Origin of the sequence: Shewanella sp. SM87 (assembly GCF_025653705.1) — a bacterium.
In the GTDB taxonomy this organism is placed as follows: Bacteria; Pseudomonadota; Gammaproteobacteria; order Enterobacterales; family Shewanellaceae; genus Shewanella; species Shewanella oncorhynchi.
In genome coordinates, this window is the sequence record NZ_JAKKSC010000001.1 from 57,672 (window position 1) to 115,342 (window position 57,671).

The following is a 57,671-nucleotide window of genomic DNA, read 5'->3' on the forward strand; positions in this document are numbered from 1 at the left end:
ACGACCTCTGGCACTCTCGGGATTTTGATCCCACCTTCAATCGTCATGTTAGTGTATGCCGCAGCAACTGAAGTGTCGGCTGCAAAAATGTTTATGGCAGGCTTAATCCCAGGTTTAATGATGGGATTTATATTGATGATCGTCATTTATATCGTTGCCCGCTTTAAAAACTTGCCCTCACGTCCTTTTCCTGGCGTTAAACAACTGGGGATTTCAAGTGCCAAGGCTATGGGTGGATTAGCACTCATCTTTATCGTATTAGGCTCTATCTATGGTGGCGTCGCTAGCCCAACCGAAGCATCAGCTGTGGCTTGTGTATATGCTTACCTTATTGCGGTATTTGGCTACCGTGATATCGGGCCATTAAAAGACGTGGCATGGCGTAATCAAGGTGAAAACTTAGCCAAAGCAACTGCGCGTAACTTAGGCCATATGTTCTTAGGACTGATTAAAACGCCTATCGACAAAGACATACGTCATGTTGTGCGCGATGGTGCCAAGGTCAGTATCATGCTGCTGTTTATCATAGCTAACGCTATGCTATTTGCGCATGTATTAACCACAGAACGTATCCCTCACATTATTGCTGAGTATATTGTTAGCATGGGTTTACCCGCCTGGGGATTCCTGATCATCGTTAACTTACTGTTGCTTGCTGCCGGTAACTTTATGGAGCCATCGGCGATTGTACTCATTATGGCGCCAATTCTGTTCCCTATTGCAACGCAATTAGGCATAGATCCTATCCACTTAGGTATCATCATGGTCGTGAACATGGAGATCGGTATGCTAACGCCGCCGGTGGGACTCAATCTCTTTGTCACCGCGGGGATCACGGGGCGCAGTATTGGTTGGGTGATTCAGTCGGTTCTGCCTTGGTTACTCGTGATGCTAGCCTTCTTAGCCCTGATTACTTACGTACCACAGATTTCACTCTTCTTACCTGAATGGTTGGATTCGATGCGTGGATATTAGTCTGCAATTCAAGGTTGTGAGATTACCCCTTGATTACAGATAGATTTTAAGCGAGCCTAGTCAGGCTCGCTTTGTTTTATTATGCGCAGTATCAGTTATTGATCCCGTTGCTTTATCAGGATAACCACCATGTTGCCCATGACGCCTAAGGCCAAGAAACGCCTCTTTCTGACCGTTGTGTTACTTGCAGGCCTATTTGCAACCCTCAAACTGACCTACTGGGTGCATTTGCATCAAGGTAAAATCGAGATCCAAAAGCAATCGGAGAAACAACTAAAGGAATTAGTCAGTTTTCTCGATGGTGCACTATCGCGCTACGAAAGTATTCCCCACGTGCTCTCGACTAACCCAATGCTCGCCAATGTCCTGAACGACCAGCAGAATCCTGATAAAGTCCAAGAGCTTAATTTATATCTCGAAGAAATTCAGCATGTCACCGAAGCATCCGATATCTATCTGATTGATGCCTTAGGTATCGCCATTGCCGCCAGTAACTGGCAACAAAGTTTTTCCTTTATTGGCAAGGACTACTCCTTTAGACCCTATTACACAGATGCTATCTCGGGCAATCTAGGCCGTTATTACGCAGTGGGTACCAGCTCAGATAAGCGCGGATTTTATTTCTCTTACCCTATTTATCAACAAGGTGGTAAAGGCATACTTGGGGCCATCATAGTCAAAGTTAACATTGCCGACATAGAGCAACAAAGTACCAGTATCGCAATTGCGGGGCAGTATCAGTTCCTTATCAGTGATCCTGAAGATATCGTCTTTATTTCCAGTATCGATGAATGGCGGTTAAAGTCATTAACCCCGCTTACCCAAGCCAAGCAATATGCCCTTAATGCCTCTAAACGCTATGCAGAACGTCCCATAGGAGAGTTGTTGATGAAGCCGCCCTATGAAAGTGGTAGTCAAGCTATGCTCTACCAACTGCAAACGGGTACAGACCATGAACAATACATGGACATCCACCAATCAATGGCTAAGGCAGGCTGGCGAGTACACATCTTAGCGCCAATCAAACCTTTACTGACCTCTTTGCCCGCGCTGATGTTACTGTCAGCTAGTATTTATCTTTTGCTGGCACTCAGCATCCTATTTAACGCCGAGCGCCGTCGCAATCTACACCGAATGCAACTAGCGCAAAGCCTTTTAGAACAGCGAGTTGAAGAACGCACTCAGGACTTACAGCAGGCCAACAATCAGCTCAAAGATACTCAAGATGAACTCATTCAAGCGGCAAAACTGACAGTAATAGGCAGTTTATCCGCCAGTATTAACCATGAACTCAATCAACCACTCGCGGCACTTCGCAGCTATGCCCAAAATACCCAAACTTTTCTCGCCCGTGATATGCAAGATAAGGCACTGGATAATATCAAGATTATTATTGAACTTACCGACAGATTAGCCGATATTGTTGGGCAATTTAAAAGTTTTACCCGCAAGAGCCAAGGCGCTGATAGCGCAACCGATATTGGCCGCTGTATCAAGCAAGCCCTGACCATAGTTCAACCTGCTATTGATAAACAGGGTGTTGAACTCGATGTGCAATTACCCAACGGCAACTATCAGGTTTGGGGCGATAAGGTTAGATTACAACAAGTGTTTGTCAACATTATGAGCAACGCTATTGTTGCTATGCAACAATCGGTTAAACGCCAATTGGTTATCCGCGTGACCAGTGAAGATAAGTTTTGCATCAGTATCCAAGATTCAGGCCCGGGTGTACGTGAAAGCCAAATGGAGAAAATCTTCGAACCCTACTTTACCACCAACGAACGGCACGGACTGGGGCTAGGCTTATCGATTTCACAACGCATTATCGAATCCATGCAAGGCCAAATTAACGTTGCCAATGCCGAAGAGGGTGGCGCTATTTTCCAGATTATTTTACCTATTTACTTGCTCGAGGAACGTTAGTTTTATGAGTGTGCCCAATTCAATTCAAGATTATTCTGTTCTCATCATCGACGATGAGCCGCACATAGGCACAGTTCTCGTTCAACTATTTGAACTGGAGGGCATTAAGGCGCTCGCCACCACAGAACCCAAAGGTATCGCTAAGTTGCTGCATAAAGATTGGGCGGGAATGGTGATATCGGATGTCAACATGCCACAATTAGACGGCATCAGCTTAATGCAACAAATCCGTCTGCAAGATCCCGCTCTCCCCGTCGTCCTACTCACTGGTTTTGGTGATATTGCCATGGCAGTCAATGCCTTAAAACAAGGCGCCTACGACTTTCTCGAAAAACCCTTTAATAACGAACATATACTCGATGTGGTTAAACGCGCCTTAGAAAAACGCAGTCTGACCTTAGAGAACCGCAAGCTTAAAAAGGATCTCGAAAGCCAAAGCGTACCGGGCCCTCGTATTTTGGGCAACAGTGTCGGCATCAACCGTATGCGCCACATCATAACGCAAGTGATAGATACGCCTGCGGATGTGTTAATTGAAGGCGAAACAGGTACAGGTAAAGAACTTGTTGCCCGCTATTTACACGACCACAGCAGCCGCAGCCAAGCTAACTTTGTCGCCATCAACTGTGGTGCAATCCCCGAAAACCTGATTGAAAGTGAACTCTTTGGCGCCGAAGCGGGGGCCTTTACTGGCGTCGATAAGATGCGCATTGGCAAATTTGAATATGCCAATGGTGGCACGTTATTTTTAGATGAAATTGAAAGTACACCACTGTCGCTGCAAGTAAAACTGCTGCGAGTGCTTGAAGATCGTAAGGTTGAACGTTTAGGGTCTAACAAGAGCATCAACTTAGATATTCGCGTGATAGCGGCTACAAAAGTCGATTTAAAAGGTCTGTGTGACACCGGGGAATTTCGCCAAGACTTGTTGTATCGCTTAAATCTGGTGACTGTGCCCATCCCTCCCCTGCGGGATCGCCGTGAAGATATTCCATTACTCTTTTTACACTTTGCCCGCGTCGCATCGGCACGCTATCACAAAGCGCTTATCGCCTTAAATGCGGAGCAAAATGCGATACTTACTTCCCACGACTGGCCAGGCAATGTGCGTGAGTTACGTAATCTCGCCGAACGCTTTGTGCTGCTGGGCGGAGAAGCCGCCTTTGCTGGCACATTAGGCAATACTCCAAGCCTGCACTCGAGTATGTCCCTGCTACAAAGGGTAGAGTTTTTTGAACGGGTACTGATTGAAGAAGCACTTAGCCACAACAAGGGCAGTATTAAGCAGACCATGGAGCAGCTAGAACTGCCCCGCAAAACCCTCTACGACAAAATGCGTAAATACGATTTAGACCGCAAACAGTACATTAATTCCGATGACTAAAGGACATATTTAAGCTTTAGACTAACGCCCGTTTGACATGAGTTTGATGGTAATGCAAACGGGTGATTGCCAAGGCGATCAAAGCTAATAAGGTTAACGATCCCATCACCACACCTCGCCACTGTGCCTCATGCCAAAACATCATCAAATAAGGGCCGCCAATCGCAGCACCTAAGTAATAACAACATAAATAGAGTGACGTCGCCTTAGCTCGATCACGACTGGCCCGCATTGCAACAAAGGAATTACAGCAACTGTGGGTAAGGAAGAACCCACAGGCGGTCATTAAAAAACCTAAGCTAATGGTTAAGGTCGTATCAAACAGGGTCAGTAAACTGCCGAGTAACATCACGCACCAAGACCACTGATACAACTTATGTTGACCAAATTTGGCGAGCCATTTCGCAGTAAAATACGAAGCGACAGTCCCGCTGGAATAACACAGGAAAATCAAGGTGGCTTGGAAACGACTCCATTCATAGGGTGGAGCCATCAAATGCAGTTGAATAAAACTAAATTGATTCACCATCATCATAAAGGTCAAGCCGCCAATTGCGTAGACCAAACGCATTTGCGCATCGGTGAGATGATGACTAAAGCCATGAAGATCTTGCGCTAAACGGGCGCGTTTTGATAAGGAAGGCTCAGTGTTACTGGGTGACATCGACTGCGCATCGGCAAGTGAAGGCAGTAAATAGTTCACTAAAGCCACCCCCGCTAACGTTACTAGAAACAGCAACCACATAGATTCTTGCCAAGATAAAAACTGCGACATTAAACCACCGAGCAGACGTCCAACAATCCCGCCAATACTGTTCGCCATAATATAAATACCTGCGGCTTTCAGCATAGTGCTTGGTGATAATTGCTCCTTAAAGTATGCCATAGCAATCGCAGGTACGGCAGCGAGTAATGCACCTTGTAGCAATCGCACTAGCACTAATCCATTAAAATCCGGCGCCCAGATTAATAGTAAGTTAGACAATGCCAATAACCACAAGCTGACAATGATTGGAGTGTGTCGACCGATACGATCTGACAGTACCGCATACAAGAGCAATGAAAAGGCTAAGGAAAAACTGGTTACCGACAGGATTAACGTCGCTTTAGAGCCTGATACCGCAAAATGTTCCGCAATCAGCGGCAACATGCCTTGCATTAAATACAAGTTGATATAGACCACCACTGAAGCGACGCAGAGCGCCCACATCAATCGGGTGTCACGCTGTTTATTGTCAATCATAGTATCTAATACGGCTTGCACGGGAGCCTCGACCAAGTATCACTCATAGGATAGACAAAGATTATCACTGGGCATAACATAACAATAATAGATAATATCTATCGTAATCATTGATTTTTGTTATAGAAATAGCGCGCCAAAAGTACACATCTTGCCACTGATAAAATAGTACGAGCCCGATTAATGGATATTCGCCAACTCAAACATTTAGATGCCCTTGCCAATACCGGCAGCTTTACCGCCGCAGCCAAGAAACTGAATATGGCTCAGCCCGCGTTAAGTCAAAGTATCAAGCGCTTAGAGGTCGCACTCGGCGTCACCTTAGTCAATCGTACGAGCAACAAGAATGATAAACTGCTCACACTCACGGCCGAAGGTATAGTCCTGCATCAACACGCCACTTTGATCCTAAAACAAGTTAAGCAGGCCGAAGCGCAAATCCGCGCCATGGCCAATCTCACCTCGGGAGAGGTCCGCATTGCCGTGCCGGGCATGCTGGGTTCTTTCTATCTCCCCTCGCGCTTAATGGCTTTTCGGCATAAGTACCCCGAGTTGAAACTATCACTGTTTGAAGGCGGGACGCGGGATGCACTGCGCATGTTGCAACAGGAAGAAGTGGATATTGCGATCATTACCGCCCAAGACCTACAGCCCGAATTTGATAGTCAGTTGTTGATCCGTGAGCAAATGGTGATCGCTATGGGTGCCGAACACCCTTTAGCGGAACATAGCGCTGTGAGTCTACATGACTTTTTCGACCATGAATTAGTGATGTTCAAAACAGGTTATTTCCACCGAGAGTGGATACTCTCTCAAGCCAAAGAATTAGGCAAAAAGCCCAATATTGCCTTCGAGACCAATTTGATTAATCTGATTAAACAGATTGTTTCCCAAGGATTTGGGATCACCAGTGTACTTGAGATGGCGATAAGCTCAAAAGATGACATTTTAGCCAAACCCTTCGATCCACCGGTATTTTTAAACCTCCATATTGCATGGAAAAAGCAGCGCCCCGTCAGCCAAGCAGACCGCGCATTTGTCGATTTTTTAATGTCAAATCGCTAACACAAACCAGCAAATACAAAAAGGGCTGATATCAATATCAGCCCTTCTCTCTTACCATTAAACCTTCCGATTTTACTCTGAGGGTTTAGCCTTGTTTACGACGACCAAAAGCAAAAGGTAGCAACAACAAGCTTAACCAACCTAAGGCACCACCATCATCTTTCTTGGCTGGTGTTTCAGTCACAGATACAGACACAACACTTGAATCTTTATTGCCGTGGTTATCAGATACTGTCAGTTGGAATGAAACAGTCTGAGCAGAGCCACTCACGTTTGGTGCAACGAGATTAAGCTTGGCCGCATTAGCGTCAAAGTTAAAGCTGGTGCCCCCTAACTGAGTCCATTTGTAGGTCAAAGGATCATTGTTGGCATCCGACGACTTGCTCGCATCGATGAACAAAGGTTTACCTTCTTGGACAGTGGCAGGAGCTTCAATCACAGCGACTGGCGCCACTTCTGGAACATCAAATTGATACTCCTGCTTCAAGATTTCAGCCGAGTCGTTATTCACTTTGTTGGTCAATGCCACTATGTTGTCTTGACTCGCCTTACGTGGCACTAAGTCAAATGTGACATCTAATGCCGCAGCAGCAGAGGCCATTTCGATAGTCCAAGTGATCTTATTGCCCACTTGCGCACCTTGATGGCTAATATTAGCCACTTCATGACCTTCAGGTAATAACGCCTCTAGGGTGTAAACACGGGTTTCTTGCGTTTTGTTCGCTTCAATACGTGTCTTCATCACTTTAGCGGTGCCAGGTGTTAATTCACCAGAAACAGTACTGCCTAGAGGAGGTAATACGTCATCACTAACGCGCTCAAATACGACCGGAATTTTAACAGGTGCGACTTTGTCATCAGTGGTGGTCAGCGTCAGCATAGCTATGCCAGCATCTCCCACTAGCATCGCTTGTTTCCATGCTAAGTTGACATTGAAATCTTTATGATCACCCGTAAGATTTGCAGTTAAGTTATCACCCGCTTCATCATATAAGGTTACTTGTTTCAAACTAAAGGCATCATCCGCATCGGCTGCAGATGCCTGATAGTTTTGTACAACGACAATATACTCACCCTTCACTGGGTTCTTAATGGATACACTTTCCTTTGAACCGCCAAACGCAGAAGATGCCGCGATAGAAAGCTTGCTACCGTCTTTCTTATCGAGTATCACAAACATGTCTAAGTCAGGAGAGGTTGTATTACCGATTGATGCATTGAAATATAAAGCTTTATCTTCAACATTAAAGCTAAATACTTTTACGCCATCGGCCAAATCATCAAATGCACTATCGGTATTTGAATCCTGTTTCACACTTGATTCATAAGTAGCGCTTAATTTAAGTGCAGTCACTGTCGCCGCAACACCGGGTAGATCAATCGCTTTCAAGTGCGCCAAATTACGTTCATCTGCATCACGTGAGGCTGAAACATTAACCAAAGCAGGTAAATCGCGTTTAGCTATCTTAGCTACGATCGGCATATTAGCCGTTGGGAAAGTATCGGACGTTAATACTAAGTTACCAAAGCCCCAACTTGCACCGACGTCAGTCACATCCGCAGTCACTGTAATCGTTTGGCTTTCACCTTTTTTGAGATTAAAGCTTTCTGGCGTCACAGTTAACGCGAATTTATCCGTTGCGGAAACGCCTTTTGCAGTCCAGCTACCATCAGCCGTTGCAGTAACAGTACGTGTCCAAGTACAAGTATCGATACAACGTGAATCAGCCATGCTTGGAATGTTTAGCTTACGTGGATCACCACCTGTCAAAGGATTAGCAATCTCGTAGTTTAAGGCACTTTCATCCATCACTAAGCCCGTTTTTGCCGCTAAATCAACACGAATACGACCGGCTCCTACGTCAAACGGATCAGCAACGGTTTTACCATCGGCTTTTTTCATGGCTTGGGCTGTCGTTGACGTCATCATTAGCGCAGAACGAATGTTGTCTGGCGTCCAATCCTTATGCAGCGATTTAAGTAACGCACCAGCACCGGCAACGTGAGGACTCGCCATTGAAGTACCTGACATCAAAGTGAAATCGGCAGGATCTGTACCTGTTTCATCATGGCCAAACTGTTGGTCGGAATAAGCAGCGTAGATGTCACTGCCCGGTGCAGCAACATAGGGTACGAGTACATCGTTAGTCAGATTAGGTCCAATCAATGAACTGGCAGATAAAACATCCGCTTCTTTACTGGCAACTTTAGGGGTTGGAGACAGCGTGATTTCAAGAGCAGGATTTGCCGCCATAGCAGCAATCAATTCTAAGCCATCAATATCACCAATAAATACCGCTGGAATATTCAATTTATCCAGCCCCGACATAGTCAGACGCGCATTATTTTCACCATCTCTATTGAAAACAATCACACCCTTAGCGCCAGCGGCCATTGCTGCGGCCACTTTGATATCGAATGAGCAAACACCGCGTCTTAAAACGGCGATCTTGTCTTTAAAGGCATCTGCTGGGAACGGTTTACAGGCTTCAAAATTGGTCGCATCGATTGCGCCAGCATAAAGGGGCACACCTTTGAGCACTTCAGTTTGAACCGGACCAGAACCAGCAGTGTAATGATAGTTTTTACCATTAAATTCCACGGCGCGTACTATGTCACGGTTATGAGTCGAGTTAGCGACCGAAGTATACCAAGGTGCATTTTTAGGCGTAGAGTAAGGTGTTTGATTAATCGCAGGGCTCGTGCTTGTCGCGGCACGAGTGTTACCCGCAGCCACTGCAGCAAAAATCCCCGCATTACGCGCGGCTAAAAAGCCTTGTTCCGTCGCACTATTCCACGGGTTTCCACCACCACTGATAGAAAAGTTCAGCACATCGACGCCATCTTTAATCGCATCATCTAAGGCTTTTAAAATCGGTGCGGTCGGGCAGCCAGAATAAGTGTCGCCCGCATTACCCGGATTACAAATTTGATAAGCTATAATGTTTGCATGTGGTGCAACACCTGAGATTTGTTTAAATTCAAGGCCTGTCGCAAGGCCATCGCTTTCTAACTTACCTGTTTCACCTTGCACATAAGGCACATTCACTAGGATGTTACCTGCTGCGGTACTCGCAACGTGAGTACCATGCCCACCGTAATCCTCACCATTTTTAGCTGGAGGGGTGTCACCAAACACTTTTGCATCGTCGTAGTTATTTGTTATCTCAGAGTAACTGCGAACTCCAATCAACTTGTCATTACACATGCTCGCGAAATCAGTTTTACAATCACCAATATAGATGCCTTGACCTAATGGGTTTGTGTGGTCATAGCCATCTTGGCCAACATCAGCGAAAGAAGCATGATCTGAGTTAATACCTGAGTCGATAATACCGACGATCACGCCTTCCCCCATGGCTTTCGTGCCCGTCGCGCTGCCATCCCATACATTAGGAGAACCGATAAGCGCTTGACTGACATCGGTTTCCATTTGCTCCATACGCTCGCGCTCAACAAACGCAACCTCAGGTAACTCAGCCATTTTCTTCGCTTGAGCTTGAGTCATGCGAACCGCCATACCGTTTAACGCATACTGATATGTCGTTAATGGTTGCAGATTGGTGCCAATAGCCGCACTCGCGTTAGCTAAAAATCGGTTCTGTTTTACTTTCAAATAACTAACATAACTTTTGACTTCAGCTTTAGAAGCATCAAGTTTACCGTTCACAGCAACCTTTGAAGTACCGTTTACCTGCACTCTTTGTGAACTAGTCGCTTTCAATCCTGGAATAGTTCCTTGGTAATTAGCAACCGAACTATCGCGTAAACGAACGATATAAGTATATTCACCCTCACCTAAATCTGCTTCTGGTACAAACTTAACCTCAGCTCCGGCAGCGTTACCGCGTAATGAAGTGACTTGTAATTCACTTGGAATATCTAACTGCAAGGTTTCACCCGTAGGTGATAATACGGTTTGTGCATTTGCCGACGACGATAACAGTGCCATAGACACTGCTAATGCTATTTTAGTTTTCATTGTGACTTCCCTAATTCTTATAAGTTGTATGATTTATAAAACTCAGGTTTGGGTGGCATGAAAACGCTGCGGCAACCAAAAACATCACCCGTAACTGACATTTTTTATGAATAACCATTCAATTTACTGTGATGATGATCACTGAGTTTTATCGCGACAATTTGTAACACGCGATGATACAAATTAAAACAGCAAATTAACAGAACGTAATTCAGTAAATGATGAACAAGCTCATACCTTGTTAAAATAAATCCATATAACCTTTATCAGACTGTTTTATGTCCCAACGATAAGTCGTAGTATAAAAATCGATAAAAACAAATAATAAACATTAAATCATATATTTAAATTTAACCTTTAAGTGTCAGCTCAAAAATACTCTTAGGTTAAACAGAATGAATACCCGTAAATAAATATTCTTTTTTATAAATATCATTAGTTACAAAATAAACGCAAAAGATCCTTTACGAAACAATAAACAACAAAAATCACATCATTAATTTAACAAAATATATACATATTGTATTTGTATGATATTTTACAAAATGATACCCCTTATAAAAATTAACTAACTTATGCATTAATATTCTTAATCCTGTATAGAGCAAGTTAATACTTAATCTCACATTTACAGCATAGCAAGCGGATTATTGACCACAAAAAAGCCCTTTCAATATAGAATTGAAAGGGCTAAATCTTCATCAATATAAGAACAATATTATTGCAGTTGTGGCCAGTGGTTAATTAGCCATCACCGCCTTCATTAACACTTCTGTCGTGAACTTATCATTATTGATAACTGGGAACCTGTCATAGGTTTGGAAGATCACTTGGTCTTGAAACTTAATCATCGCCACTACGCCATATTGGATACTTTTATCGATCGATTTAGCGGGCAATGTAAATTTAAATGGCACAGGTGCTCTGGCGATATTGAAGGTTTTTTGTGCGACGATGACACCTGGAGTATTCAAATCAATAATGGCAATAATGATTTGGCAGCCTTGAGGTAATGGGATCTTCTCTAGATAGCCAGCTGCGCCATTGATGATAATCGGTTGATCAGGTGTTACAGTCACGCAGCCATTGAGCAAGACAGCCATGAGAGAGAACAATATAAACGATTTTATTTTCAGATACATACTAACGTCCTTTTACCATGCGTATCAGGCCTTCTTGGGTAGAAGAAGCCACTAACTCGCCTTGTTGATTGAAAAACTGCCCTCTAACGTAACCTCTGCCACCGCTAGCATTAGGACTATCGATACTGTAAAGCAACCACTCTCCCATATTAATCGGGCGATGGAACCACATCGCATGGTCGATCGTCGCCATTCGTACCCCAGGACTTAAGAAGGATACACCGTGGGGCTGAGCTGCCGTGACTAAAAAGTTAAAGTCTGAGGCATAGGCGAGTAAATATTCATGGATATGGGCATCATTTGGCATAGGACCATTAGCCCTCATCCAAACATAACGGTACGGCTCGGTTTCTTTAGGCGCAAAAGGGTGCAGTGGATTGACCAATCGCATCTCAATTGGCGCATCGGCCATAAACTTTTCAAGTATGCTCGGCGGTACTTTATCCCGCATCGTCAGCGCCAATTCCTGCTGATTCAACAAACCTTCAGGTCCGGGTACTTGCGGCATAGCGGCTTGATGACTAAAACCTTCCTCAGGTTCTTGGAAGGAGCAGGTCATATGAAAAATCGGCCGACCTTTTTGAATAGCACTAACCCGACGAGCGCTAAAACTACCGCCATCACGCATATTTTCTACTTCATAAACAATCGGCAACTTCTCGTCACCTGCACGTAAAAAGTAGGAGTGTAATGAATGGATCTTACGCTCAGCAGCTACTGTCTGTTTTGCGGCGCTCAGTGCTTGGCCCATCACTTGACCACCAAACACATGCCCAAAACCCAGATCTTGGCTTTGACCACGAAAGAGGCCAATTTCAATTTGCTCAAGGGAAAGTAATGATAAAAGATCGTCTAATACCTGACTCATGGGATCCTACTGCGTAATTAGCAATTAATCTTAAAGGGTAACTCAGTTAGCCTTAAGCTGACCAGTCTTCTATCGATGATTCACAATCAAATCATCACTCAACGATGAGGAATTAAACGAGGCACGTTGGAGTATCTGTGTTATTTATTGTGCTTAGCATTTACGGCTTTATTGAGCCACTTACTGCATTTAAATCGCTATAGATGCAGGCTTAGTTCAAATACAAGCATGATGAATCAATCGATTTTAATGTGATGTTCTAGCGCACTTAACTTAGACCAAGACAAAACCTTATCCTCTCCACAGGAGTGCAAAGTCACGGGGAAGGATTGGTGTAACTGTGGCCACTGCTGCGCGAGGTTATCTGGCGTAAAAAGACCTTCATTAAAATACATAGGCTGAAACTCGACAAACATGCCGTGGCTAACACTGCCCGCTCCGGCGAGTAGATGTTGACCATTTGGCGCCTGTTCACTCACCAAGAAAGCCGTAGTAGCCGTTAATGATTCAAAGGAAAATAGCGGCTGAATCGCACTCGCTAAATGTTTGGCCGTCATCGCGGTTACGGCCTGAGGGCATAAGCTATTGACTCGAATATTATGAATTTCACCTTCTAATGATAAGCTATTCACCATGCCGACCAGCGCCATCTTGCTCGCACTAAAACCAACTTGGTGCAAGTCACCGAACAAGGCCGAAACTCCCGTTGTCATCATTATCCGGCCAAAATTCTGTTGTTGCATATAAGGCCAAACAGCTTGAGTGAGATAAAAGCTGCCATTGAGATCGACATCCAATTGCCGTTGCCACTGCTCAAGTTTAATGTGCTCAAAGGGACAAGCACCATAAACGCCCGCGTTATTAATCAAGATATCAATGCGATGCCAGCGTAGGATCACCTCTTCAATCATGCTATTCACTTCATTTCGCTGACTCACATCAAGCACAAAATAAATGCAATCTCCACCGAGTTTAATAATGCTGCAATAGGTCTGCATTAATTCTAAGTTGGCTTGGCTCGTCTGAGCGCCGTCGGTGGAAATTGACTCATAAGACGATAACGGCTGGTCGACGAGTATCACTTTTGCCCCCCGTTCAGCCAACATGATGGCATACGCTCGACCTAACCCAGCTGCAGCCCCAGTGACTAATGCCACCTTATTGTCAAAACGCATCCAAATATGTCCTTATCGGCATTGTTGTAGCGGCAAAAAATAACGAGCATAGGGTAACAACCGCCTATGCTATCTACTAAACAAAGTATTTAGCGTTACGCCTATGTCATGGACAGCACAAAGCCTCCATTAACATTAACTATGGAAACACAGACTTTTTTGATTTTCTTTGAACTTAACGACAAATCTCATCCTGCATCAGTGAACATATGTGCGCCAATTCAAACTCTGTTAAATGCGTTTATTAGATAGTGCTCACTTTCGTGTTAAATCTTGTTATGCTATGCGCTAATTGAGCCCTTGCTCGGTACCATTCCCATTTACCAATAATGACTGGACGCCATGAATCCTTGGATTTTAGCAATAAGACCCCGTACGCTACCCGCGGCCATAGGTCCCCTACTGATAGGCAACATTCTCGCCCTGCATCTTGAGAGTTACAGCTGGTTAATCGCTGCCACTTCAATGTTGTGTGCTGTCTTATTACAAATCGCCGTCAACCTCGCTAACGACTATTTTGATTTTAAAAACGGCATAGATACAGATGAGCGCTTAGGGCCCATTCGCGTGACTCAAAGTGGTTTAATTTCACCAACAAGCGTTCGCAATGCCATGATATTTTGTCTCTTAATGGCGCTTGCCGTGGGATCATATCTGATTTGGCACGGAGGGTGGCCCATCGCCATTCTCGCCGCAGCCGCTATTTTAGGTGCTCTTGGCTACAGTGGTGGCCCCTATCCCCTCGCCTCCCATGGGCTCGGTGAAGTAGCGGCATTTGTTTTTTTTGGCTTAGTTGCAGTGGTGGGCAGTTATTATCTGCAGGCGGGCGATACAACTATTAATGCTTGGTTATTAGGCTGTGCGATTGGCTTGTTTAACGCTGCGATTATGTTGGTGAATAACACTCGCGACATCCGTACCGACACCCAAGCGGGCAAGCATACTCTAGCGGTACGTATCGGCGAAGCTCAGGCAAAAGTGCTTTATCAAGCTTTAATCTATTTGCCCTTTGGCTTAGTCATCGCAGGCTTTTTATTCGGTATTTTACCCGGTTTACCAGTACTACTTGCGGGATTATCTCTGCTTATTGCCCGCAAACTCAGTAGCGATTTTTATGCCGTTTCTGGTGAAGCCTTAAATCCGTTACTCGGCCGTACAGCTAAGTTAACCATGATTTTCAGTACCTTGTTTAGCGTGGGTTTAGTGTTTACCGCATAAGAGTAAATCAGCTAAGCTAATGCTACACCACAGCTCAATGCTGAATATAAAAAGGTTCATATCTTCGATAGATACGAACCTTTTTTATTGGCCGCAACACAACTTCAATTTGGCTTATTATCGACGAGGGAAATCCTACCCTCCATTTATTGCCAGATATAACCAGAGATCAGCGTGTTTAACAAAATACCATTAAAGTTGCGTTCGGCATGGGATGAACCATTATGGCCTGCACCAAAACACACATGTAGCGGTAATAAATGTTCTTCCCGCGGATGACTAAAACGCGCTTCAGGGGCTGATTGCCAATGAATTAACGCTGTTTTTACCTCGGCAAAACTAACACTTGCCGTTAAAGTTTGCGTCAACCAATGATCAAATTCTGCACTGCGGCTTTGCACTGTGAGATCGCTTGAGAAAAATGCCCGCATATTGTGAAACGACATGCCAGACCCCACGATCAACACCCCTTGGTCCCGCAGCGGCGCTAAAGCCTCCCCAATCGCTATATGGATTTTAGGATCGAGGCTGTGGACTAACGACATCTGCACCACGGGAATATTCGCCTCAGGATACATCAACTTAAGTGGTACAAAAGTACCGTGATCAAATGCGCGTTCGCTATCTAAGCGGGCGGCGATGCCCTTATCCGATAGCATATTCGCAATCTGTGCGGCTAATTCTGGCTCACCGGGTGCAGGATATGTCAGCTGATAAGCCTCAGGTGGAAATCCATAGTAATCATACAAAATACTTGGCTTTGGGCTACTCGACAAAGTCACCACAGATTCTTCCCAATGGGCAGTGATCAACACAATCGCCTTCGGAGTTGGCATTGGCGCTGTTACTGAAGTTAAAAATGCACGCAACTCCCTATGATTAACATCATTGAGCAAAGGCATAGGGCCACCACCATGGGGCACAAATAGCACAGGCATACGACTCGCGTTAACTTGCATCATAATCCTCTCGTGTTGATTAACTTATATCTGTACTACTGGCTTTAAACTCAGCATTTCTCACTTAACTCACGGTTCTACATAACACTTCAATGCACGCTTAAAATGCGGAGCGATTCAGCACCAACTGCCGCTGAAATTGCACTAAACGCTCAATAATTTCATCCAGTTTGATAACCAGAAAGAGGCCAGCCGATAAACTCAATGCGGGCAGTGCATTAATCGGCGCTTCATAATTAAAGTGGAAATAAATCGCCCCCATCATAATCGCCAGTAAACCGCTCGCCGATAGCACTCGGTAGTCACGTAGACACAACCCAAGGGCGCCAATCACTTCCATCAAACCAATAAAATAACCAAAACCAGTGGGAAGATTCATTAATGTGAACGGAACATGGAACATAGACACGCCAAATAACTTGGCAAATCCCGAGATGAAAAACACTATGCTCATCGCCAATGTGACGGTTGCAGCGGCGCGATTGAGTGTATTGGCACAAAGGAATAACTTCTGTGTATCAACCTCTGCAACTAAGCCATTGATACTTGAACCCTTAGTATCACATAAGTTTGAAAATCGCATCGCACACACCCCATTGATCTTAATATTGCCGTCAATCTTAGGCATAAATGCGCAGACGACGAGCGAGAATGGAGTAAATTATGAGCCGATAAAAGATAAATAAATATGGAATAAAATCTAAGATCTCTTAAACTAATAATTTATAACTTGCGAGCAATCCTTGTGACCTTAGACCAACTGCTGATGTTTAAAACCGTAGCTGAGGCGGGCTCACTCAAAGCTGCCAGTGACAAGCTACATAAAACCCAACCCGCCATTAGCCAAAGTATCAAACAGTTAGAATACCAACTCGATCTTATCCTGTTTAATCGCGAAGGTTATCGACTCGCCATCACTGAGCAAGGTCGAAAACTGCTGCAACATACCCTGCGGGTACTGAATGAAGCGCAAGAAATGAAGCAAGTAGCGAAGCATTTAGCCAAAGGCAACGAAGCGAGTATTACCTTAGCTTTTGAAGCCTCCTTTAATCTTGCTCGGATTTTGCCGATTTTAGAACTGACTCAAAATGAGTTCCCATATACTCAAATTATTCTGAAACAAGAGTTTTTAACTGGAGCACTCGAAGCGCTAAATCAAGATAAAGCCGAAATCATCATCTCCGCAGGCGGAATTGAGCCCATACGCTCGAGTCATTTAGAATTAGCCTATTTATTTTCCGGTAGTCTGCTCGATGTCGCCGCACCGCGCATGCTTGAGCGTCATCCAACACTGACCTACGCACGAGAGCTCGTTAATGAATACCAAATCGTGATCCAAGATACGGGCTCAGGCACTGCGAATATTGAGTTTGGGGTACAGGCGGGGCAACGACGTTGGTATGTTAATGATTTTTATACCAAGAAAATGCTTATTCAAAGTGGTATGGGCTGGGGCAAGCTGCCGCACTATATGATTGAAGACTCACTCAAACAAGGTGCATTGATTGCACTGGATCTGCGTGAAAGGCAAAACAATATTCAACTCGATTACTATGTGATGCGAAAACCCCACTCACCTTTAGGCCCCGTCGCCCAAGCACTCTGGCAAAAGCTGATCGCCTTTTCATCTGAACTGAATTCTTAGGACTTCAAGCATAAGATTTAGCTTAGTGACTTAAAATGAATTGAAGTCAAAAAGTCATAAGCCGTTATAAAATCATCGACCATAAAAAAAACGCCCCTTGATAAGGGCGTTTTCATTTTGTTAGCGGGCAGAACCTTAGACTAAACCTTAGCTAAGGTACGCTCTTTGGCGCTCCAATCTAAGTGATATTTCTCGCCTGCTGGGGTATCGATACGCTCAAATGTATGGGAACCGAAAAAGTCACGCTGACCTTGGAGCAAGTTTGCCGGTAATGTTTCGCAGCGGTAACTGTCGTAATACGCCAGAGCCGAGCTAATACAAGGTGCTGGAATGCCTTGCATCACCGCAGTCGCGACTGCGGTACGCCATAGGCCTTGCTTTTCAGACAAGGCAGACGCAAAACTGTCCGCCATCAACAGATTGCTAAGATCAGATTTGTCTTCATAGGCTTGAGTGATTGATTGCAAGAAAGTCGCGCGAATAATACAACCCGCACGCCAAATTTTTGCAATTTCAGCAAAGTCTAACTGCCATTTTTGTTCATGAGCCGTCATCGCCATCAACTGGAAGCCTTGGGCGTAACAACACACTTTCGCGCAATATAACGCGCTTTCAAGGGCTTCGATCAACAGTGCTTTTTGTGCGTCATCGATAACAGGTGCATTTGGCCCAGCCAATTTCTGGCTAAGTTGTAGACGTAAGGATTTTTGGGTACTCACGGCGCGCGCATACACAGCTTCAGCAATCGTCGGTGCAGGGCAACCAATTTGTAAACTGCTCACGGCCGTCCACAAACCTGTGCCTTTTTGGCCCGCTTTATCTAAGATCATTTCCACCAGCGGTTTACCCGTTAATGGATCGGCTTGTTTTAAGACTTCGGCACTGATCCCCATCAAATAGCTGTTTAAACTACCTTTGTTCCAGCGTTCAAACACATCGCCCACTTCTGCAGCGCTCATGCCTAAACCGTCATGCAGCATTTGATAGGCTTCGCAAATCAACTGCATGTCAGCGTATTCAATACCGTTATGCACCATCTTCACATAATGGCCAGAACCCGCAGGACCAATATAAGTCGTGCATGGCTCGCCTTCTGTCACGGGATTACCCGGCTCGAAGCGTTCGATAGGTAGCCCAGTTTTGGCATCAACCTTAGCGGCAATCGCTTTCCAAATAGGTGCCACGTGATGCCATGCATCGATATCGCCGCTTGGCATAAGTGATGGACCGAAACGCGCACCGACTTCACCGCCCGAAACTGCAGAGCTGAAAAATACAAACTGACCTTTGTAGCGCGCTTCACGCTCAACAGTGTCAGTCCATAGGCTGTTACCAGTATCGATCACAATATCATCGGACTCAATTCCGGCAGAAATCAAAGCACTACAGACACCATCGACGGGTGCACCCGCGGGAACAGAAAGCACAAGAATGCGGGGTTTTGTGAGACTGGCTAACATTTCGGCAAGATTAGCACAGCCAAGAATGCGAGGTTCGAGTCCAGCGCGTTCCTGTTTTTCTTGCTGTATAACACCATTAACTTTAACAGGATCGAGGTCAAATGCACTGACGTGATATTGGTTATCCGCGATGTTTAGCGCGAGGTTTTTACCCATAACGCCAAGGCCAATTACGCCGATATCATTAAGATTGCTGTGGTTTTGCATTATATAATTCCCACGGGTCACAGAGGTTAGAGCTAACCAATTTTGAGGGGTAATTATACCGATCTTTGTAACTTAATTACCAGAGAGAAAAGGCGATGCATACGATTGGCAATCTCGATTACAGTGAGATTGCCAATCCCGTATTGCGAAACGGGTTAGTTAGAACTTAGCCCAAGTGATACTTGTATTGGCACGTTTATCGACAACTTAGTTTGCGAGTTTAAGCCCTAAAACCCCCAGTAATATCAGTATCAAACTGGCAATCTTAAGTAAGCTAACTCCTTCTCCTAACAGGATAATCCCTGCAATTGCGGTGCCCATAGCGCCAATACCGACCCACACGCCGTAAGCCGTACCGATAGGTAGCTGCTTAACCGCGAGTCCTAGTAGCAACACACTCACTGCCATCGACGCTACTGTAAAGATACTTGGCCACAAACGTGTAAAACCTTCGGTATATTTAAGCCCTATGGCCCAACCAATTTCGAATAAACCCGCAAGGACTAATAAGAACCAACTCATAGTGAACTCCTAATTAGGGGTCGTCCCCTACCAAATTAAGGCATGTTTAGGGTCGTCCCTAAGCCGGTGAGAATACAAAGTTGTCAGTGATGTGTATCTAAAATATCCATAGATACACATTGCTTCTAGTGGTGATTTTAGTTGAATGAATTAAACAATTGCTAATGCTCAATTCCCGCATATAAACAACTCAAAATAATGCAATTGAGTAGCAAAAACATTCAATAAATACGCGGCAAGAATAGCAAATCATAATGGACTATTGCTCAAATTGAGCGGGGATATTTGTTTCAATTCGCAACAGCAAGCGATTTTTAGAATGGGAATTTCCTACATGAAATCCCCATTCACTAAACGCAAGCTTAGATTAAGGCATCGGCATAACCCATGCGAGTGAGCGCGGTGCGCACTAGCTCTAAGGTCTGTGGATCTTCTATGGTCGCTGGTGCGGTATATTGCTGATTATCGGCAATTTTTCGCATAGTACCGCGTAAAATTTTACCTGAGCGCGTTTTAGGTAATTTTTGAATCGCACTCACTAACCTAAAGGAGGCGACGGGACCAATCTCTTGGCGTACCAGGGTTATTAACTGTTTATGCAGCTCTTCATCACTGATCGTCACGCCTTTCTTGAGTACCACTAATCCGAGGGGAACTTGGCCCTTAAGCGCATCATCTACCCCAATTACCGCGGCTTCGGCCACATCAGGGTGTTGACATAACACTTCTTCGAAGCGTCCCGTCGATAACCTGTGCCCCGCTACGTTTATGATGTCATCGATACGACTCATAATGTAGAGATAGCCGTCTTCATCGGTATAACCCGCATCGCCAGTTAAGTAGTAACCCGGATACATAGACAAGTAACTATCTTGATAGCGTTGATCATTTTGCCACAGTGTCGTCAATGTCCCCGGCGGTAGAGGCAATTTAATCACTACATTACCCGAAGTATTGGGCGCAACTTGCTCACCTAATTCGTCCAATACTTCAACCGCATAACCCGGCACAGGTAAAGCTGGCGAACCTGGTTTAATAGTAACCGGCGCTGTGCCCATCAAATTTGCAGCGACAGGCCAGCCCGTTTCGGTTTGCCACCAGTGATCAATAACAGGTTTAGCGAGTTTAGTGTGTGCCCAAACTAAGGTATCGGGATCGCAACGTTCCCCCGCCAAAAACACATTTTTAAGACAATTTAAATCAACACCTTGTAGATATTCACCGTCAGGATCTTCACGCTTGATTGCGCGAATAGCCGTCGGCGCGGTGAAGAAGCTTTTAACCTTATATTTGGCAATCGTGCGCCAAAATGCGCCAGGATCTGGCGTTCCCACAGGTTTGCCTTCATACATTAAGGTTGTAGCGCCCACCAGCAGCGGTCCGTACACAATGTAAGAATGACCCACAACCCAGCCCACATCGGACGCAGCCCAAAACACATCACCCGCTTGAATATCGTAAATATGCTGCATCGACCAAGCCAGAGCCACGGCATGACCACCATTATCGCGTACCACACCTTTAGGCTGACCCGTGGTGCCTGAGGTATAAAGCACATACAAGGGATCGGTAGCCTTGAGGGCGACACAATCGGCCTTAGGTGCAGTTGCTAATGCGGCTTGCCAATCTAAGTCACGACCCTCAAGTAAATCGGCCTGATACTGGCTACGATTCAAAATTAGGCAGTGATCAACCTGATGCACTGACTGCGCTAACGCTTTATCTAACAGAGGTTTGTAAGGGATCACGCCCGAAGGCTCAATGCCGCAAGATGCCGACAAGACCAATTTAGGCTTGGCATCGTTAATCCGAGTCGCGAGTTCATTGGCGGCAAAACCAGCAAAAACCACCGAATGAATCGCACCTATGCGGGCACAGGCCAGCATAGCGAAGGCGGTTTCCGGCACCATAGGCATATAAATCACCACACGGTCGCCCTTCCCTATACCAATAGATTGCATAAAGCCCGCGAGTCGGCTCACTTGAGCCTGTAACTCCCCGTAGCTAATGCCGTATTCCGTATCAGTAACAGGACTCACATACTGGATAGCCACTTGGTCACCGCGTCCAGCCAACACATGGCGGTCAACGGCGTTATAACAAGTGTTCATCTCACCATCGGCGAACCAATGATAAAACGGTGCCTGCGATTCATCGAGCACAGTGTGCGCAGGTTTAATCCAATCGAGCGTTTTCGCCGCTTCTCCCCAGAATTCGGCTTTATTAAGCAAGGATGCTTGGTGCAACGCTTGATGTTTTTGTTGGTTCTGTTTTTGATTTGTGGCTTGCGCTACAGATGCATTTTGCTGTTCGGTCAACATATGTCCTCCAATCAGGACTGCGACTCACATCGTCAGCCGCAATAACTACCCCTTCCTGCTTCTATTATTAGCAAGGAGGTCTAAAGCCCACTATTAGACGTTAGCCTATAACCAGAAGATATTTGTGGTTTTATGTGAAAACACTAATTTAAAGCACACGTTTTAATCTCGCTGCACAGGCTGATGGCAATTGGGATTGACACTTTTTTGCCAACAGAATAAAAGCCAAAATCTTTACCTTTACGTAAACTTCATATATCTTGCTTAAAACTGATTATTTAGGGTGCATGAATGAGCGCAACGAACACACCACAAACGACTTACTCGATCAGTGATCTCTCAAAAGAGTTTGATATCACTACTCGTAGTATTCGTTTTTACGAAGACCAAGGTTTGCTTAAACCTAAACGCCGCGGCCAAACCCGTATTTATAGCCTCAAAGACAGGGTGCGTCTCAAGCTCATTCTTCGCGGTAAACGCTTGGGCTTTTCTTTGGCAGAAACCCGTCGTTTGTTCGAATTATACGATGCCGACAAGAGCAGCACTTCACAACTCAATACCATGCTGGCGCTAGTGGAAGAAAAGAAGTCCGCACTACAACAGCAAATGGACGACATCAAAGTCGTATTGATGGAACTCAATTCCGCCGAGCAGCAGTGCCGTTTAGCCTTAGAAGATAACAAAACGGCAAAAGCCTAAATCCCCGTTGACACAAAATCAAATCAATTTGATGGCGATAACGACTACGGATTTAAGTACAAGATTTAAAAGACTCAAGCACCTAAAAATCATAAAAACTATAACAATCTGAAATTAGAACATCTGAAAGGACACAAGCAATGAACTCTCTCTACACAAGTCTAAATTTTGGCCTAGGCGAAGACGTCGATATGCTGCGCGATGCAGTGCAGGATTTTGCCGCGAATGAAATCGCCCCAATTGCCGCGAAAGTGGATCACGACAATGCCTTTCCCAATGAACTTTGGCCTGTGCTTGGAGGAATGGGACTGCTCGGAGTAACGGTACCCGAAGAGTTCGGCGGCGCGAACATGGGCTACCTAGCCCACGTCGTCGCAATGGAAGAAATCTCCCGCGCATCAGCTTCTATCGGCCTAAGTTACGGCGCCCACTCAAACCTGTGTGTCAATCAAATCAACCGTAACGGTAATTCAGCGCAAAAAGCCAAGTACCTGCCAAAACTGGTGAGCGGTGAGCATATTGGCGCGCTGGCCATGAGTGAGCCAAACGCTGGTTCTGACGTGGTTTCGATGAAGCTACATGCCCGTAAAGAAGGCGACCGATTCATCTTAAACGGCAACAAAATGTGGATCACTAACGGTCCAGATGCACACACCTATGTCATTTACGCGAAAACCGACTTAACCAAAGGCGCACACGGTATTACCGCCTTTATCGTTGAACGTGATTCGAAAGGTTTTAGCCAAGCGCAAAAGCTCGACAAACTCGGCATGCGCGGCTCTAACACCTGCGAACTGGTGTTTGAAGATGTAGAAGTACCAGAAGAAAACATTTTAGGCGGCCTCAATAACGGCGTAAAAGTGCTGATGAGCGGCCTAGATTACGAGCGCGTCGTACTTTCTGGCGGCCCGCTAGGGATCATGAACGCCTGTATGGATATCGTTGTGCCTTACATCCACGAGCGTGAGCAATTTGGTAAATCGATTGGTGAATTCCAACTAGTGCAAGGCAAGTTAGCCGACATGTACACAGGCATGAATGCCGCCAAATCCTATGTCTATAACGTGGCAAAATCCTGCGATCGCGGTGAAACCACCCGTAAAGATGCTGCAGGCGCCATTCTTTATAGCGCAGAACTCGCCACCAAAATGGCACTGGATGCCATTCAACTGCTAGGCGGCAATGGCTATGTCAACGAATACGCCACTGGCCGCTTACTGCGTGATGCCAAGCTGTATGAAATCGGCGCCGGCACCTCAGAAATTCGCCGCATGCTGATTGGCCGCGAACTGTTCAATGAGTCGAAATAACGCGTGTTCAAATAATCTCTCACAAGTGAATGGGTAGCACCTCACTGTAACTTACAGTTTGCGCCACCCATTCGAGCAAGGTGATACCGAGTTTCCGCTTTATAAGGACAATCAAAGTGACGCAATTAAGCAGTCGTATCAACGCCCGTAGCGATGAATTTAAAGCAAAATCCGACGATATGGCCGCCCTAGTGGCCGATCTTAAAACTAAACTCAATAAAATCGAACTCGGCGGCGGCCCTGTGGCGCTAGAGCGTCATTTATCCCGCGGTAAATTGCTGCCACGTCAACGGGTTGAAAAGCTACTTGATGCAGGCTCACCCTTTTTAGAGCTATCGCAATTTGCGGCGTTTGAAGTTTATGACGAAGAAGTGCCCGCAGCGGGCATTATCGCTGGTATCGGCCGTGTGAGCGGTGTTGAGTGCATGATCATCGCCAACGACGCTACAGTTAAAGGCGGCACTTACTACCCGATTACCGTTAAAAAACATCTACGCGCCCAAGATATTGCCAGCCGTTGTCACTTGCCTTGTATCTATTTAGTCGACTCGGGCGGCGCTAACCTGCCTCGCCAAGATGAAGTCTTCCCCGACCGCGACCATTTCGGCCGCATCTTTTACAATCAAGCGCAAATGTCCGCTAAGGGCATCCCCCAAATTGCAGTAGTGATGGGCCTGTGTACCGCAGGCGGCGCCTATGTGCCAGCCATGGCGGATGAATCGATTATCGTAAAAGATCAAGGCACTATCTTCTTAGCCGGCCCACCATTAGTCAAAGCGGCCACAGGTGAAGAAGTCAGCGCCGAAGAGTTAGGCGGCGCCGAAGTGCACACAAAAATTTCCGGCGTAGCCGATCATTTAGCCCAAAACGATGAGCACGCGTTAGAGCTTGCCCGCCGCGCGGTATCACGCCTGAATCATCAAAAAGAAATCAAATCACTCTTAAGTCCTGTCAAACCACCGAAGTTCGACATTAGCGAACTGTACGGCATTGTCGGCACCGACTTGAAAAAGCCCTTTGATGTAAAAGAAGTGATCGCCCGTATCGTCGATGATTCTGATTTTGATGAGTTTAAAGCCAACTATGGCGCAACCTTAGTATGCGGTTTTGCCCGTATTCACGGCTACCCAGTCGGCATTGTCGCCAACAACGGCATTCTTTTCTCTGAGTCGGCGCAAAAAGGCGCGCACTTTATCGAACTGTGCTGCCAGCGCAAAATTCCACTGCTGTTCCTGCAAAATATCACCGGCTTTATGGTGGGTAAAAAGTACGAACACGAAGGCATAGCCAAACACGGCGCTAAGATGGTGACCGCGGTTTCTTGTGCCAATGTACCTAAATTCACTGTGATTATTGGCGGCAGCTACGGCGCGGGTAACTACGGCATGTGTGGCCGTGCGTTCGAACCGACCATGATGTGGATGTGGCCTAACGCCCGTATTTCTGTGATGGGTGGCGAGCAAGCGGCTGGCGTTCTCGCCACAGTGCGCCGCGACGGTTTAGCCCGTAAAGGTGAAGAATGGTCGCTTGAGGATGAAAAAGCCTTTAAAGCGCCAATTGTCGCCCAGTACGATAAAGAAGGTCATCCGTATCATGCCAGCGCCCGTTTATGGGATGACGGCATTATTGACCCCGCGCAAACCCGCGATGTGGTCGGCCTTGCCCTATCGGCAGCATTAAATGCTCCTATCGAAGACACCCGCTTTGGTGTGTTCCGTATGTAAAAGGCACATGTGAAAAGCATATGTCACACAAGAAGATAGGAAAATAATAATGACAGACACATTAAACAGCGCTAGCGGTAAAAAGGATTTAAGCAACTTGCAGCACGTGAGTTACACGCTCAATAACGGTGTTGCCGAGTTAATCCTTAACCGTGCAGAAGTGCACAACGCCTTCGATGAAGTGATGATTAGCGAGATGATTAGCGTCCTTAGCTATTTTGCTGAACACAAGCAATGCCAAGTGCTGGTACTCAAAGCGAACGGCAAAAACTTCAGCGCCGGCGCCGATCTCAATTGGATGCGCAAGCAAGCCAAAATGGACTTTGAGCAAAATCTAAATGATGCCAAAGCCTTAGCAAAACTGATGCAGGATCTTGATACCTTTCATAAGCCCACCATTGCACTAGTGCAAGGTGCAGCCTTTGGCGGCGCACTGGGGCTGATTTGCGCCTGCGATATCGCTATCGCCACGACGCGCGCCAGCTTTTGCTTGAGCGAAGTGAAACTCGGATTAATTCCAGCAGTAATTAGCCCTTACGTTGCCCGCGCTATGGGTAATAGTGCATCGCGCCGCTACATGCTGACCGCCGAGCGTTTTAGTGCAGAAACCGCATTAAAACTTAACGTCATTCATGAGATCAGCGATGACTTAGACGCCGCCGCAAAGCCTATGATTGACGCGCTACTTGCCAATAGCCCGCAAGGCATGGCATGGGTAAAAACGCTGCTGTCGCATCTTGAAGACGGCGTGATAGACCAAAACACCATTGATTACACTAGCGAGCGTATTGCCCGCATTCGGGTATCGACCGAGGGCCAAGAGGGCTTAAACGCCTTTTTTGAGAAACGTCAGCCTAACTGGCAACAAGCACACTCAATGCCCTCCAAGCCCGTGCAAAAGCCAAGTGATACCCAAGGAGCCCTTTGATGTTGACCAAGCACATGTTTACCAAACTATTGATTGCTAACCGTGGTGAAATCGCCTGTCGCATCATCAAAACCGCCCATGCCATGGGCGTTCGCACCGTTGCCCTATATTCCGATGCCGATAAAGAAGCACGCCATGTCGCCATGGCCGACGAATCCTTCTACTTAGGCGGCAGTGCGCCGGCAGACTCCTATTTAAAGGGCGATTTGATTATCGACATCGCAAAAAAAGCTGGCGCACAAGCGATTCACCCAGGTTATGGTTTCTTGTCTGAAAATGCCGACTTTGCCCGTAAATGTGAAGCCGCTGGCATCGCCTTTGTTGGCCCAGGCAGTGATGCTATCGATGCCATGGGCAGCAAAAGCGCCGCTAAATCTATTATGACTGCGGCAAACGTGCCCTTAGTGCCGGGTTATCACGGCGATGACCAAACCGATGCGACCTTAAAAGCGGAGGCTCTGAAAATCGGCTTCCCTATGCTGATTAAAGCGGCTTATGGCGGCGGCGGTAAAGGCATGCGTATCGTAGAGAATGAAGCCGAAATCATGGACGCCATCAACTCGGCGCGCCGTGAAGCGGCCTCCTCCTTCGGTAACGATAAATTATTGCTGGAGCGTTACTTGCGCCAGCCTCGCCATGTCGAAGTGCAAGTGTTCGCCGATACCTTTGGCAATGCGATTTACTTATCAGATCGCGACTGCTCGATTCAGCGCCGCCATCAAAAAGTGGTCGAAGAAGCGCCAGCCCCCGGTTTAAGCGATGCATTGCGCGCCCAAATGGGTGAAGCCGCAGTGGCCGCCGCCAAGGCCATCGATTATGTTGGCGCAGGCACTGTGGAGTTTCTGCTCGACACAGACAATAGCTTCTATTTCATGGAGATGAATACCCGTCTGCAGGTTGAGCATCCAGTGACTGAAATGGTCACTGGCCAAGACTTAGTCAAATGGCAGTTAATGGTCGCCAGCGGTCAGCCATTGCCCCTTAAGCAAGATGAAGTGCGGATCCACGGCCATTCCTTTGAAGTGCGTATTTATGCCGAAGATCCACAGAATGAGTTTTTACCCGCCAGCGGTAAGCTCAACTTTTTACGTGAACCCGAGCAAAGTAAATACGTGCGTATCGATTCGGGCATTCGTGAAAACGATGTGATCAGTAACTTCTACGATCCTATGATCGCCAAGCTTATCGTCTGGGATGAGTCGCGTCCGCGCGCGCTGCAACGCCTAGTGCATGCCCTCGAGTCCTACCAAATCAGTGGGCTTAAACACAATATTGAATTTTTAGCCAATATTGCCGAGCATCCCGCCTTTGCCAAGGCGGACTTTAGCACCGACTTTATTAACCGTTACGGCGATGCACTGATTGGCAGTGCTTCGAGCGAAGCCGACACTGCGCTTGCCTTTGCCGCGCTGTATCAAGTGCTTGCCCGTAAAGAAGCGGCCAAGGCACAGGCGATTAATAGCGCCGATCCTTACTCGCCTTGGGGCCAAGTCAGTGGCTTTAGACTCAACAGCGTCAGCCAGCATACTATTGCCCTGCTCGACGATGCCCACGAGTTACAACAATTGGTGCTATTAGACTTTGGCGATCACTACCTATTATCACAGCCTCAGTTATCTCAGCCAACTGACGCAGGCCAAGTGAGCAAGTCCCTCAGTGGTGAGCTTAAGCAGGATTTACTGTTAGCCGAAATCAACGGCCATAAGAGTAAAGTGCCCGTCAGTGCTCAGGGAGATGATTTTACGCTATTTTTACCCTCAGGCAGTTATCACTTCAGGGCGGTTAAAACCCAAGTGGTTGAGGCGCAGTCCAGCAATGAAGATAAGCTCAAGGCCCCGATGAACGGTACAGTCGTCACCCACTTAGTGGAAGTCGGGGCTGAGGTTAAGGCAGGACAAGGGCTACTGGTGATGGAAGCGATGAAGATGGAATACACCATCGAAGCGCCCTTCGACGGTATTGTTACCGAGTTCTACTTTAAGGCGGGCGAGTTAGTGAGCGATGGCGCCGTGCTGCTCCATGTTGAGCCCAAAGCCCAAAGCGAGGAAGCCTAAATGTCTGCGCTGGATCTTGCGAACTTAAGCGCCACTTCGGATAAGGTAAGCTTATTCGAGATGGGGCCCCGTGATGGCTTGCAAAATGAAGCCGCTGTGCCGACAGAGGCTAAAGTCGCCTTGATTGAAGCCCTTGCCGATGCGGGCGTGAAGCGAATTGAATCCGGCAGTTTTGTGTCACCCAAATGGGTGCCACAAATGGCCGATAGCGGCGACGTATTGCGCCAAATTCGCCGTCAAGCGGGCGTGGTTTACAGCGCCCTCACCCCCAATGTCAAAGGCTTAGAGCTAGCGCTGGATGCAAAAGCTTCCGAAGTCGCTATCTTTGGTGCGGCGTCACAAAGCTTTAGCCAACGCAATATCAACTGTTCGATTGAAGAGTCGATTGAACGCTTTATCCCGTTGATGGACATGGCAAAAGCCGCCAATATCCCAGTGCGTGGCTATGTGTCCTGCGTTTTAGGTTGCCCCTATGAAGGAGAAATTGCGGCGAGCGAAGTGGCAAGAGTGTCTGAAATCCTTTACAAAATGGGCTGTTACGAAATTTCGCTCGGCGACACTATCGGTGTAGGCACGCCATTAAAAGCCCGTAAAATGCTGCAAGCCGTGATGGAGCGAGTACCGGTTGAAAAGCTTGTCCTGCACTTCCACGACACCTATGGCCAAGCATTAGCCAATATTACCGCCTGCCTCGACTTGGGCGTGCGCAGCTTTGACGCCTCGGTGGCGGGCTTAGGTGGTTGCCCGTATGCGAAAGGCGCATCGGGCAATCTGGCGAGTGAAGACTTGGTCTATATGCTCCACGGACTCGGTTTGAAGACGGGTATCGATTTAGAAAAACTGGCATTAGCGGGTTTTGGGATCAGCAAACAATTAAATCGTCTTAATGGCTCTAAAGTCGCCAATGCAATCTTGCAGGGCGCTAAAGCCTAGACTCAAGCGTCGAGGCGCTAAACATACCTAGCGCCTTGGGGACTGAATAACAGTAAAAGGACATCAAAATGGCAGGACTCAATAAAGTCGTCAACAGCTATGAAGAAGCGTTAACAGGTTTATCCGATGATATGACCATTATGGTTGGCGGTTTTGGCCTGTGCGGTATTCCTGAAGGCTTAATCAATCAAATGGTGAAGATGGGCGTTAAGGGCTTAACCGCCATTTCGAACAATGCCGGCGTCGACGATTTCGGCTTGGGCTTATTGTTAAAACATCGCCAGATTTCAACCATGATCGCCTCTTACGTGGGTGAGAACGCCACCTTCGAGCAGCAAATGCTCTCGGGTGAATTGAATGTGATTTTAACGCCCCAAGGCACGCTGGCGGAAAAAATCCGCGCGGGCGGCGCAGGCATTCCGGCATTTTTCACCGCCACAGGCTACGGCACCCCCGTGGCTGAAGGCAAAGAAACCCGCGAAATTAAAGGCCGTCACTATGTGTTAGAAGAATCATTGACCGCCGATTTTGCCTTAGTGCGCGCATGGAAGGCCGATACCATGGGTAACTTAGTGTTCCGCAAAACCGCAGCTAACTTTAACCCTATGATGGCGACTGCAGGCAAAATCACGGTTGTGGAAGCCGAGTTTATTGTGGAACCGGGCGAGCTCGATCCTGATCATATCCATACTCCCGGCATCTATGTTGACCGCGTTATTCAAGGCACGTTCGAGAAACGTATCGAGCAGCGCACGGTAAAAGCAGCGAAATAAAAGGCGCTGGCAAAACCTTGAAACACAGTTAACGCAATTGGCACTTAGCTCCCTAAAGTAAAAAACTAAGGGTAAAAACCTAAGAGTAAAGGCCAAAGCGTCAAAGCCAACTAGAAAGGATAGATATCATGGCATTATCAAGAGAACAACTTGCTCAGCGCGTAGCCAAAGAATTACAAGACGGCTACTACGTCAACCTCGGTATTGGTATTCCCACGCTAGTGGCCAACTACATTCCCAAAGGCATGGAAGTCATGTTGCAATCGGAAAACGGCCTACTCGGCATGGGTGAATTCCCAACCGAAGACACCATAGATCCCGATTTAATTAACGCGGGTAAACAAACCGTTACCGCCGTGAAAGGCGCGTCGTTTTTCTCTTCAGCCGAGAGCTTTGCCATGATCCGTGGCGGCCATGTGGACTTAACCGTACTCGGCGCCTTTGAAGTCGATGTGAACGGCTCTATCGCCTCATGGATGATCCCCGGCAAGCTCATCAAGGGCATGGGCGGCGCAATGGATTTAGTGGCAGGTGCCGAAAATATTATCGTCACCATGATGCACGCCGATAAGTACGGCAACTCTAAGCTGTTACCCGTGTGCGAATTGCCGCTGACTGGTTACGGCTGCATTAAACGTGTCGTCACAGATTTAGCCTTTATCGAAATCAAAGATGGCGCATTCCATTTACTCGAGCGCGCACCAGGTGTCAGCGTCGAAGAAATCGTCAGCAAAACCGCCGGCAAGTTAATCGTGCCAGAGCATGTACCAGAAATGGTGTTTTAAGCGTTCTCTAAAATGCGCAAGTAACGTATAGCGGCTAAGGTTGAAACTCAAGTTAGTTTGAAGCTTTAACCTAAAGAATTTTGAGCGTTAACCGACGTTTTACGATACTAACAAGGCCCAAAAAATGATTCTGGGCCTCGTTGCTTTTGTTGTCCCCACGAAGCGGAGAACCATGAGTAAAATTCACCACCAGCTTGTTCACTACAAACCTTGTTTTCTGTGAGCTTTTGCAGTCTAGGTACTTTTTGAGAGCTTATCGCCATAAACAGCACTAATGCTCTGGCGACACGCCGTAAATCCATCTTTGGGGGCTCAACGAAAAAGTCCCTTTTTCCGATGGTCGCCAACGCAAGAGTGCGGTTTACTCCCCATCCCAGCATATTCAATAATGAACAATGTCGTGCATTAAACTGATAACACCATATGTTAGCAAGGTTCTTTGCTGGCGAATGTGTGTTCACCATCGCTACAACGGAGTCGCTTAATGCTTGCTTCAAAAATGCTACAGATAGTCATATTTAGCGCCGTTACGGTAAACTTGACGCCAGCTAAGTAAAAAGGATACACAGAATGTTAGATAAGTTTCTCAATAAACGCAGCCGAAGCCGCAAGCTGATGCGCGATTATCCAAAAAACGTGTTTGAATACAACCAGTATTTGTTGACTGGTTATATTGATACTGGGATAGCGGAAAAATTCGAGAGATTAAAAGCATATATTGATTACCCTGATGATTTTCGCCAGTGGGAGTTATTTGGATCTGAGTTCGCAGTACCTGAATGCCATTGGAATCTTGCGGCACAACTTACGTATATTGAATCAGGCAAGCTCGAGGCGGCACCGCTGCTGCATTCGCTCGCTTACGGCTATTTTGATACCGCCATAGACTATTACAAATACTGCACTGCGGTTGAAAACACCGGTGGTTTTACTAATGCTAGTTGGGATACAACCCATGTATTCAGGCTGGTGCTGATGCTTTTTTCAGGGCTTAAGACTGAGGCCGACGAGCTGTATTATGCCAACGCAATGGCTTGGCGCTCAGGCTGGATAATTCGCTCCCACAGTTTTATAGGCGATTTTTTGGTGCTGCTGTATGGGCGCTATTTGGGCGTTATTGAGCCGCCTTTTGCCACGGAAGTGCAAGTGACACTGCGAAAAACGGCTCCTTTCCCCTATGCGCCATTTTTAGATAACTGGGACACACAGGATATCGAATTCATCAGCACTATGCTGCAAACCCTGTGTGATCATCAGGTAGAACAAGCAGTTATTGGGGATAAAAAGTGCTTTTTTGAGTTCAATGGTGGACCGCACACATATTTACCATTGACAGCGTTAATGCTGCTGAAACTGCGATCCCTTAGGGGTTTGCCTAACCCACAATTCAGTCATCCAGCCTTTGGCGAGATCACAGCTTTGTTTGAACAAGTATCCACATCATTTAGTGATTATGTTGCAACGTTAGGGATACAGCGGATTGAAGATGCTGCTGATGAGGTGTTAACCAACACATTAACCAGAATGCAAAGCCAAGATTTTGATGCCCATGCTATTTTCGCCAAGCGACTGCCATCGTTTAGTGCTGGTTAAGATTTTGATTAACCAAATTTTCATAAAAAATGGATAACCAATAAAATTATGATTCTATTAATATTGAGGACCCAAGGCTTAAGGTTGAGCGTATTCAAGCCTTAAGTCATCCACAATACAAGCCAGAGGAAAGCTTATGTACCAGATTGCGATTGTGATATTTGATGAATTTACCGATATCGATTTCTTCTTAATGCGCGATATTCTCGGCCGTACAAAAACCGATTGGACAGTAAAAGTACTCGGGACCAAACCTAGCCACATATCAAGCTTGGGGATGACGGTTGCAACCGATGGTCATGTGGCCGAAGTCGCTGATGCCGACGTGGTATTATTCAGCAGTGGTTACAAAGGCGTACCTGCGGCACTTGCTGATACTGAGTTTATGTCCGCCCTTAAATTAGATCCCACACGACAATTGCTTGGCAGTATCTGCGCTGGGTCATTCTTCTTTGCCAAATTAGGGCTACTCGACAATCTTTCAGCAACGACTCACCCCGATGCAAAACCTGCCCTAGTTGCCATGGGCGTCGATGTAGAAGACTGCGCCCTCGTGATTAATGGCAATATTGCCACTGCGGGTGGCTGCCTTTCCTCACTCTATTTAACCGGTTGGGTTGCGGAGCGTTTATTCGACAGTGCGAAACGCCGCGAAATTCACAGGCAGCTTATTCCTGCCGGGCAAACAGATATTTTTGAAGCATTAATCCAATCCTCCATCTCCGCGGCCATTCGTTAAAAGTGATGTAGATACTCTCGATGAATGAAAAGGATCCCATGATAAAACTTAAAAATCTTCTCGAGGCTATAAAAGCCGAGCATCAAATAACCACCCCGAATGAGCTTGTGGCTTTGCTATCGCAAAATGAATTACTCATTCAGCAAATCCAAACTGCTGATGCGCAGCATTGGGTGCATTTTGCTAAGAATACCTTCGATGGTTGGTATTGCATTCGAACACCTATGCTCAGTACCTTTCATGTTTATTACCAAGAACGTGGACAAAACTGTTGGGGAGAAGATGTTTTTACCGAGCAAAGTGAAGCCATAGCAGCGGTTATTTTTATGTCTGGTATTTGGGATCAAGTACCCTAGCACTAAGCAAGTAAAAGCCTGCTCACTCATCCTATATCTTCACCTTCACGAATGGCGATATGTAACGAATCATTACGCGACTTTCAATATCGAAATCATCCTGTTAGGGTGAGTGCTTAGATTGACTCATAATAACAGACACATTTTTAGCGCTCTGTTTATCTCTCTCATTGTCCAAAGGAGCGGTATCTATGGACTGGCTTATTATTGCACTCGCAGGCTTTTTAGGCGGCATGCTCAATGCAGTTGCCGGTGGTGGCAGTTTTATTACCCTTTTAGCGTTAGTGTTTGTCGGGGTTCCACCGATTGCGGCGAATGCCACGGGGACAGCCGCGCTGCTGCCCGGTTATATCGCCAGCGCATGGCGTTTTAGAAAGGATATCGAATATCCGGCGAGTCTTAGCCTTAAGAATCTGATCTTAATTGCTTTAATTGGCGGCAGTATTGGCGCGGGTATTTTGCTGACCACCAGCGAGCAAGTCTTCGCAAAGCTGATCCCTTGGCTGATTCTACTGGCCACCGCGGCCTTTATTGTTGGCCCTTGGTTGCTCAAACGAAGAATCGCTGAGCAAGGCGAAAACACCTCTACGCCAATGTTAAGTCCGATAACGGCACTGATAATGCTGTCGGCTGTGTGTATCTATGGCGGTTATTTTAATGGTGGCTTAGGCATCATACTACTCGCAAGTTTTGGCCTGATGGGGCAAACCAATCTACATGGGATGAACGGACTTAAAAATCTGATTTCAGCCCTGCTCACCGCCATCGCCGTTGTGGTTTATGCCGCGGGCAATGTGATCGATGGGCAATATCTGTTGCTGCTTGCCGTTATGGCGATTGTCGGTGGTTATGTGGGGGCGGCGCTGGCCTACCGTATTTCACAGCCCTTGCTACGCGGCTTTATTGTGATCGTCGGTTTAGCGATGGCCTTAGGCTTTTTCATGCGCTAGTTTTTCATGCGTTAGTTTTCATACGTTAGACTTTTGATTTGTGAAGCTTAAGCTCATAACAGCTGGACAGGCGAGTTTTCGATACAAGGTCTCACCGATAAATTGCCCTTATGTGACTGACTTGTTACTCTGATCCATCCTATAGGAGAACAGTGTGATTAAGGATAGCGATGAAACTGATGACCTTGAAGCTGAGTACCTTGAGACTGAGTAAATTAATGCCAAAGACCTTGAAGCTCAGCACCTTAAATCTTGCCCTGTGTCTTATTGCATGCTCACCGGCTATTTACACCGAAACCGCTAGCGCAGCGACCATTAGCGTCAAAACGGAAACGGGTAATATTCAGGTAAAAACCATAGCCCAAGGGTTAGAAAATGTCTGGGGCATGGCATTTTTACCCGACGGCAGCATGCTCGTGACTGAACGCGCTGGCAGAATGCGCATTGTCAGCACCGCAGGCAAAGTGGGTGAACCCTTAACGGGTTTACCGCCTATGTATGCCAAAGGTCAAGGTGGTTTACTTGATGTCGTGCTTGCGCCAGATTTTGCTAGCAGCAAAAAAATCTATTTCAGTTATTCAGAACCCGCTGAAGGTGATGCAAGCGAGCTCAATAGCACAGCGGTCAGTTTTGCCACTCTCAATGGTAACAAGCTTGAAAATCTCACCCGCGTTTTTAGTCAGCACCCCAAAATCAACAGCGGTCACCATTTTGGATCTCGTTTAGTGTGGGCGCCTGACGGCACACTGTTTATCACACTCGGCGATCGCTATAGTGAAAAAGATAGCGCACAAACATTGGACAATCATTTAGGCAAAGTGGTGCGTATTCATGCCGATGGCTCAGTGCCTAAGGATAACCCCTTCGTCAATACGGCTGGCGCCTTACCCGAGATCTGGTCTATTGGTCACCGCAATATGCAGGGCGCGGCGATCAATCCCATCAGCAAAGTATTGTGGACGGGCGAACATGGGCCCCAAGGCGGCGATGAACTCAATATCGACCAAGCGGCTAAAAACTATGGCTGGCCAGTGATTACCTATGGTGAGAATTATGGTGGCGGCAACATCGGCGAAGGCACCCATAAGGTGGGAATGGAGCAACCCGTCTACAAATGGGTTCCCTCGATTGCCACGGCGGGCTTTATGTTTTACACAGGTGATAAATTTCCACAGTGGCGAAATAATCTGTTACTCGCCAGCCTAAAGGGAAAAACACTGGTGCGTTTAGTACTTGATGGCGACAAGATTATTAAAGAAGAGCGGCTACTGAAAACTGAATTAGGGCAAAGATTGCGCTCAGTCGTGCAAGGGCCAGATGGACTGATTTATCTCGTAACCGATGAAGCTAAATCAAAAATTTACCAGTTATCGCCGCAGTAATCTTAATCGCTGCACTTTTATCACAGTGCTTTAACTAAACCATGTTAACCACAGCAATAAACTCAATCGATAGAGAATTTAAGCCTTAAAACGACAAAGAGTGTTCATCTGGAACACTCTTTGTCGTTGGCGTGGCACTTATTAATTCATGCCTTTATTCGTTCACCACACACATGCCCTGCTCGGTTTGTACATAGGGAGCTAAAATAGGCATCATGCCCTTCATCACCTGCAATGGCAGCGCCGAAGTAAAACTAAAATCATCGGATTTACTGCCTGGCACGAAGGCGGTCAAAGTACCGAAGTATTTGTCACCTAGATAAAACACGAAGGTCGCAGTGCGGTTCATCGCCGTAGTCGCCACTTTTTTACCTTGCTGCATCTGAGTCACAATACGGTTATCACCGGTGCCGGTTTTCCCGCCTATGGCTAACATGCCACCTTTTTCATCGGTAAAAATGCCCTTTAAACGACGTGCGGTGCCGTTTTGCACTACGTTCGCCAGCGCTGCTTTTAAGGCTTGTGCTACTTCATGGCGCATTACCCGCTCACCTTGGGTGTTCTGATTCTGCAATCTCACTTCATAGGGCGTATCTGCGGCGAAATGCAGCTGATTGATACGCACTGTGGGCAAACGATAGCCGTCGTTTTGAATAATGCCCATCAGCTCGGCTAAGGCTGCGGGTCGGTCACCCGAGCTACCCAGTGCTGAGCCTAAGGATGGCACCATAGAATCAAAGGGATAACCTAAACGCGCCCAACGTTGATGTATGTCAAGGAAGGCTTCAACTTCAAGCATCACTTGCACTCGTACGTCACGGGCGTTTTTATGCCGCGTCCTAAACAACCAACGGTAAACCTCTTGACGTTGTGCTTCACTCGCCTGCTTAACATCGTTCAAGTTGGCATCAGGATTATGATTAAGATAATCCAGCACCCACAATTCCAAGGGATGCACCCGTGCGATATAGCCTTGATCTGGCAAATTATATTTATCCGGACCGTACTTGTTGTATAAGCTCTTAATACGACCATCGGTATAGCTTACCTGTGGCAATCTTTGCTTCAAGAAAGCCTTAAATGCCGCCATAGGTTCATCGGGCAGTAAATAGCGATACGCCGCCGTCAACTGCTGCTCCGACTGGGACAAACCGTCAAAAAACATGTCGAAACGCTCATTCGCAGCCACTTTTTTGTACTTACGATAAAACTTAGTAACGAAGGTATTACCTTCTCTATCAGCAAATACCCGCAGATATTCGTCACGGCGCGGATCTTTATCATTACGCAGCAACTGGGCCATATTGCCCTCGTTTTGCATACTACTGCTGTAATTCACAATATCGCGCATAAGGCGCACAAACGGCAAGTTAACCGAATCCTGCAGGGCTTGGTAAAGTGTTGGCGTTTTTAAATCTTCTGTTTTTTTAAAGTTATTAAACACATGCAACCCACCACCGGTAAAAAATTGTTCACTGGTTGAGGCCGAATATTCTCGCTGTAACGCCGCATCTAACATGCGGTCTAAACGTCTGTCGGGATTCAAAATCAAGTAATCAATCGCCCAACGGGTTAAATGATCCCTAGGTTCGATAATGATGGATTCCAATTCAATCCCATGTTTCTTGGAATACTTGTCGTGGATCTCGGCAATGATTTCTAAGTAGGTCGCCATCACCCGCAATTTAGCGGTTGAGCCCAATTCCAACTTACTGCCCTCGTTAATATCAAAAGGCTGATCGGTGCTATCCGTCTGCACTCTAACTCGGTTGGCGGTCTCAGTGCGCTCATAAAGCGTAAAGCTATACAGTACGTTTTGCAGTTGACTTGGGTCGAGTAACCGTTCGCCAAGCAGACCCACTTTCTCCGCGGTAGGCACTTGCGCCAGACTGCGTAAGTAGTGACTGACTTTCTGCTGTAAGTCACTGTGTAAGCTACTATTGACCGTCAAATCGAGCCTGTCTAAATCATACAGCCCCACATTTAACATGCCTGCGGTGCGAATGCGAACTGTGTTCACGCCCTTATCTGCGCCAGATTGGGTATTACGCTGCGGCTTGGCGACCTTAAACTGCAATTTCTGCGCGAGTGCAGCATCACGTAGACCACGATCAATCAAATAATACTGGCCGAGTAAACGGATATGGCTATCGACTAAGTTTTCAAGATCTTCATGACCTTGTAATAGATAGTAGGACGGACGACGTTGGGCGATCATCAAGGCAACTACTTGCCGGAATACTTGTCCGCGCTTGGTGGCATTACCTTTGATCTGCGGCGATGCTAACAGCTTATTTGCAGTATCGAAATCGGTACCAAACCACGCCCACAATCCATCACCAATACCATGAACTTCACCATGATTTGGCGCCGAAGATAATGGCACGGTATTCAGATAATCTTGAACGATGCGCTTACGAGCAGGTTCAGTGTTTTCACCTTGTTGGTACACGCGCACACTGGCCGAGCCAATTTGCAGTAACTTATCCTTAATGCTCAAGGTTAAACCTTGGGAAGAATGGCGGAATTTCTCAATCTGAGTCGCGAGTGTACTGCCACCCGCGGTAGAGACATTCATACCAACCATTTCAGCAATTTGACTCATACCTGCCACCACAAAACGTGGCCAGTCGATCACAGGATTGAGTTTCTCTTCCGTCGTCCATAACTCGCGGTTTTCAATAAACAGTAAAGTATTAACGATTTCATTGGGGATCTTATCGTCGTCCTGATAAACCCGTTTAGGATAGGCAAATTCGTATAAATCAGTATTGCGGCAATCGAGCAGCGTCAACCCAGATTGAGCCTTTTCATGGTAAGGCGGAAAAAATCCAAGTTGAGCGTATTCCTGCAACGCTGGCGAAAACGCCACTTGTTGAGTAACCTGAAAATTCCGTTGCAATAACCTATCAATATATTGAGGTAACTTACTGTAGCCATGGCGCTCATCAAAAGGACCATAACTAGGATAAATAACCGCTTGGCTCGGTGAGCTTTCTAATTCATAGGTGAGCGTCTTAGCATATTGATTGATGAATTTTGCTTGGTAAAACGAAGTTTTAACCTCAAGTCCAATCAGCAATGCAGCGCAGCAAATCAGAATGAAAAATAAGAACCAGACCCTGCCCTTTGATCTGGCTTTACGCGGCGGCTTAACCTTAGCTTTAGGCTCAGGTTGTGGTGGACGAGGACGATAATTTTCGAACTTCATCTCTGATGTGGAATTAGGCAAAACAGCTCCAAAAAAACACTAAAATATTCATCTTTCATGCAACTCAGCAAATCCGTTGCCACTCAGTAAAGCAAGATATCAAACTCATCTAGCCATTATCCGGCTCTATTAATTAGTCTTAGTACCCATTATGTTCCACACTTTATCAAACCTAACTTCACTGTAAAGAAGGGTGCCTGTGACCCACAACCGCCACTAATCAATACTAATGTTAAGCTGATAGTACATTTTGCCAAATATTAATTTGTTGATATCAAGGTATTTTCAGCGATTAAGGCAACAGACAGTATGACTTAAAAACAAAACGAGCTAATTTAAGTCGCATAAAAAGAATGAGTCGCTCAATAATCACACGTGATTAACGAAGCCTCATCCCACATATTCATGCGCATCCCAGATAAATTCACGAAAATGCTTGCGACAGACAGACTCGTAACTTTCATTACCGCCAATCGCCACTTGCTCACCCTCGCGCATCACCTTGCCTTCACCATCAAGACGCACCACCATGTTAGCCTTACGGCCACAATGACAAATAGTCTTCAACTCAACTAATTTATCGGCCCAAGCTAATAAATAATGACTGCCGCTAAAAAGTTCGCCTTGAAAGTCCGTTCTTAGGCCATAACAGAGTACAGGAATATCAATATTATCGACCACATGCGTCAGTTGCTTAACCTGTTCTTTACTCAAAAACTGACACTCATCCACCAGCACACAACTTAATGGCGTAGCTTGATGCACATCGCTAATCATTTGAGTTAAATCATCTTGGCTACTAAATACCTGTGCTTCGGTTTCAATGCCAATACGCGAGGCCACTTTACCTTTGCCATACCTGTCATCTATGGAAGCTGTCATGACCAAAGTATTCATACCGCGTTCACGGTAGTTATAGGATGACTGTAATAGGGAAGTGGATTTACCCGCGTTCATAGACGAATAATAAAAATACAATTGAGCCAAGACTTATACCCTTTAAAAACGTTAGCGCTTACGCGTCTGCTACCAGAGCCAAATTGAGCGCTAGTCTAACATTGCGCTTCACATCAGAACACTAGCAGCCGCTAAGCTTTTATCATGAAATTCTGCAATGACACCAACTTATCAATCATTTTAATCCCCAATCGCCTCCTGAAATATTTCTAGTCCACTTCATTTAATACTCTTCCCTGCAAAAAACATAAAAAACGTCCCGATGCCGTTCAATTGTTAATGAAAGCTTAACTGAAACTTAAATGTTGTTTCATAAGGAAAAATTAGTAAAAGTTAAATTTAAAAAGTGCGATCTACCTCCAAAGTAATAGGTATAAATGGGCTTGCGCTCAAAAAATAAACATAGCGTTAACAGTAATATTTCATTCGAGACAAAACGTGCTCAATTAAAAAAGAAAAGTATTCGATAGCTTGCAAATTGAGACCAACGGTCAAAGCACTAATCTACCCTGCAAACTTTAGTGCTCCACTCCGTCCTTTATTCGCATATTGGATCAAATGGAGATTATGATGAGAATTTTCACCTCTAGAAAACTGGCATATTTAGTTGCCTTAGCACTAACTGGCGCCCTTGTTGGCTGTGGCGATGATGGTAAAGATGGTGTAGATGGAGCACCAGGAACGCCCGGTATCCCTGGAACACCCGGTGAACCTGGAACACCCGGTGAGCCTGGAACACCGCCCCCTGTCACCAGTTCTACTATGACTAACGTCAAAGTGGTCAACTATAGCTTTGGCGAAGGCAGTATCACTTACGAATTTGAAATTACAGATGAAAACAATAACCTAATCAACGGACTGTTAAATGCTCAAGCCAAAGTGGCTGCACTAACAGATAAAGGCTTCATCACTAACCGCACCGAAGCTGATAAAAATGGTGTTGCAGATAACGTCCATATTGGCGGTGAAGCAACTCAAGCAACCGTCGGCGCTGAATTGACCGCTTTAGCTGATGGTCATTACCAATTTAAAGTACCAATGAAAGGGGTTAATCCAAGCACTGAAGGTATCGTTTGGTTACGTGTCGGTGGTAATAATGGTATTGCGACCTCTAAACCTCTGGTCGTTAACAAACCTGAAGGCACCCATTCAACTACAACTGATAGTTGTTACTCTTGCCATATCGACTACTCAACAAGCCCTCGTCGTCATGCAAGCTATGTCGCTACTGGCATGGACAGCGAAGTCACCTTCGTGGAAGGCTGTTTAGTGTGTCACGGTTCAGTTAGCCGCGCAGTTGTCAATGCTGAAGGTTTCTCTACGGGTGGCTATGCGACAAACACCCTATCTAAAATTGGTCATATCAATCACCAAGATTTTACTAAAGACTTTTCAGTACAAAACTGTACATCTTGTCACGTTGAAGCACCTAAAAACATCAACGTAGCCGGACCAGGTTGTATTGATTGCCATGACAGTGGTGGCGTACCAGGGGCTATTATCCCAAGTAATGGTGCGGATCTGCGCATTATGCACGAAAGCAAAGCGGGTATAACCGAACGCCAAGCGATTCGCGCTAAGTATAAATTGAGTCTATCAACACCTGTTAAAGTAGATGATATTTCTACCAAGACAGACCACTATGCGCCGACAGGTGCTGCGGCAGCAGTAACCGCCCCAGGCTGGTGTACAACGCTGACAGTGAAAGACACCGATGGTAACGTCTTTAGCATTAAAGACAACTTTAACTATTCTAGCCCGCTAGTATATGACGCTAAGAAACCCGTAGTTTATGCGGGCGCTTATTTACATTCCTATGAAAATGGCAGCTTAGTGGGTCGCCCAGGTAACCGTACTAACTACTACTATGGTTACAACACTGACGGCACTAAAAATATCTGTCATTTACTGACGGATATCAGCGCAGTGAATGCTAACTATGTTTATTCTGCCCGCGTGACATTCAGTACCGCTGGTTGGATGGAATATGATGGCAATCAACGTTACCAAAGTAATGGTAGCCTAAGAGCGACAGGTTATGATGGTTCTATGGGTATATCCTTTACGGCTTACTCAGATGTCGTTAACCCTGTCACCACTCAAAAGGTCTCTGGCTTCGAACGTCGTGAGATAGCGAGTACTAACAGCTGTACTACTTGTCACAACGATGCCACTGCGTTCCACAAAAATGGTGCCTTCGATGAAGGTGGTAATGCTTGTATCGCCTGTCATGACAACGGCATGGCACGTACATCAGCAGCCTTAGGCGCTGGTTTTGGTCCTATGGTACACAGCTGGCACTGGGGTAATGGCGCTAAAGTCGGTGAAGTTAAAGCTGATGGAACTCAAGCGCAAACCGCAAACGGTGCAGGCGCGATTGAAGCCTCTACTAGCTGTGTTGCCTGTCACGAAAAAGCGATTGATTTAGGCAAAGTGCCCAATCAATACATTCTTGAGCCAGGTAACAAAATGACCAGTCCTGTCACCGCTAACTGTTATGCCTGCCACACTAGCGATTCTGCTAAGGCGCATATGGCAAGCAACGGTGGTGAAATCAGCGTACCAAGTGTGGCTGATTGGTTTAAACAACCGACCTCTGAATCCTGTGCAGTATGTCATGACACAGGTAGAAGTTCTGGTATTGATAAATACCACAAGTTTACTCGCTAATTAATCATCTCATCATCGCGTGATTAAGAAGTAAGTAAAAAGCGGTACCTATTTTCCCTGCAAGGAAATAGCCAAAGGAGTCTCGCTAATGCGAGGCTCCTTTTTTACTTAGACATTCCCGATAACAAGCCATTTTCAGTCCTATTTAAGTTACTAACGTTACAGTCCTAAAAAAACAACAATTCAAAGGAAGTCACTCAATTATGCGTAAAAGTTTTATTGCCATCGCCATCGGCGCCACTCTCGCCGCCGGATTCATGGCAGGTTGCAGCAGCACAGAAACTAAAGCACCTAACGTTATCTCGGTACAAACCCAAAACCCGCTGTTCCAAGCCAGTAACCTGCAATATCAAGCCCCTGATTTTAGCCTCATTAAGAATGAGCACTTCGCGCCAGCCCTAGAGCAAGGCATGGCAGAGCAGTACCAAGAAATTCTCGCAATAGCCAATAATCCGGCAGCAGCAACCTTCGATAATACGATAGTGGCTATGGAGAAAAGCGGCGCCTTACTCAACCGTGCATCAAGCGTGTTTTATAATTTAGCAGGGTCGAATAGCAATCCAGAACTGCGTAAAATCCAAGGCGAAATGGCGCCCAAAATGGCGGCCCACTCAGATAATATCAACTTAAACCCAGCGCTATTTGCCCGTATCGAAGCCATCTATAACGACCGCACTAACTTAGGGTTAACCCCAGAAGCCGTACGTTTGGTTGAGGTATATCACCAACGCTTTATCATGGCTGGCGCTAAACTTACCGATGAACAAAAAGTTAAAATCCGCGCGTTAAATGAAGAACAATCAACACTAACGAATGAGTTCTCTCAGCGTTTATTACGCTTAACCAAAGAAATCGCCGTTGTGGTGGATTCAAAAAATGAACTTGCTGGATTAACCGACGGTGAAATCACTTCAGCCGCGAACGATGCCAAGGCGGCAGGTCACGATGGCAAGTATCTGATTAACATCACCAACACCACTCGCCAACCTGTGTTGGCATCACTGGAAAACCGTGAGCTACGCCAGCGTATTTGGGAAGCCTCAGCGAACCGTGGCTTAACTGGTGAAAACGAAACTGCGTCACTCGTATCTCGTTTAGCGAAACTCAGAGCCGAGCGCGCAACACTATTAGGCTATGAAAACTGGGCAAGTTATCGATTAGCACCGCAAATGGCCAAAACACCCGAAGCGGTTTACAGCATGTTTGGTTCAATGGTGCCTGCGGTAGTTGCTAACACAGAGAAAGAAGCGGCCGACATTCAAGCCATGATCACTAAAACCGGTGGGAAATTTGAACTGGCACCGTGGGACTGGGAGTTTTACGCAGAAAAAGTCCGCCAAGAAAAATACGCCCTCGATGCCAATAGCATTCGCCCATACTTCGAATTTAACCGCGTGCTCGAAGACGGCGTATTCTACACACTCAAAGAACTCTATGGCGTCACCTTAAAACCACGCCCAGATTTACCGGTTTACCATCCCGATGTAAAAGCCTACGAAATGTTTGATGCCGATGGCTCAAGCATGGCCATTTTCTACGCCGACTATTTTGCCCGTGAAGGTAAACGTGGTGGCGCTTGGATGAGTTCGTTCGTCGGCCAATCCTTCCTCGAAGGCACTAAACCTGTGGTCGTCAACGTGATGAACATAAAGAAAGCGCCCGAAGGTCAACCCACCTTCGTCAGCTATAACGAAGTCACCACTATGTTCCATGAGATGGGTCACGGCACCCACGGCATGTTCTCTAAAGTGACTTATCCAAGTCTGGCGGGCACCTCGGTTTCACGCGACTTTGTCGAATTTCCATCGACGTTTGAAGAAGATTGGGCCGCCCATCCAAAAGTGTTAGCGAACTACGCGAAACACTACGAAACGGGCAAACCCATTCCCGATGAACTGCTGCAAAAACTACTGAAATCAGGCAGTTTCAACCAAGGCTTTGACACACTGGAATACATGGCCGCTGCATTAGTAGACATGGAATGGCATTCATTAAGCCCAGATACCCCGCTGCAAGATGTACCAACCTTTGAAGCCAATGCCCTGAAAAAGCACGGCTTAAACATCAGTGCCGTACCTCCGCGTTATAAGTCGACCTATTTTGCCCACGCCTTCCCCGGCGGTTACTCGGCAAGTTATTACGCTTATATGTGGAGTGAGATTTTAGCGGCGGATGCGTTTGCCTATGTACAAACCCAAGGTGGGCTCAATCGTGAAATCGGCATGAAGTACCGCAAAACGATCCGTGAAGTGGGTAATAGCATAGCGCCAATGGACGCCTACAAAAACTTCCGCGGACAAGAACCAACCACAGAAGGCTTACTTAAACGCCGCGGTCTAGATCAAGCACGCTAAGCTAAGAGTTGATAGCCTTAATGCGATAGGCTAGAGATAAAGACAAACTCAGCCTTAACCAAAAAATCAGCCAGCATAATGCTGGCTGATTTATTTTGACTTATTTGTCGTGAACGTTTGCAGTGAAAGGTTTCAATTAACGTCTAGCTAATTGCGCCTTTCGATTTGATTTTAAGTACGATAATACTGATCACAAATGCCACACTACAAGCCACTAAACCCGCGACAACAGACTCGGTAAATCCAAGTGCCACATAACCCACTAAGCTAATAAACGCCGCAATGAGTGCATAAGGTAGTTGAGTCACCACATGGTCGATGTGGTGGCAACTAGCACCCGTAGACGACAAGATAGTCGTGTCGGAAATTGGCGAGCAGTGATCGCCAAATACAGCCCCCGCCAGCACAGAGGCAAGCATAGGCAACATCATGCCAGTGTGGCTTCCCATCGCCATATCAGCAGCAATCGGCAACATGATCCCGAACGTACCCCAGCTAGTACCAGTTGAGAACGCGGTAATACCTGCTAGCACAAACATTAAGGCGGGTAAAAACGCGAACGGAATATTTCCTGTTGCTAAACTCGCCATAAACTTACCGGTTTCGAGTTGACCAATCACACCTGCGATTGTCCAAGCAAATAACAGGATGTAAATCGCCGGCAGCATAGAGCGAGCGCCCTGCACTATACCTTTGACTATCATCAATTTCTCAACGCCTTGCACTAAATTCAATATCAGCGAAACAGCTAGACCAATTAATGCACCAAAGAAAAGTGATGAACTGACATCGGTTTTCTCAAAAGCAGAAATAATATTAAATTCAATCCCTTCCGCCGCGAGTACTTGAGCGCCACTGTTAATCATAAAATAGAGGGTTGCAAATACCAATACGGTAATCGGCAGGAACAGACCTAAAATCTTACCGGTTTCGGCTTCAGGTAAATCCGCGTTCGCCCCAGGCGGTAATCCTTTAGACTCATCGTATAAATTACCACGTTGGGCATTGAGCTCATGCTCACGCATTGGCCCAACATCTAATCCCATAAAGACAACAAAAAGTAATAATAACAAGGAGAAGATTGCATAAAAGTTCATCGGGATCATTTGAATAAAAATACTCAAATGACCCGTATCAGCAAAACCATGGGCAGTTAATATCCCGCCAATGAGTGCGATAATATAAGCGCCCCAGCTCGAAACTGGAGAAATAACGCACACAGGCGCCGCAGTAGAATCTAATAAATAAGCTAACTTAGCGCGGGAAACATAATAACGATCGGTAACAGGTCGAGCGACCGAACCAACAACTAAGCTATTGAAATAGTCGTCAATAAAAACTACGCAACCTAAAAACATGGTCAATAGTTTAGCGTCACGTTTATTACGTATATGTAAACGAGCCCAATCGGCAAAAGCCCGCGCGCTGCCACTTACGGTAATTAACGCTGTGATCATTCCCAGTACAATTAAGAAACCGAGAATATATAAGTTCCACGAATTTAGACCTTTATCAGTCCAAAAAAGCCCTTTCACGCCATTAAATACAAACTCACCCGTTGCTAAAGGTGAAAATTGATTGAGCAATAAAGCACCAATTAAAATACCTAACCCCAAAGAAAGCAGTACACGGCGAGTCAATATCGCCAACACGATAGCCACCGCAGGCGGCAACAAGGAAAGTGCCGAATCGGCATAATTCATAACAGTCATTGATTATTATCTTCGTTAAATACGAATGGAGGGCGACTGAACTGGTGGGAAAAGGCAATAGATACCCAAGGTCACCTGTCCTATCAGTAGCGCTCCATAGTAACTATTCCCAATATCCATATCGGAAAATACTATGGCAGTGCTGCACCTATTAGGTACAACCCCAGCAGTCGATCGTGATAAATCGAACCACTTCGGCACCAAATCCTTTCGCAATCGATCAACGGAATCACCCTACTGATCACTACTAATATTTGGCGCGCCTCTACTTCTAAGAACGCCCTTGCACGGGCGTGAGGCACATAAAAACATAAGCGGCTTAGCAGATGCTACCGCAAAGCCACTTAATGTGACCTAGATCACAGATAAAATCAACTGAGACTTGTAATCAGCTCAGGAACCGCCTCAAACAGATCTGCAACGAGTCCATAATCGGCAACTTGAAAAATCGGCGCTTCAGGATCTTTGTTGATTGCAACGATGACTTTAGCGTCTTTCATGCCGGCTAAATGCTGAATCGCGCCAGAAATACCGACGGCAATATACAAGTTTGGCGCAACGATTTTACCGGTTTGACCCACTTGTAAATCGTTAGGCACAAAACCTGCGTCAACTGCGGCGCGTGATGCGCCAACTGCTGCACCGAGCTTGTCAGCAAGTTGTTCTAACATGCCGAAGTTTTCACCACTGCCCATGCCTCGGCCGCCAGATACGATAATGCCAGCATTGCCTAACTCTGGACGGGCAGAAACTGTCAGCGATTGAGAAACAAACTGAGTTCTCGCTTCAAACACTTTATCGAGTGTCGTCACAGCCGCACTGTTACCTTCTGGCGCAGCGTCAAACGCACTGGCGCGCACTGTCATCACTTTAATGGCATCATGGCTTTGCACTGTCGCTAAGGCGTTACCCGCATACACAGGGCGCACAAAGGTATCGGCATTGACAACAGTAATGACTTCTGAGATTTGCGCGACATCTAATAATGCCGCAACGCGCGGAAGCGTGTCCTTACCTAAACTTGAAGCCGAGGCCAGAATGTGACCATAGTTTGGCGCTAAGTCCACCAGCAATTTGGCAAAATTTTCCGCTAAATGCGCTTCATACACGCTGGCATCGGCAACGAGTACTTGGCTAACGCCTTGTAGTGCCTGTGCCGCTTGGACAACCGCGCCACATTGGTGACCAGCTACTAAAACATGTACTTCATCGCCTATGGCGCGGGCGGCGGTAACAATTTTTGCCGTATCGAGTTTCAGTGCTGCATTATCATGTTCAGCTAATACTAAAATGGCCATTTAGATCACCTTCGCTTCATTTTTTAACTTTTCAACTAGCTCGGCTACCGACGCTACCATGATGCCCGCTTTACGTTCAGCTGGCGGAGTGACCTTCACAATCGTTTGGTGACTCTTTAACGTCACGCCTAAGTCTGCCACAGTAAATACTTCTAATGCCTTACGCTTAGCTTTCATTATGTTAGGCAATGAAGCGTAACGGGGTTCGTTCAAACGTAAATCGGCGGTCACAACAGCAGGTAAAGGTAATTTGAGAGTTTGCATGCCGCCGTCAATTTCACGGGTGACTTGTAACGTATTCCCTTCTAATTTGATTTCTGAAGCAAAGGTCGCCTGTGGCATATCCATTAACGCGGCAAACATTTGGCCAGTTTGGTTATTATCACCATCGATGGATTGCTTACCAAAAATCACCAGCTCTGCTTGTTCTTTGTCTTGTACCGCTTTGAGCAATTTGGCGATAGACACTGGCACGAGCTCTTCTTCAGTATCGATATGAATTGCACGATCTGCGCCTAATGCAAGCGCGGTACGCAGTTGTTCTTGCACGGCTTTATTACCAATACTGACAACAACCACTTCAGTAGCGCTACCCGCTTCTTTTAAACGAACCGCTTCTTCTACTGCGATTTCACAAAAAGGGTTCAACGCCATTTTTAGGTTTGCAGTGTCAACACTTGTATTGTCAGCTTTGACCCTGACCTTCACATTGGCATCAACAACGCGCTTAACGGGCACCAATACTTTCATAGGGTTTCCTTCCTACACTTTCATGTACATGGACAAAACATTGGTTAATACCAATGCAGGATAGAGCAACTTTACGTCCTGTTAACGTTAACGTCAACCAAAGTCAAACGCCTGTTTGTATTTTTTAATCCGCTGCAACGGCCACTTTTTTGGACACTTATTTGAGGGAATAAGAAAAGTTCAAAAAATAAATAATATTTAATTTCCTTAAAACGCATAATTTTATTTGATTCGAGCTATATTAGTTTCTATCATTTAGGTGTTGTTCACCATTATCCTGTATTAAAAATAGAGTGGGACGAAAATAGATATGAGCGAATTTTTAGAGATATTAACTCACGGCCGTCGTTTTAAAGCTGCAGTAAAAGAACTTAGCGTTGAAGAGTTACGTGATTTAGCCGACAAATTAGATAAAATTTTAGTAGAACGCGAGTCTATGGCTGAGGAAGAAGAACAAGCCATGGCAGCTCGTAATGCTAAGATTGAAGAAATCCGTCAACAAATGGAAGCCGTTGGTTTATCAATTGATGACTTAGGTGGCGTAGCTGTTAAAGCTGCTGCGAAGAAACGCGCTCCTCGTCCAGCTAAATACCAAATTGAAGTTGACGGTGAAATGGTTCAATGGACTGGCCAAGGCCGTATGCCTACCGTATTTAAGAACGAGATCAACAAAGGTCGTTCTATGGAAGATTTCTTAATCTAATCCAACCAAGTGTGATGGCGCTAATTGCCAACACAAGTTTGCATAAAAGCTCGCATTAGTTGCGAGCTTTTTTATATCCATCAATCATCTCAAACTTAAACGACAGCCGTTAATTCCGCACCTCACTCCCACTCAAATTACGTTACAATTCAGCCTTAGTATTTACATCTGCTTTCAGTTACTCTTTGTTCACCCTCACTCGATTGAATAAAATAATGCAGATAAACAATAAGATAATGATAAGCTGCAGCATAATCGCTAGCTTAGTATCACAAACAACATTTGCCCAGCTCAATACTGGAACAACATCCAGTAAACTCACTGCATTTACCCATGCTGAATTAATTATTGCACCGGGAAAGCGTTTAAGCGATGCCACTTTATTAATTGAAAATAATCGAATTAAAGCCATTATTGAGCACAACGACATTCCCGCTGGCGCATTTAGAATCGATTTGAGTGGTTATACAATTTATCCCGGATTTATCGATCCTTTTACTGATTATGGGATTGAGTTCGAATATCCCAAACTTAAGCTCACTCACCCCGTCTATGATATAAAGCGTATCGGTGGTAATGCGGAAAATGGTGCAATTCATTCTGAAAAAGAATGGTTTAATTACGTTTACCCCAATAAAGAACGCGCAAAAGAGTGGATTAATAATGGTTTCACCAGTGTGCAAAGTAGCAAACTCGACGGTATCTTCCGTGGGACGGGTGTCAGCCTTTCATTAGCGGACAAAACGGCTAATGAAGTGATTTATCGCGCCCGCAGTCAACCTTTTATGGCATTCGATAAAGGTTCGTCTGAACAAGATTATCCCTCATCATTAATGGGCAGCATTGCACTTATTAGGCAAACCTTTGCCGATGCAAATTGGTATAACCAAAATAAAAACAAACCTGCCAATGGCGCAATAAACAATCAAGTCGAATTTAATATCGCCTTTGAGCGTTTAGATAATTTAGCCGATAAGCAAATTATCTTTGAAACCAAAAATCTCAACGACCAATTACGTGCAGCCCATTTACTTAAAGAACATAAACTGCCAGCCAACCTACTTGGTAATGGTCAAGAATACTCACGCATCAATGAGTTAAAGGCGCTGAACTATCCGTTGATCTTGCCTTTAAACTATCCGCAGGCACCCGATGTCGGGACAGATGACGCTGATCGTGAAGTATCACTGGCGGATTTAAGACAGTGGGAACGTGCACCAACCAACCCTGCAGCGGTAGCTAACGCGGGTATCCCCTTTGCGTTAACGCAGTTTGGGATTAAGACCGATGCCTTCTGGCCGCGCCTACGCCAAGCCATCGCCCAAGGTTTAAGTGAAGAAAACGCTCTCGCGGCACTCACCACCCAAGCCGCAGAGATGACAGGCACCGCCGACTTTACCGGTAAACTCGCGCCCGGTTATATGGCTGACTTTGTTATAACTAAAGGCAATATCTTTAAAGATGGCCAGATCTACAGTGTTTGGTTGCAAGGTCAGGAGCAAAGTCTGCGCTCACTTCCCCAAGCACGATTACTGGGAGATTACCAATTAAGCCTCAATAACCTCACACTAGATTTATCGCTACATGATGAAAGTAAAAGTGATAAACCCAACATCCAAGGCAATTTAAGCAGTGGCGAACAAAGTATCTCACTCACTCAACTTAAGTTAGATGATAACGGGAGATTGAGCTTTACTGCCAATTTGAGCGCCGCAGGCATTAACGGCCTTAGCCGCTTTACGCTGTGGATGGCCGATGACGGCATTCAAGGTCGTATGGTCGATGCAAAAAGTCGCACTACAAATGTTGCCGGTGTCGCTTTAACTCAAACTGCAAAGCTCAAAAAAGCAGACCAAACAAGCAATAATGCTCCCAAGAATGAAGCCAACACGAGCCTACTGAGTCACCTCACCTTCCCTAACGTCGCTTACGGACTGAGAGAAGCCCCTAATGTTGAGAAGCTGCACATCAAGAATGCCACCCTGTGGACATCAGATAAACAAGGTATTCTCGAACATGCTGATCTCTTGATGGCCAATGGCCGCATCGAAAAAATTGGCCAACAATTAAGTACGCCATCAGGTTATCAAGTCCTCGATGCAACAGGTAAACACCTCACCGCTGGCATAGTCGATGAACACTCGCATATCGCCATTAATGGCGGTACTAACGAAGGAACAGACGCAGTTACCTCTGAAGTACGCATTGGCGATATTATTAATCCCGACGATATTTCAATCTATCGCGCCTTAGCGGGCGGCGTCACCAGCGCGCAATTACTCCACGGTAGCGCCAACCCTATCGGTGGCCAATCACAACTGATCAAAATGAAATGGGGCGAGCCAGCCGAACAACTCAAATTTGTTAACGCGCCCGCCAGTATCAAATTTGCTTTAGGTGAAAACGTCAAACAGAGTAACTGGGGCGAAAAATTTGTTCAGCGCTTCCCTCAGACTCGCATGGGAGTAAAAGCCTTATTTGAAGAAACCTTCGACGCTGCTATCGCCTATGAAAAGGCGTTAAAAACCTATGATAATCTGCGCTCCAGCGATAAAAAGAAAACCGTCGCCCCGCGCCCAAGTTATCGTCTGCAGGCGGTCGCCGAAGTATTAAACCAGCAACGCGACGTACATATTCATTCCTATGTGCAGTCAGAAATCCTGATGTTTATCCGCTTAGCCGAGGCTTATCACTTTAAAGTGCAAACCTTTACCCATGTGCTCGAAGGTTACAAAGTGGCGAGTGAACTGGCCGTCCATGGCGCTGGCGCTTCGACGTTTGCCGATTGGTGGGCCTATAAGTTTGAGGTGTACGACGCGATTCCACAAAATGCGTGTTTGATGCAAAACAAAGGTGTGACCACCAGCATAAACTCAGACGACTATGAAATGCAGCGCAGACTCAACCAAGAAGCGGCTAAGTCTATGATGTATTGCAATATGTCGAAGGAAGATGCTTGGAACATGGTCACTATTAATCCGGCCAAGCAATTAAGAGTCGATGAATTTGTGGGTTCACTTACTCCAGGGAAAATGGCCGATATCGTACTCTGGAACGCAGAGCCGCTGTCTATTTACGCCAAAGTGACGCAGGCATGGGTTGAAGGAAAACGCTATTTTGACCGCGACCAAGACCAAGTTGCCCAGCTCGCTGTAGTCAACGAGCGCGCCGCACTTATCCAAAAAATTCTCAGCAGTGATGACCAAACTAAAGCGGGTGAAAAAGTCACGCCACTCAACGAGCCACAGTGGCACTGCGACACCCACTATCAAGCATGGGGCCACGCTCATGAGGGAGCCAAATAATGCAACATTTATCTAAAACCGTTTTGTTTGTGGCGCTACTCGGCGCAATTTGCACCACGCAGGCCCCAGTTATGGCCAATGATATCGTACCTACGCCTAAACAAAGCCGCAGCGTACTGATAAAAAACGCCACAGTGCACACAGTCAATCAAGGCGTGCTCAGCAACACAGACGTCTTGATTGAAAATGGCAAGATCACGGCCGTTGGGCCTAAACTCACCAGCCAAACCAACAGTGCAACCGCAGAAACCAGTGACACTCAAATCGTCGATGCCAGCGGTAAACACTTGTATCCGGGCTTAATCGCCCTAGACACCAGCTTAGGCTTAGTCGAAATTGAAATGAGCCGCCCAACGGTTGATAACGCTGAGGTGGGTTATATCAATCCGCAGATCAGCACGGCCACAGCTTACAATGCGGATTCGGAGCTCATCCCGACCATACGTTACAACGGCATTACCCACGCACAAATCGTTCCGAGCGGTGATGGGTTAGCTGGACAATCGATACTGGTGGATCTCGATGCATGGACGATTGAAGATGCGATGACACCAAGTGCTGGACAGTTCCATGTCTACTGGCCGCAAATCAAACGCATGCCAGAAGATGAAAAAGAGAAAGCCAAGGCCATCGAGAAAAATCAGCAGGCGATCGACAAGCTCAATATCGCCTTTGAAGATGGCTATCGCTATTTCTTAAGTGATAAGGCTAACGGCAAAGACAAAAACCAGGATGAAGATCCACAGTCTGCGACCAACAACCTGCGCTGGCAGGCTATGCTGCCGCTATACCAAGGCAAAGCGACACTGTTTGCCCATGCCGACAGTGTTGGCCAAATTGAGCAAGTGATTGCCTTGACGAAAAAATACCAATTCAAACTGGTAATTGTCGGCGGATACGATGCATGGCGTTTGGACTCAAGCCTAAGGGAAGTTAAGGCTGGAGTCATTTACCCTCATACCTTGAGTCTGCCTAAACGTAAAGATGAGCCAGTCGATTTACCCTTTAAGATCCCATCTTTACTCGCCAATGCAGGTATTCCCTTCGCCCTTGGGTTCTCATCGGACTGGAATAGCCGTAACCTCCCCTACGCCGCAGGTTACAGCGCCGCCTATGGTTTAACACCTGAACAAGCACTTAAGTCCATCACCTTAGATGCCGCAAAACTGTTAGGTGTCGATGATTTAGGTGCGATAGCGGTGGGATACCAAGGCAGTGTCGTGCTGTCAGAGGGGGACATTCTCGACCCTATGACCAATAAAATTGAGGCAATCTGGATTGAAGGACGGCAGATAGATCTGAATAATCGCCATCAGCAGCTTTATCAAAAGTACCTTAAGCGGTAGAATTTACTCAGATAATAATATCGCATAGGCGCAGCCTACCAAGGCTGCGCAGTTTTCTCCTCAACCTCAGGTCAAACCATGAAAATTATCCTCTCAAGTGCATTAGTGCTCCTGCTCAGTGCCTGTGCAAGCGACTACAGTTTTAACAGTAATTTGGACAGTGAGGCGATTAATGACTATTTCAAGGCATCCGATGTCATCCTTTATGAAGGTGATACCTTGCCGAAAGGTCATTATGAATTAAAAGGATTGGTCGAAGGTGAGTCCTGTCAGGCCGATGCTAACGGTGCGCCTGCGTCACTTGCCGATGCCAGAACCGAAGCCCGTCGCAATGCGGCAGATAAAGGGGCTAACGGCATTATCATCAAGCAATGTGTCATATTTGAAGAAGCTGCCCAAGGTTGTATCAGCCGTGCATTATGCGTTGGTCAAGCAGTAAAAACGGCTACAACAGAGTAAGCCTCACGCATATTAAGCATACTGCTCGTGGCGTGATCCTATAGTGTTCTAAGATTGCCCCTATCAACCGCTTAATGGCTAACGCTTAATGACTAATCGTTTCATGACCTACGCTGCATAATTAGCGCTCAAAGATGGGCCTTAATGATGAGCTTAGAATGATGAACTTAGGCGGTTGTTATACTTACCCTTTAGGTAATTTTTTGCATGATATTTACCAACCAAATTATCGCAGTGGCAACATGCCGCACGCCCTATAAACAAAAATTTGGCATTCCAAGACAACCCGGACTTGTTGAAGCGCGTGGTTATGTCGAACTCGAGCCCCATGTGAATCATATTGATGCGGTGCGTGGCATAGAGCAATATTCACATCTCTGGTTACTGTTTTGTTTCCATGAGAATCTTGCCCAAGGTTGGAAAACCACAGTGCGGCCGCCGCGTTTAGGCGGCAATGAAAAACTTGGCGTGTTCGCAACTCGCTCCACTTTTCGCCCCAATGGTATAGGTCAGTCTGTAGTGAAATTGCACGGTGTAGTGCAGCGCAAGGGCAAAGTGTGCCTCGAAATTTCCGGTATGGATCTGCTCGATGGCACACCGATAATTGATATTAAGCCATACATTCCTTTCTCAGATTCGATTACCGATGCTGTAGGCGGCATTGCCCAAGACGCGCCTAAACTGATTTCAGTGGTGTATTCTGACCATGCCAAGGCACAGATTGAACGTTACGCCGAGCAGGAAACCTACACAGATTTAGCCGTACTTATTCGCGGAGTGCTCGGCCAAGATCCACGTCCCGCCTACAAAAAAGCCAAGGACGATCCTAAGTTATATCAAGTCGCCCTCTATGATTTAGATGTGTTCTGGCAAATGGCGGTCGATGACAATGACCAAGAATACATCTTAGTATTGGAACTCAAACCGGGGAAATGTGGCTAAATGTCCGCGCCAACGCCTACATCAAAACCTGATTATCAAAGCCAGCATAAAAAGCGGCTCTCTTGGATGCCGTGGCTGTATTTTTCTTTAAAAGAGAAACATTTAATCTGGGCCAAACCTTGGCAAGACGATATTCAAGCAAAACTTTGTGCCCTCGAAACGGTAACTATCGGCGAGCACTGTTTTATCGCCCCCGAAGCTCAGTTATTTGCCGAACCCAATCGTGATATCCGCATAGGTAATCGCTGCATGATCGCCGCCGAGTGTTTTTTGCATGGGCCTATCACGCTAGGGGACGAAGTGGCGATTAATCATGGTTGCTCCTTCGATGGCGGCAGAGTCGGGATTCAGATAGGCAATCAAACCCGCATCGCCAATAATGTCACCCTTTACGCCTTTAACCATGGCATGGCGCCAGATACCCCCATATATCAACAAGCTGCCAACTCCAAAGGCATTGTTATTGGCAAAGATGTGTGGATTGGCGCTCAGGCAGGCATAGTCGATGGTGTGACCATTGGTGATCACGCTGTGGTGGGTATGGGCAGCATAGTAACGAAAGATGTGCCCGACTGGGCGATAGTGGCAGGCAACCCCGCCAAAGTGATTGGTGATAGACGGGATAAGTAAGCAGTAAGGATTATCTTGATACTAGCAGTGACGAAGTCACTCTCTAACAGCGCAGCGCTCTTCCTTGCGTTATCCGTTATCCGTTATCCGTTATCCGTTATCCGTTATCCGTTATCCGTTATCCGTTATCCGTTATCCGTTATCCGTTATCCGTTATCCGTTATCCAGCATCAAAAAATGCTATTTATCTCCCAGCTAGTTGAATTTAACCTAAATCCCTAGGTGACATCACCAAAGCAGGTGATAAAATGGCGACCATTCAACTCAAATTTGGACATCGGTAATGCGCGTCAGCAAGTACCTGCTATCAACACAGAAAGAAACTCCTGCCAACGCAGAAGTCATTAGTCATCAATTAATGTTACGTGCGGGCATGATCCGTCGTAATGCGTCGGGCCTTTACAGCTACCTCCCCACGGGCTTACGCGTATTGCGTAAAGTCGAAGCCATTGTTCGTGAAGAAATGAACAAAGCCGGTGCAATTGAAATTCTAATGCCTATGGTGCAACCGGCAGACTTGTGGGTAGAAACAGGTCGTTGGGAAAAATTTGGTCCCGAGCTGTTACGCTTTAAAGATCGTCACAATCGCGACTTCGTATTGGGGCCAACCCACGAAGAAGTGATCACAGATCTCATTCGTAAAGAAGTCAGCTCATACAAGCAATTACCGCTGAACCTTTACCAAATTCAAACCAAATTCCGTGACGAAGTTCGCCCACGTTTTGGCATGATGCGCTCACGTGAATTCTTGATGAAAGATGCCTACTCTTTCCACCTTGACGTCGATACCATGAATGAAACCTATGAGGCTATGTACACAGCCTATAGCAACATTCTATCGCGCATGGGCTTAGCTTTCCGCCCAGTTTTAGCTGATACGGGTTCAATCGGTGGCAGCATGTCACACGAGTTCCATGTTCTAGCACAAAGCGGTGAAGATTTAATTGCTTACTCAACGGGCAGCGATTATGCCGCTAACATTGAGAAAGCCGAATCACCTATGCCAACTGAACCAC

The 57,671-nt window shown here is 46.2% G+C and carries 44 protein-coding genes and 1 riboswitch (2 of these 45 cut by a window edge); of the genes, 29 read left to right on the top strand and 15 right to left on the bottom strand.

What is annotated here, in order from left to right:
• The 3 genes from L5M11_RS00315 to L5M11_RS00325 form a co-directional block, all read left to right on the top strand.
• Positions 1-975, top strand: the 3' portion of a protein-coding gene (locus tag L5M11_RS00315) for a TRAP transporter large permease (protein ID WP_028761090.1). 423 nt of this gene lie to the left of the window's left edge; 975 of the gene's 1,398 nt are visible here — the last part of the coding sequence; its start codon lies off the left edge, out of view; its stop codon occupies positions 973-975.
• Between the two features lie 129 nt (positions 976-1,104).
• On the top strand, positions 1,105-2,901 hold the full coding sequence (locus L5M11_RS00320; RefSeq protein ID WP_028761091.1) for an ATP-binding protein: 1,797 nt from the start codon (positions 1,105-1,107) through the stop codon (positions 2,899-2,901).
• Positions 2,902-2,905: 4 nt separating this feature from the next.
• Positions 2,906-4,285, top strand: a complete 1,380-nt coding sequence (locus L5M11_RS00325) for a sigma-54-dependent transcriptional regulator (RefSeq protein ID WP_263139193.1) — start codon at positions 2,906-2,908, stop codon at positions 4,283-4,285.
• 16 nt (positions 4,286-4,301) lie between these two features.
• Here L5M11_RS00325 and L5M11_RS00330 read toward each other — a convergent pair whose 3' ends face one another.
• The gene (locus L5M11_RS00330; protein ID WP_113941015.1) at positions 4,302-5,549 is read right to left on the bottom strand and encodes an MFS transporter; all 1,248 of its coding nucleotides are present in this window, start codon (positions 5,547-5,549) and stop codon (positions 4,302-4,304) included.
• A gap of 162 nt (positions 5,550-5,711) precedes the next feature.
• Between L5M11_RS00330 and L5M11_RS00335 the strand changes: the two genes are divergently transcribed.
• Positions 5,712-6,593, top strand: coding sequence for a LysR family transcriptional regulator (locus L5M11_RS00335; protein ID WP_028761094.1), 882 nt, complete (start codon positions 5,712-5,714; stop codon positions 6,591-6,593).
• A gap of 85 nt (positions 6,594-6,678) precedes the next feature.
• Here the strand turns inward: L5M11_RS00335 and L5M11_RS00340 are convergent, their stop codons facing one another.
• From L5M11_RS00340 to L5M11_RS00355, 4 genes are all read right to left on the bottom strand, one after another.
• A complete protein-coding gene (locus L5M11_RS00340; protein ID WP_263186732.1) occupies positions 6,679-10,575 on the bottom strand; it encodes a S8 family serine peptidase in 3,897 nt (1,298 codons plus the stop codon).
• 740 nt (positions 10,576-11,315) lie between these two features.
• A complete protein-coding gene (locus L5M11_RS00345) occupies positions 11,316-11,717 on the bottom strand; it encodes a YbaY family lipoprotein (RefSeq protein WP_028761096.1) in 402 nt (133 codons plus the stop codon).
• 1 nt (position 11,718) lies between these two features.
• On the bottom strand, positions 11,719-12,585 hold the full coding sequence (gene tesB / locus L5M11_RS00350; RefSeq protein ID WP_028761097.1) for an acyl-CoA thioesterase II: 867 nt from the start codon (positions 12,583-12,585) through the stop codon (positions 11,719-11,721).
• A 236-nt stretch (positions 12,586-12,821) separates the two neighbouring features.
• The gene (locus L5M11_RS00355) at positions 12,822-13,760 is read right to left on the bottom strand and encodes an SDR family NAD(P)-dependent oxidoreductase (protein ID WP_263163466.1); all 939 of its coding nucleotides are present in this window, start codon (positions 13,758-13,760) and stop codon (positions 12,822-12,824) included.
• Positions 13,761-14,102: 342 nt separating this feature from the next.
• Between L5M11_RS00355 and L5M11_RS00360 the strand changes: the two genes are divergently transcribed.
• A complete protein-coding gene (locus L5M11_RS00360) occupies positions 14,103-14,978 on the top strand; it encodes a 1,4-dihydroxy-2-naphthoate polyprenyltransferase (RefSeq protein WP_168824321.1) in 876 nt (291 codons plus the stop codon).
• A 146-nt stretch (positions 14,979-15,124) separates the two neighbouring features.
• On the opposite strand, the gene L5M11_RS00365 is transcribed toward L5M11_RS00360, so the two are convergent.
• Positions 15,125-15,940, bottom strand: a complete 816-nt coding sequence (locus tag L5M11_RS00365) for a DODA-type extradiol aromatic ring-opening family dioxygenase (RefSeq protein WP_263163468.1) — start codon at positions 15,938-15,940, stop codon at positions 15,125-15,127.
• A 97-nt stretch (positions 15,941-16,037) separates the two neighbouring features.
• Positions 16,038-16,520, bottom strand: coding sequence for a DoxX family protein (locus L5M11_RS00370; protein ID WP_263190960.1), 483 nt, complete (start codon positions 16,518-16,520; stop codon positions 16,038-16,040).
• Positions 16,521-16,682: 162 nt separating this feature from the next.
• Between L5M11_RS00370 and L5M11_RS00375 the strand changes: the two genes are divergently transcribed.
• A complete protein-coding gene (locus tag L5M11_RS00375) occupies positions 16,683-17,582 on the top strand; it encodes a LysR family transcriptional regulator (RefSeq protein WP_263181593.1) in 900 nt (299 codons plus the stop codon).
• Positions 17,583-17,722: 140 nt separating this feature from the next.
• Here L5M11_RS00375 and gndA read toward each other — a convergent pair whose 3' ends face one another.
• The 3 genes from gndA to L5M11_RS00390 all read right to left on the bottom strand — a co-directional run bounded on the left by gndA (position 17,723) and on the right by L5M11_RS00390 (position 22,092).
• The gene (gndA, locus tag L5M11_RS00380; protein ID WP_263190962.1) at positions 17,723-19,249 is read right to left on the bottom strand and encodes an NADP-dependent phosphogluconate dehydrogenase; all 1,527 of its coding nucleotides are present in this window, start codon (positions 19,247-19,249) and stop codon (positions 17,723-17,725) included.
• Positions 19,250-19,456: 207 nt separating this feature from the next.
• Positions 19,457-19,771, bottom strand: a complete 315-nt coding sequence (sugE, locus tag L5M11_RS00385; RefSeq protein ID WP_011847232.1) for a quaternary ammonium compound efflux SMR transporter SugE — start codon at positions 19,769-19,771, stop codon at positions 19,457-19,459.
• A 362-nt stretch (positions 19,772-20,133) separates the two neighbouring features.
• Positions 20,134-22,092, bottom strand: a complete 1,959-nt coding sequence (locus L5M11_RS00390) for a propionyl-CoA synthetase (protein WP_263190963.1) — start codon at positions 22,090-22,092, stop codon at positions 20,134-20,136.
• 291 nt (positions 22,093-22,383) lie between these two features.
• Between L5M11_RS00390 and L5M11_RS00395 the strand changes: the two genes are divergently transcribed.
• The 13 genes from L5M11_RS00395 (at position 22,384) to L5M11_RS00455 (ending at position 36,318) form a co-directional block, all read left to right on the top strand.
• A complete protein-coding gene (locus L5M11_RS00395; RefSeq protein ID WP_006082318.1) occupies positions 22,384-22,791 on the top strand; it encodes a MerR family transcriptional regulator in 408 nt (135 codons plus the stop codon).
• Positions 22,792-22,931: 140 nt separating this feature from the next.
• Entirely contained in the window at positions 22,932-24,101 is a 1,170-nt protein-coding gene (locus tag L5M11_RS00400; RefSeq protein WP_028761106.1) for an isovaleryl-CoA dehydrogenase, read from the top strand.
• 116 nt (positions 24,102-24,217) lie between these two features.
• Entirely contained in the window at positions 24,218-25,825 is a 1,608-nt protein-coding gene (locus L5M11_RS00405) for a carboxyl transferase domain-containing protein (protein WP_105252050.1), read from the top strand.
• Between the two features lie 49 nt (positions 25,826-25,874).
• A complete protein-coding gene (locus L5M11_RS00410; protein WP_263190965.1) occupies positions 25,875-26,753 on the top strand; it encodes an enoyl-CoA hydratase-related protein in 879 nt (292 codons plus the stop codon).
• Positions 26,753-28,807 (top strand): acetyl/propionyl/methylcrotonyl-CoA carboxylase subunit alpha, encoded by a 2,055-nt coding sequence (locus L5M11_RS00415; RefSeq protein ID WP_263190967.1) that lies wholly within the window; start codon positions 26,753-26,755, stop codon positions 28,805-28,807. Before L5M11_RS00410 ends, L5M11_RS00415 begins: the two co-directional genes overlap by 1 nt.
• Complete coding sequence (locus L5M11_RS00420; protein ID WP_263190969.1) at positions 28,808-29,740, top strand: hydroxymethylglutaryl-CoA lyase; 933 nt, start codon at positions 28,808-28,810, stop codon at positions 29,738-29,740.
• Positions 29,741-29,808: 68 nt separating this feature from the next.
• Positions 29,809-30,513 (top strand): CoA transferase subunit A, encoded by a 705-nt coding sequence (locus tag L5M11_RS00425; RefSeq protein ID WP_263190971.1) that lies wholly within the window; start codon positions 29,809-29,811, stop codon positions 30,511-30,513.
• 128 nt (positions 30,514-30,641) lie between these two features.
• Positions 30,642-31,298, top strand: coding sequence for a 3-oxoacid CoA-transferase subunit B (locus L5M11_RS00430; RefSeq protein ID WP_263190973.1), 657 nt, complete (start codon positions 30,642-30,644; stop codon positions 31,296-31,298).
• A 570-nt stretch (positions 31,299-31,868) separates the two neighbouring features.
• Complete coding sequence (locus L5M11_RS00435; protein ID WP_263163489.1) at positions 31,869-32,891, top strand: hypothetical protein; 1,023 nt, start codon at positions 31,869-31,871, stop codon at positions 32,889-32,891.
• A 136-nt stretch (positions 32,892-33,027) separates the two neighbouring features.
• Entirely contained in the window at positions 33,028-33,630 is a 603-nt protein-coding gene (locus L5M11_RS00440; RefSeq protein WP_113940987.1) for a DJ-1/PfpI family protein, read from the top strand.
• 38 nt (positions 33,631-33,668) lie between these two features.
• Positions 33,669-33,986, top strand: a complete 318-nt coding sequence (locus tag L5M11_RS00445; RefSeq protein WP_263163490.1) for a cytoplasmic protein — start codon at positions 33,669-33,671, stop codon at positions 33,984-33,986.
• 191 nt (positions 33,987-34,177) lie between these two features.
• On the top strand, positions 34,178-34,936 hold the full coding sequence (locus L5M11_RS00450) for a sulfite exporter TauE/SafE family protein (protein ID WP_105252043.1): 759 nt from the start codon (positions 34,178-34,180) through the stop codon (positions 34,934-34,936).
• A 170-nt stretch (positions 34,937-35,106) separates the two neighbouring features.
• Entirely contained in the window at positions 35,107-36,318 is a 1,212-nt protein-coding gene (locus L5M11_RS00455) for a PQQ-dependent sugar dehydrogenase (RefSeq protein WP_263190975.1), read from the top strand.
• Between the two features lie 154 nt (positions 36,319-36,472).
• Here the strand turns inward: L5M11_RS00455 and L5M11_RS00460 are convergent, their stop codons facing one another.
• Positions 36,473-39,550, bottom strand: a complete 3,078-nt coding sequence (locus tag L5M11_RS00460; RefSeq protein ID WP_105252041.1) for a transglycosylase domain-containing protein — start codon at positions 39,548-39,550, stop codon at positions 36,473-36,475.
• 369 nt (positions 39,551-39,919) lie between these two features.
• Entirely contained in the window at positions 39,920-40,516 is a 597-nt protein-coding gene (locus tag L5M11_RS00465; RefSeq protein WP_263163494.1) for a thymidine kinase, read from the bottom strand.
• Between the two features lie 540 nt (positions 40,517-41,056).
• Between L5M11_RS00465 and L5M11_RS00470 the strand changes: the two genes are divergently transcribed.
• Together L5M11_RS00470 and L5M11_RS00475 are read left to right on the top strand one after the other, a co-directional pair.
• Complete coding sequence (locus L5M11_RS00470; RefSeq protein WP_263190977.1) at positions 41,057-43,156, top strand: multiheme c-type cytochrome; 2,100 nt, start codon at positions 41,057-41,059, stop codon at positions 43,154-43,156.
• A 203-nt stretch (positions 43,157-43,359) separates the two neighbouring features.
• Positions 43,360-45,510: a M3 family metallopeptidase gene (locus tag L5M11_RS00475; protein WP_263190978.1), complete on the top strand. Its 2,151-nt coding sequence runs from the start codon at positions 43,360-43,362 to the stop codon at positions 45,508-45,510.
• A gap of 143 nt (positions 45,511-45,653) precedes the next feature.
• On the opposite strand, the gene L5M11_RS00480 is transcribed toward L5M11_RS00475, so the two are convergent.
• The 3 genes from L5M11_RS00480 to L5M11_RS00490 all read right to left on the bottom strand — a co-directional run bounded on the left by L5M11_RS00480 (position 45,654) and on the right by L5M11_RS00490 (position 49,270).
• On the bottom strand, positions 45,654-47,222 hold the full coding sequence (locus L5M11_RS00480) for a Na+/H+ antiporter NhaC family protein (RefSeq protein WP_028761122.1): 1,569 nt from the start codon (positions 47,220-47,222) through the stop codon (positions 45,654-45,656).
• 79 nt (positions 47,223-47,301) lie between these two features.
• A riboswitch (Lysine riboswitch) is annotated at positions 47,302-47,498 on the bottom strand.
• A 95-nt stretch (positions 47,499-47,593) separates the two neighbouring features.
• A complete protein-coding gene (locus L5M11_RS00485; RefSeq protein ID WP_028761123.1) occupies positions 47,594-48,520 on the bottom strand; it encodes an electron transfer flavoprotein subunit alpha/FixB family protein in 927 nt (308 codons plus the stop codon).
• The gene (locus tag L5M11_RS00490; RefSeq protein ID WP_263190979.1) at positions 48,521-49,270 is read right to left on the bottom strand and encodes an electron transfer flavoprotein subunit beta/FixA family protein; all 750 of its coding nucleotides are present in this window, start codon (positions 49,268-49,270) and stop codon (positions 48,521-48,523) included.
• Positions 49,271-49,580: 310 nt separating this feature from the next.
• On the opposite strand from L5M11_RS00490, the gene L5M11_RS00495 reads away from it, so the two are divergent.
• From L5M11_RS00495 to L5M11_RS00530, 8 genes are all read left to right on the top strand, one after another.
• Positions 49,581-49,973 carry an H-NS family nucleoid-associated regulatory protein gene (locus L5M11_RS00495; RefSeq protein WP_028761125.1) on the top strand — a complete coding sequence of 131 codons (393 nt, stop codon included), beginning with the start codon at positions 49,581-49,583 and terminating at the stop codon, positions 49,971-49,973.
• Between the two features lie 215 nt (positions 49,974-50,188).
• A complete protein-coding gene (locus tag L5M11_RS00500; RefSeq protein WP_263190981.1) occupies positions 50,189-53,278 on the top strand; it encodes an amidohydrolase family protein in 3,090 nt (1,029 codons plus the stop codon).
• Positions 53,278-54,624, top strand: coding sequence for an amidohydrolase family protein (locus tag L5M11_RS00505; protein ID WP_263190982.1), 1,347 nt, complete (start codon positions 53,278-53,280; stop codon positions 54,622-54,624). The genes L5M11_RS00500 and L5M11_RS00505 overlap by 1 nt, the downstream gene beginning before the upstream one ends.
• A 78-nt stretch (positions 54,625-54,702) precedes the next feature.
• Positions 54,703-55,083 carry an Rcs stress response system protein RcsF gene (gene rcsF, locus L5M11_RS00510; RefSeq protein ID WP_113940978.1) on the top strand — a complete coding sequence of 127 codons (381 nt, stop codon included), beginning with the start codon at positions 54,703-54,705 and terminating at the stop codon, positions 55,081-55,083.
• A 207-nt stretch (positions 55,084-55,290) separates the two neighbouring features.
• Complete coding sequence (gene tsaA / locus L5M11_RS00515; RefSeq protein WP_263190983.1) at positions 55,291-56,025, top strand: tRNA (N6-threonylcarbamoyladenosine(37)-N6)-methyltransferase TrmO; 735 nt, start codon at positions 55,291-55,293, stop codon at positions 56,023-56,025.
• Positions 56,026-56,655, top strand: a complete 630-nt coding sequence (locus L5M11_RS00520) for an acyltransferase (protein WP_105252033.1) — start codon at positions 56,026-56,028, stop codon at positions 56,653-56,655.
• A 15-nt stretch (positions 56,656-56,670) separates the two neighbouring features.
• Entirely contained in the window at positions 56,671-56,877 is a 207-nt protein-coding gene (locus L5M11_RS00525; RefSeq protein ID WP_263190985.1) for a hypothetical protein, read from the top strand.
• Positions 56,878-56,938: 61 nt separating this feature from the next.
• On the top strand, positions 56,939-57,671 hold the beginning of the coding sequence (locus L5M11_RS00530) for a proline--tRNA ligase (protein ID WP_113940975.1). It continues 983 nt past the right edge of the window; the window shows 733 of its 1,716 coding nt (coding positions 1-733); its start codon is at positions 56,939-56,941; its stop codon lies beyond the right edge, outside the window.

Bases quoted from the DNA above. Each gene is read 5' to 3' on its own strand.
- L5M11_RS00320 (WP_028761091.1), top strand. From the start codon at position 1,105: ATGTTGCCCATGACGCCTAAGGCCAAGAAACGCCTCTTTCTGACCGTT.
- L5M11_RS00325 (WP_263139193.1), top strand. From the start codon at position 2,906: ATGAGTGTGCCCAATTCAATTCAAGATTATTCTGTTCTCATCATCGAC.
- L5M11_RS00335 (WP_028761094.1), top strand. From the start codon at position 5,712: ATGGATATTCGCCAACTCAAACATTTAGATGCCCTTGCCAATACCGGC.
- L5M11_RS00340 (WP_263186732.1), bottom strand. From the start codon at position 10,575: ATGAAAACTAAAATAGCATTAGCAGTGTCTATGGCACTGTTATCGTCG.
- L5M11_RS00345 (WP_028761096.1), bottom strand. From the start codon at position 11,717: ATGTATCTGAAAATAAAATCGTTTATATTGTTCTCTCTCATGGCTGTC.
- tesB (WP_028761097.1), bottom strand. From the start codon at position 12,585: ATGAGTCAGGTATTAGACGATCTTTTATCATTACTTTCCCTTGAGCAA.
- L5M11_RS00355 (WP_263163466.1), bottom strand. From the start codon at position 13,760: ATGCGTTTTGACAATAAGGTGGCATTAGTCACTGGGGCTGCAGCTGGG.
- L5M11_RS00360 (WP_168824321.1), top strand. From the start codon at position 14,103: ATGAATCCTTGGATTTTAGCAATAAGACCCCGTACGCTACCCGCGGCC.
- L5M11_RS00365 (WP_263163468.1), bottom strand. From the start codon at position 15,940: ATGATGCAAGTTAACGCGAGTCGTATGCCTGTGCTATTTGTGCCCCAT.
- L5M11_RS00370 (WP_263190960.1), bottom strand. From the start codon at position 16,520: ATGCGATTTTCAAACTTATGTGATACTAAGGGTTCAAGTATCAATGGC.
- gndA (WP_263190962.1), bottom strand. From the start codon at position 19,249: ATGCAAAACCACAGCAATCTTAATGATATCGGCGTAATTGGCCTTGGC.
- sugE (WP_011847232.1), bottom strand. From the start codon at position 19,771: ATGAGTTGGTTCTTATTAGTCCTTGCGGGTTTATTCGAAATTGGTTGG.
- L5M11_RS00390 (WP_263190963.1), bottom strand. From the start codon at position 22,092: ATGTTGACCGAACAGCAAAATGCATCTGTAGCGCAAGCCACAAATCAA.
- L5M11_RS00395 (WP_006082318.1), top strand. From the start codon at position 22,384: ATGAGCGCAACGAACACACCACAAACGACTTACTCGATCAGTGATCTC.
- L5M11_RS00400 (WP_028761106.1), top strand. From the start codon at position 22,932: ATGAACTCTCTCTACACAAGTCTAAATTTTGGCCTAGGCGAAGACGTC.
- L5M11_RS00410 (WP_263190965.1), top strand. From the start codon at position 25,875: ATGACAGACACATTAAACAGCGCTAGCGGTAAAAAGGATTTAAGCAAC.
- L5M11_RS00415 (WP_263190967.1), top strand. From the start codon at position 26,753: ATGTTGACCAAGCACATGTTTACCAAACTATTGATTGCTAACCGTGGT.
- L5M11_RS00420 (WP_263190969.1), top strand. From the start codon at position 28,808: ATGTCTGCGCTGGATCTTGCGAACTTAAGCGCCACTTCGGATAAGGTA.
- L5M11_RS00425 (WP_263190971.1), top strand. From the start codon at position 29,809: ATGGCAGGACTCAATAAAGTCGTCAACAGCTATGAAGAAGCGTTAACA.
- L5M11_RS00430 (WP_263190973.1), top strand. From the start codon at position 30,642: ATGGCATTATCAAGAGAACAACTTGCTCAGCGCGTAGCCAAAGAATTA.
- L5M11_RS00435 (WP_263163489.1), top strand. From the start codon at position 31,869: ATGTTAGATAAGTTTCTCAATAAACGCAGCCGAAGCCGCAAGCTGATG.
- L5M11_RS00440 (WP_113940987.1), top strand. From the start codon at position 33,028: ATGTACCAGATTGCGATTGTGATATTTGATGAATTTACCGATATCGAT.
- L5M11_RS00445 (WP_263163490.1), top strand. From the start codon at position 33,669: ATGATAAAACTTAAAAATCTTCTCGAGGCTATAAAAGCCGAGCATCAA.
- L5M11_RS00450 (WP_105252043.1), top strand. From the start codon at position 34,178: ATGGACTGGCTTATTATTGCACTCGCAGGCTTTTTAGGCGGCATGCTC.
- L5M11_RS00455 (WP_263190975.1), top strand. From the start codon at position 35,107: ATGAAACTGATGACCTTGAAGCTGAGTACCTTGAGACTGAGTAAATTA.
- L5M11_RS00470 (WP_263190977.1), top strand. From the start codon at position 41,057: ATGAGAATTTTCACCTCTAGAAAACTGGCATATTTAGTTGCCTTAGCA.
- L5M11_RS00475 (WP_263190978.1), top strand. From the start codon at position 43,360: ATGCGTAAAAGTTTTATTGCCATCGCCATCGGCGCCACTCTCGCCGCC.
- L5M11_RS00480 (WP_028761122.1), bottom strand. From the start codon at position 47,222: ATGACTGTTATGAATTATGCCGATTCGGCACTTTCCTTGTTGCCGCCT.
- L5M11_RS00485 (WP_028761123.1), bottom strand. From the start codon at position 48,520: ATGGCCATTTTAGTATTAGCTGAACATGATAATGCAGCACTGAAACTC.
- L5M11_RS00490 (WP_263190979.1), bottom strand. From the start codon at position 49,270: ATGAAAGTATTGGTGCCCGTTAAGCGCGTTGTTGATGCCAATGTGAAG.
- L5M11_RS00495 (WP_028761125.1), top strand. From the start codon at position 49,581: ATGAGCGAATTTTTAGAGATATTAACTCACGGCCGTCGTTTTAAAGCT.
- L5M11_RS00500 (WP_263190981.1), top strand. From the start codon at position 50,189: ATGCAGATAAACAATAAGATAATGATAAGCTGCAGCATAATCGCTAGC.
- L5M11_RS00505 (WP_263190982.1), top strand. From the start codon at position 53,278: ATGCAACATTTATCTAAAACCGTTTTGTTTGTGGCGCTACTCGGCGCA.
- rcsF (WP_113940978.1), top strand. From the start codon at position 54,703: ATGAAAATTATCCTCTCAAGTGCATTAGTGCTCCTGCTCAGTGCCTGT.
- tsaA (WP_263190983.1), top strand. From the start codon at position 55,291: ATGATATTTACCAACCAAATTATCGCAGTGGCAACATGCCGCACGCCC.
- L5M11_RS00520 (WP_105252033.1), top strand. From the start codon at position 56,026: ATGTCCGCGCCAACGCCTACATCAAAACCTGATTATCAAAGCCAGCAT.